The organism is Pseudoxanthomonas sp., from assembly GCF_036845285.1.
Lineage (GTDB): Bacteria > Pseudomonadota > Gammaproteobacteria > Xanthomonadales > Xanthomonadaceae > Pseudoxanthomonas_A.
In genome coordinates this window covers 56180-113850 of sequence record NZ_DAIUEE010000004.1, presented here as the reverse complement: position 1 = coordinate 113850, position 57671 = coordinate 56180, and the positions used below count along the sequence as shown (strand labels likewise).

48 protein-coding genes and 2 pseudogenes (2 of these 50 running past the window's edge) are annotated in these 57671 nt (G+C 67.5%); 23 read left to right on the top strand and 27 right to left on the bottom strand.

Annotation, left to right across the window (positions count from 1 at the left end; translation table 11 throughout):
- The 3 genes in view from V7060_RS06905 to V7060_RS06895 are tightly spaced (at most 11 nt apart) and all read right to left on the bottom strand, a layout consistent with a single transcriptional unit that may run on beyond the window.
- Positions 1-184, bottom strand: the 5' end (the start) of a protein-coding gene (locus tag V7060_RS06905; RefSeq protein WP_334178504.1) for an SIS domain-containing protein. 851 nt of this gene lie to the left of the window's left edge; the window shows 184 of its 1035 coding nt (coding positions 1-184); its start codon is at positions 182-184; the stop codon falls past the left edge of the window.
- Positions 181-1248, bottom strand: coding sequence for a LacI family DNA-binding transcriptional regulator (locus tag V7060_RS06900; RefSeq protein WP_334178503.1), 1068 nt, complete (start codon positions 1246-1248; stop codon positions 181-183). Before V7060_RS06900 ends, V7060_RS06905 begins: the two co-directional genes overlap by 4 nt.
- Before the next feature lie 11 nt (positions 1249-1259).
- Complete coding sequence (locus tag V7060_RS06895) at positions 1260-2579, bottom strand: sugar MFS transporter (RefSeq protein WP_334178502.1); 1320 nt, start codon at positions 2577-2579, stop codon at positions 1260-1262.
- 379 nt (positions 2580-2958) lie between these two features.
- Here V7060_RS06895 and V7060_RS06890 point away from each other — a divergent pair, with 379 nt between their 5' ends.
- From V7060_RS06890 to V7060_RS06875, 4 genes are all read left to right on the top strand, one after another.
- Positions 2959-3996 carry a glucokinase gene (locus V7060_RS06890; protein WP_334178501.1) on the top strand — a complete coding sequence of 346 codons (1038 nt, stop codon included), beginning with the start codon at positions 2959-2961 and terminating at the stop codon, positions 3994-3996.
- Positions 3997-4129: 133 nt separating this feature from the next.
- Positions 4130-6859 (top strand): TonB-dependent receptor, encoded by a 2730-nt coding sequence (locus V7060_RS06885; protein WP_334178500.1) that lies wholly within the window; start codon positions 4130-4132, stop codon positions 6857-6859.
- Positions 6860-7083: 224 nt separating this feature from the next.
- Positions 7084-9864: a TonB-dependent receptor gene (locus tag V7060_RS06880; RefSeq protein WP_334178499.1), complete on the top strand. Its 2781-nt coding sequence runs from the start codon at positions 7084-7086 to the stop codon at positions 9862-9864.
- A gap of 100 nt (positions 9865-9964) precedes the next feature.
- Positions 9965-12304, top strand: a complete 2340-nt coding sequence (locus tag V7060_RS06875; RefSeq protein ID WP_334178498.1) for a family 20 glycosylhydrolase — start codon at positions 9965-9967, stop codon at positions 12302-12304.
- A 54-nt stretch (positions 12305-12358) separates the two neighbouring features.
- On the opposite strand, the gene V7060_RS06870 is transcribed toward V7060_RS06875, so the two are convergent.
- Together V7060_RS06870 and V7060_RS06865 are read right to left on the bottom strand one after the other, a co-directional pair.
- Positions 12359-12772, bottom strand: a complete 414-nt coding sequence (locus V7060_RS06870) for a VanZ family protein (RefSeq protein ID WP_334178497.1) — start codon at positions 12770-12772, stop codon at positions 12359-12361.
- Positions 12769-13953 carry a class I SAM-dependent methyltransferase gene (locus V7060_RS06865; RefSeq protein WP_334178496.1) on the bottom strand — a complete coding sequence of 395 codons (1185 nt, stop codon included), beginning with the start codon at positions 13951-13953 and terminating at the stop codon, positions 12769-12771. Before V7060_RS06865 ends, V7060_RS06870 begins: the two co-directional genes overlap by 4 nt.
- A 119-nt stretch (positions 13954-14072) precedes the next feature.
- On the opposite strand from V7060_RS06865, the gene V7060_RS06860 reads away from it, so the two are divergent.
- On the top strand, positions 14073-14903 hold the full coding sequence (locus V7060_RS06860) for a 20S proteasome subunit A/B (protein WP_334178495.1): 831 nt from the start codon (positions 14073-14075) through the stop codon (positions 14901-14903).
- A gap of 163 nt (positions 14904-15066) precedes the next feature.
- On the opposite strand, the gene V7060_RS06855 is transcribed toward V7060_RS06860, so the two are convergent.
- Both V7060_RS06855 and V7060_RS06850 read right to left on the bottom strand, forming a co-directional pair.
- Positions 15067-16008, bottom strand: a complete 942-nt coding sequence (locus tag V7060_RS06855; protein WP_334178494.1) for an alpha-E domain-containing protein — start codon at positions 16006-16008, stop codon at positions 15067-15069.
- Positions 16008-17465 carry a circularly permuted type 2 ATP-grasp protein gene (locus V7060_RS06850; protein WP_334178493.1) on the bottom strand — a complete coding sequence of 486 codons (1458 nt, stop codon included), beginning with the start codon at positions 17463-17465 and terminating at the stop codon, positions 16008-16010. The genes V7060_RS06855 and V7060_RS06850 overlap by 1 nt, the downstream gene beginning before the upstream one ends.
- Positions 17466-17648: 183 nt before the next feature.
- Here V7060_RS06850 and V7060_RS06845 point away from each other — a divergent pair, with 183 nt between their 5' ends.
- Positions 17649-18389 carry a pteridine reductase gene (locus V7060_RS06845; protein ID WP_334178492.1) on the top strand — a complete coding sequence of 247 codons (741 nt, stop codon included), beginning with the start codon at positions 17649-17651 and terminating at the stop codon, positions 18387-18389.
- A gap of 287 nt (positions 18390-18676) precedes the next feature.
- On the opposite strand, the gene folK is transcribed toward V7060_RS06845, so the two are convergent.
- The 4 genes from folK to tsaD all read right to left on the bottom strand — a co-directional run bounded on the left by folK (position 18677) and on the right by tsaD (position 22005).
- Positions 18677-19162: a 2-amino-4-hydroxy-6-hydroxymethyldihydropteridine diphosphokinase gene (gene folK / locus V7060_RS06840; RefSeq protein ID WP_334178491.1), complete on the bottom strand. Its 486-nt coding sequence runs from the start codon at positions 19160-19162 to the stop codon at positions 18677-18679.
- Between the two features lie 3 nt (positions 19163-19165).
- A complete protein-coding gene (gene folB / locus V7060_RS06835; protein WP_334178490.1) occupies positions 19166-19525 on the bottom strand; it encodes a dihydroneopterin aldolase in 360 nt (119 codons plus the stop codon).
- Between the two features lie 52 nt (positions 19526-19577).
- A complete protein-coding gene (locus V7060_RS06830) occupies positions 19578-20837 on the bottom strand; it encodes a mechanosensitive ion channel family protein (RefSeq protein WP_334178489.1) in 1260 nt (419 codons plus the stop codon).
- Between the two features lie 124 nt (positions 20838-20961).
- A complete protein-coding gene (tsaD, locus tag V7060_RS06825) occupies positions 20962-22005 on the bottom strand; it encodes a tRNA (adenosine(37)-N6)-threonylcarbamoyltransferase complex transferase subunit TsaD (RefSeq protein WP_334178488.1) in 1044 nt (347 codons plus the stop codon).
- Positions 22006-22128: 123 nt separating this feature from the next.
- Between tsaD and rpsU the strand changes: the two genes are divergently transcribed.
- The 4 genes and pseudogenes from rpsU to V7060_RS06805 form a co-directional block, all read left to right on the top strand.
- Positions 22129-22344, top strand: coding sequence for a 30S ribosomal protein S21 (rpsU, locus tag V7060_RS06820; RefSeq protein ID WP_002808376.1), 216 nt, complete (start codon positions 22129-22131; stop codon positions 22342-22344).
- Positions 22345-22453: 109 nt separating this feature from the next.
- Complete coding sequence (locus V7060_RS06815) at positions 22454-22900, top strand: GatB/YqeY domain-containing protein (protein ID WP_334178487.1); 447 nt, start codon at positions 22454-22456, stop codon at positions 22898-22900.
- Positions 22901-22961: 61 nt separating this feature from the next.
- A complete protein-coding gene (locus V7060_RS06810; RefSeq protein WP_334178486.1) occupies positions 22962-23456 on the top strand; it encodes a GNAT family N-acetyltransferase in 495 nt (164 codons plus the stop codon).
- Positions 23457-23541: 85 nt separating this feature from the next.
- Positions 23542-24369: pseudogene (locus V7060_RS06805) on the top strand (YihY/virulence factor BrkB family protein); the annotation flags it as partial.
- 22 nt (positions 24370-24391) lie between these two features.
- Here V7060_RS06805 and dld read toward each other — a convergent pair.
- Positions 24392-26128 (bottom strand): D-lactate dehydrogenase, encoded by a 1737-nt coding sequence (dld, locus tag V7060_RS06800; RefSeq protein ID WP_334178485.1) that lies wholly within the window; start codon positions 26126-26128, stop codon positions 24392-24394.
- Between the two features lie 54 nt (positions 26129-26182).
- Between dld and dnaG the strand changes: the two genes are divergently transcribed.
- Together dnaG and V7060_RS06790 are read left to right on the top strand one after the other, a co-directional pair.
- On the top strand, positions 26183-27916 hold the full coding sequence (dnaG, locus tag V7060_RS06795; RefSeq protein WP_334178484.1) for a DNA primase: 1734 nt from the start codon (positions 26183-26185) through the stop codon (positions 27914-27916).
- Between the two features lie 10 nt (positions 27917-27926).
- Entirely contained in the window at positions 27927-28427 is a 501-nt protein-coding gene (locus V7060_RS06790; RefSeq protein ID WP_334178483.1) for a sulfur transferase domain-containing protein, read from the top strand.
- Positions 28428-28571: 144 nt separating this feature from the next.
- Here the strand turns inward: V7060_RS06790 and cyoE are convergent, their stop codons facing one another.
- From cyoE to V7060_RS06770, 4 genes are read right to left on the bottom strand one after another with little or no spacing between them, the layout of a single operon-like run.
- Positions 28572-29510, bottom strand: a complete 939-nt coding sequence (gene cyoE, locus V7060_RS06785; RefSeq protein ID WP_334178482.1) for a heme o synthase — start codon at positions 29508-29510, stop codon at positions 28572-28574.
- Positions 29510-30655 (bottom strand): COX15/CtaA family protein, encoded by a 1146-nt coding sequence (locus V7060_RS06780; protein WP_334178643.1) that lies wholly within the window; start codon positions 30653-30655, stop codon positions 29510-29512. The genes cyoE and V7060_RS06780 overlap by 1 nt, the downstream gene beginning before the upstream one ends.
- Positions 30656-30677: 22 nt before the next feature.
- Entirely contained in the window at positions 30678-31250 is a 573-nt protein-coding gene (locus V7060_RS06775) for a hypothetical protein (protein WP_334178481.1), read from the bottom strand.
- Between the two features lie 26 nt (positions 31251-31276).
- Positions 31277-31999, bottom strand: coding sequence for an SURF1 family protein (locus tag V7060_RS06770; RefSeq protein WP_334178480.1), 723 nt, complete (start codon positions 31997-31999; stop codon positions 31277-31279).
- Between the two features lie 101 nt (positions 32000-32100).
- Here V7060_RS06770 and V7060_RS06765 point away from each other — a divergent pair, with 101 nt between their 5' ends.
- Positions 32101-32322 carry a twin transmembrane helix small protein gene (locus V7060_RS06765; RefSeq protein ID WP_162335975.1) on the top strand — a complete coding sequence of 74 codons (222 nt, stop codon included), beginning with the start codon at positions 32101-32103 and terminating at the stop codon, positions 32320-32322.
- A gap of 121 nt (positions 32323-32443) precedes the next feature.
- Here V7060_RS06765 and V7060_RS06760 read toward each other — a convergent pair whose 3' ends face one another.
- Genes V7060_RS06760 through V7060_RS06735 form a run of 6 tightly spaced genes read right to left on the bottom strand, consistent with a single transcriptional unit; the run spans position 32444 to position 37165 of the window.
- Positions 32444-33322 carry a cytochrome c oxidase subunit 3 gene (locus V7060_RS06760; RefSeq protein WP_334178479.1) on the bottom strand — a complete coding sequence of 293 codons (879 nt, stop codon included), beginning with the start codon at positions 33320-33322 and terminating at the stop codon, positions 32444-32446.
- Between the two features lie 28 nt (positions 33323-33350).
- Positions 33351-33929 carry a cytochrome c oxidase assembly protein gene (locus V7060_RS06755; protein WP_334178478.1) on the bottom strand — a complete coding sequence of 193 codons (579 nt, stop codon included), beginning with the start codon at positions 33927-33929 and terminating at the stop codon, positions 33351-33353.
- Positions 33926-34060: a hypothetical protein gene (locus tag V7060_RS06750; RefSeq protein ID WP_334178477.1), complete on the bottom strand. Its 135-nt coding sequence runs from the start codon at positions 34058-34060 to the stop codon at positions 33926-33928. The genes V7060_RS06755 and V7060_RS06750 overlap by 4 nt, the downstream gene beginning before the upstream one ends.
- A 19-nt stretch (positions 34061-34079) precedes the next feature.
- Positions 34080-35711 (bottom strand): cytochrome c oxidase subunit I, encoded by a 1632-nt coding sequence (ctaD, locus tag V7060_RS06745; protein WP_334178476.1) that lies wholly within the window; start codon positions 35709-35711, stop codon positions 34080-34082.
- Between the two features lie 35 nt (positions 35712-35746).
- Positions 35747-36670: a cytochrome c oxidase subunit II gene (gene coxB / locus V7060_RS06740; protein ID WP_334178475.1), complete on the bottom strand. Its 924-nt coding sequence runs from the start codon at positions 36668-36670 to the stop codon at positions 35747-35749.
- A gap of 18 nt (positions 36671-36688) precedes the next feature.
- On the bottom strand, positions 36689-37165 hold the full coding sequence (locus tag V7060_RS06735; RefSeq protein WP_334178474.1) for a DUF2244 domain-containing protein: 477 nt from the start codon (positions 37163-37165) through the stop codon (positions 36689-36691).
- 263 nt (positions 37166-37428) lie between these two features.
- Here V7060_RS06735 and putA point away from each other — a divergent pair, with 263 nt between their 5' ends.
- From putA to V7060_RS06720, 3 genes are all read left to right on the top strand, one after another.
- Positions 37429-40644: a bifunctional proline dehydrogenase/L-glutamate gamma-semialdehyde dehydrogenase PutA gene (gene putA / locus V7060_RS06730; protein ID WP_334178473.1), complete on the top strand. Its 3216-nt coding sequence runs from the start codon at positions 37429-37431 to the stop codon at positions 40642-40644.
- 238 nt (positions 40645-40882) lie between these two features.
- On the top strand, positions 40883-42043 hold the full coding sequence (locus V7060_RS06725) for a GGDEF domain-containing protein (protein ID WP_334178472.1): 1161 nt from the start codon (positions 40883-40885) through the stop codon (positions 42041-42043).
- A 13-nt stretch (positions 42044-42056) separates the two neighbouring features.
- Complete coding sequence (locus tag V7060_RS06720; RefSeq protein ID WP_334178471.1) at positions 42057-43010, top strand: SMP-30/gluconolactonase/LRE family protein; 954 nt, start codon at positions 42057-42059, stop codon at positions 43008-43010.
- Positions 43011-43590: 580 nt separating this feature from the next.
- Here the strand turns inward: V7060_RS06720 and V7060_RS06715 are convergent.
- Positions 43591-44970 carry a porin gene (locus V7060_RS06715; protein ID WP_334178470.1) on the bottom strand — a complete coding sequence of 460 codons (1380 nt, stop codon included), beginning with the start codon at positions 44968-44970 and terminating at the stop codon, positions 43591-43593.
- Between the two features lie 221 nt (positions 44971-45191).
- Between V7060_RS06715 and V7060_RS06710 the strand changes: the two genes are divergently transcribed.
- Both V7060_RS06710 and V7060_RS06705 read left to right on the top strand, forming a co-directional pair.
- Positions 45192-45884, top strand: a complete 693-nt coding sequence (locus V7060_RS06710) for a rhomboid family intramembrane serine protease (RefSeq protein ID WP_334178469.1) — start codon at positions 45192-45194, stop codon at positions 45882-45884.
- A 33-nt stretch (positions 45885-45917) separates the two neighbouring features.
- The gene (locus tag V7060_RS06705; protein ID WP_192312211.1) at positions 45918-46238 is read left to right on the top strand and encodes a DUF1820 family protein; all 321 of its coding nucleotides are present in this window, start codon (positions 45918-45920) and stop codon (positions 46236-46238) included.
- 100 nt (positions 46239-46338) lie between these two features.
- Here the strand turns inward: V7060_RS06705 and V7060_RS06700 are convergent.
- The 3 genes and pseudogenes from V7060_RS06700 to gpmI all read right to left on the bottom strand — a co-directional run.
- Positions 46339-47670 (bottom strand): annotated as a pseudogene (locus tag V7060_RS06700) (S41 family peptidase); the annotation flags it as partial.
- A gap of 117 nt (positions 47671-47787) precedes the next feature.
- Entirely contained in the window at positions 47788-49035 is a 1248-nt protein-coding gene (locus V7060_RS06695; protein WP_334178468.1) for a peptidoglycan DD-metalloendopeptidase family protein, read from the bottom strand.
- Positions 49035-50591, bottom strand: a complete 1557-nt coding sequence (gpmI, locus tag V7060_RS06690) for a 2,3-bisphosphoglycerate-independent phosphoglycerate mutase (RefSeq protein WP_334178467.1) — start codon at positions 50589-50591, stop codon at positions 49035-49037. The genes V7060_RS06695 and gpmI overlap by 1 nt, the downstream gene beginning before the upstream one ends.
- 138 nt (positions 50592-50729) lie before the next feature.
- Between gpmI and V7060_RS06685 the strand changes: the two genes are divergently transcribed.
- The 3 genes from V7060_RS06685 (at position 50730) to V7060_RS06675 (ending at position 53868) form a co-directional block, all read left to right on the top strand.
- On the top strand, positions 50730-51389 hold the full coding sequence (locus V7060_RS06685) for a hypothetical protein (protein ID WP_334178642.1): 660 nt from the start codon (positions 50730-50732) through the stop codon (positions 51387-51389).
- Positions 51390-51504: 115 nt separating this feature from the next.
- Entirely contained in the window at positions 51505-53202 is a 1698-nt protein-coding gene (locus V7060_RS06680; protein ID WP_334178466.1) for a M28 family metallopeptidase, read from the top strand.
- Positions 53203-53475: 273 nt separating this feature from the next.
- Positions 53476-53868: an MAPEG family protein gene (locus tag V7060_RS06675; RefSeq protein ID WP_334178465.1), complete on the top strand. Its 393-nt coding sequence runs from the start codon at positions 53476-53478 to the stop codon at positions 53866-53868.
- A 173-nt stretch (positions 53869-54041) separates the two neighbouring features.
- On the opposite strand, the gene V7060_RS06670 is transcribed toward V7060_RS06675, so the two are convergent.
- Entirely contained in the window at positions 54042-54770 is a 729-nt protein-coding gene (locus tag V7060_RS06670; protein WP_334178464.1) for a pseudouridine synthase, read from the bottom strand.
- Positions 54771-54852: 82 nt separating this feature from the next.
- Between V7060_RS06670 and V7060_RS06665 the strand changes: the two genes are divergently transcribed.
- Both V7060_RS06665 and V7060_RS06660 read left to right on the top strand, forming a co-directional pair.
- Complete coding sequence (locus V7060_RS06665; protein ID WP_334178463.1) at positions 54853-57642, top strand: pitrilysin family protein; 2790 nt, start codon at positions 54853-54855, stop codon at positions 57640-57642.
- A protein-coding gene (locus V7060_RS06660) for a hypothetical protein (RefSeq protein WP_334178462.1) crosses the window boundary here: on the top strand, positions 57639-57671 show its beginning. The gene runs 243 nt beyond the window's last position; only the first 33 of its 276 coding nucleotides appear in the window; the start codon lies at positions 57639-57641; the stop codon falls past the right edge of the window. Before V7060_RS06665 ends, V7060_RS06660 begins: the two co-directional genes overlap by 4 nt.

Sequence of the window (57671 nt, the reverse complement as noted above, 5' to 3'; positions counted from 1 at the left end):
CGGCGTGGTCCGAGCTGCCGCGCGCGCAGGTGACGACGAACGGCGGCGGGTTGCGGCGGAGATCCTCGGCCAGCGCCTTCACCGTATCGGCGTTGCGCGCGTACTGGTCGGCGATGATCGTGGATGCCTGGGCGGCTTCCTGGTGCATCAGGGTGTCGGCGGGAGCGGGCAGCGGGGTCGTCATGGCGGGGCGGGTTCGGGTCGGTCGGCGCGCGGACGGACCGGCGCGGTGGAGCCACGCACGACCAGTTGCGGCACGAAGCCCTGGTTATGCACGGCGGAGGGATGGTCGTCGTAGGCGTCGCTGCGCAGGCCCGCGATCAACAGGCGGGCGGCCTGCTTCGCGATGTCCTGCGTGGCCTGCTTGGCGGTGGTCAGCGGCGGCCACGACTGCTTGGAGAACGGACTGTCCTCGAAGCCGGCGATGGACAGGTCGTAGGGCACGTTCATGCCGGCGGATTTCGCCGCCGCCAGTACGCCGGCGGCGATTTCGTCGTTGGAGCCGAAGATCGCCGTCGGCGGTTCGCGCAGGGCGAGCAGGCGGCGCGCGCCGCGGAAGCCGTCATCGAAGGTGTAGTCGCCCGGCACGACGAGGTGCTTGTCGAGCGTGATGCCGTAATCCTTCAGCGCCTTTTCGTAGCCGGCATAGCGCTCGGTACTGGAGCGGTGCGCCAGGCCGCCCCACAGGAAGCCGATGCGCTGGTGGCCGAGCTGGATCAGGTGCTCGGTGATCTCGTAGGCCGCGTCGCGGTCGTCGACGTAGACGCAGGGCAGGCCGTCTTCCGGATCTTCGGTGGCGGCGATGATGCGCACCAGCTTCACGCCGCGTGCCGCCAGCGCCGTGACCAGGTCGGCGCGTTCGGACATCGGCGCGGTCAGCACCAGGCCCGCGAGGCGCGAGCGTTGCACGAACTCCACCAGTTCCTCCGCCAGCAACGGCGAGGTGGAATCGACCGGATGGATCTGCAGGCCGAAGCCGGTTTCCTTGCACGCCGCCAGCACGCCGTTCTGCACGCCGATGATGTGGTACGGGTTGGGGTTGTCGTACACCAGCCCGATCACGAACGGCGTGCCGCTGCGCAGGTTGCGCGCGGACTGGTCCGGTTCGTAGTCGAGTTCGGCGATCGCGTGCAGCACCCGCGCGCGCGTGCCCTGCAACACCGACGGCTCGTTGTTGATGACCCGGGACACGGTCTTCAGCGAGACCTTCGCGCGTTCGGCGACGTCCTTGATGGTGGGTCGGCGCATGGATGTTTCCGTCATGGAGGCGAGTCCGCCATGATGCCGCGTTCCGGCACGGCCGTCGCCGGCCCACGCGCAGTCCCCACCCGGTGCCCGGCCAGGGCGTAGTACAGGATGTACAGGTAGCCGGGAATGGCCAGCGCGGCGAAGACCGCCTGGAAGTCGTAGTGCTGCTTCAGCACGGCGAAGGCCTGCGGCAGGATGGCACCGCCGGCGATGCCCATGATCAGCAGCGCCGAGCCGGTTTCGGTATGGCGTCCCAGCCCCTTGATCGCCAGCGGGAAGATCGCCGGCCACATCATCGCGTTGGCGAAACCGAGCGCGGCGACGAAGCCGACCGAGACATAGCCGTGGGTCAACAGTGCGCCCAGCGCGAACAGCACGCCCAGCGTGGCGGAGATGGCCAGGTAGCGCTCCTGCGACACGAAGCGCGGGATCACGGCCAGGCCGACCAGGTATCCCGCCAGCATCGCGAACAGCGTGTAGGTCGTGAACAGCTTGGTCTGGTCCAGTGGCAGTCCGAAGCCCCTTCCATACGTCCCGATCGCATCACCCGCCAATACCTCCACGCCCACGTAGAGGAACAGGCACAGCACGCCCAGCCAAAGGTGCGGGAACTGCGACAGACCGCGCACGCCATCGGGCGCGTCGGCCGTGGCCGCGGCGTTGGCTTCGGACGGCTTCACTTCCGGCAGCGGCGAGAACAGGATGCCGATGGCGACCACCACCAGGATGCCCGCCATCACCAGGTACGGCAGGTGGATCTTCGCCGCGAATGCATCGAGCAGCACCGCCTTGCCGGCGGCATCCGCCGCCCCGACCTGCGCGGCCAGGTCGCCTACGCCATGCAGCACCAGCGTGCCGAGCACGAGCGGTGCCAGCATGCCGGCGACCTTGTTGCAGATCCCCATCAGCGCGATGCGCTGCGCGGCGCTCTCGATGGGGCCGAGGATGCTGACGTACGGGTTCACCGCCGTCTGCAGCAACGCCAGGCCACCGCCGATCACGAACAGGCCGGACAGTGCGCCGGGATACCAGCGCTGTGTGGAGAACTCGCCGAACATCGCGGCGCCTATCGCCATTACGAACAGGCTGGCCGCCAGGCCCTTCTTCATGCCCGTGCGCTTGAGCGCCGCCGCCGCGGGCAGGGCAAGGAAGAAGTACGACAGGTAGAACACCATCAGCACGAGGAAGGCATTCACCTCGTCCAGGTCGAAGGCGAGCTGCACGAACGTGATCAGCGGCCCGTTGATCCAGGTGAAGAAGCCGATGATGAAGAACAGCACGCCGACGATGGCCAGCGAGCGCAGTGGGTTGGAGCCGGGTGCGGTGGTCATGGAATCCCCTTGGGCAGGCCGATGACCCGCGCGACCGGCGCCAGGCATCGGAAACAACGTTGTCAAAGTATCCGAACACGGGCGGCGGGACGAGGGAGCTGCCGCTGGGTTCCGGCGTCTTCTGCGAGTGCCATGACGTCCCGCACTGCAACATAAGTCTCGCAGGACTTCCTCCCCTTGCCCCCTTTGAATTCAATCATTAACGCCACTATTGGCCGTAATGTGATGCTGAATACGGAGATTGTTTCCGTTTCAAGACATCTTTCCCGCGACCGACGGCCTATTTGATGACAGACTCTTGACAACGTTGTCAAACACTTTCCACACTCGGGCCATATCGGGATGCGGGAGTCCCGGCCGCGAACATGTGGGGAGACGTGTGGTCGCCATAGCGAATCCATTGCCGACGAATGCCATCCGCGGGGCGCACGACGCCTTCATCGCGGCGGACGTCGGTGGCACGCACGTCCGCATCGGCCTGGTGCGCGGCAACGCCGACCCCGGCGCGCCGGTCAGCGTGCTGGCATACCGCAAGTACGCCTGCGCCGACCATGCCGGCCTCGCCGACATCGTCGCGGACTTCCTCGCCAGCCTCGGCCCCGCCCGGGTGGCGCGCGCGGTGATCGCCAGCGCCGGCTATGCGCTGGAAGACGGCACCGTCATCACCAACAACCTGCCCTGGCGACTGTCGACGGCCGAGCTGCGCATGCAGCTGGGCTTCGACGACGTGCGCCTGGTCAACGATTTCGAAGCCGTGGCGCACGCCGCCGCGCAGATGGACGCCAGCGAAGTCCTGCAGCTGACCGGACCGGCGATCGCGCCGAAACATGGTCCCACGCTGGTCCTCGGACCCGGCACGGGTCTCGGCGCCGCCGTCTGGATTCCCGCCGGCAACCGCGCCGTGGTCCTCGCCACCGAGGCGGGCCAGGCCGCATTGACGGCCGGCAACACGCTGGAAATGGCACTGCTGGCCGAAATGCTGAAGACCCGAACGCACGTGCCGGTCGAACAGGCGCTGTCCGGCCCCGGCCTGATGAACCTGCACGCCGCGCTGTGCGCCGTGCACGGCGTGGCGGCGTCGCCCTACACGCACCCGGGCCAGATCACCGCCGCCGCGCTGTCGGGCGAAGACGCGCTGGCGCGCGAAAGCCTGGACGTGTTCTGCGGCCTGCTCGGCAGCGTGGTCGGCGACATGGCGTTGCTGTACGGCGTGCAGGGCGGCGTGTATCTCGCCGGCGGCATCTTGCCGAAGATCCGCGACGTCCTGATCGAGAGCAGCTTCGTGCCGCGATTCCTCAACAAGGGATCGATGCGCGAGGCGCTGGAACGCATTCCCGTGAAGCTGGTGGAACACGGGCAGTTGGGTGTGATCGGTGCGGCCCGGTGGTACCTGGACCGCGATGACGGTAGCGAATGAAGGCGCCGGTACAGGCGCAGGCGATAGCGGCGACGCCAGGGCTGGCGCGCCGTCGATGGAACAACGCAACACCAGGCACGGCGGAACAGCGCGAGCGATGGCTGCCGAAACTCAAGCAGATCGGAGAGACACCATGAAGTACCGCAGATCCATCCTTTCGGCCGCCATCGTGACCTGTCTGGGTGTAGCGACGCAGGCACTGGCGCAGGACGCTCAACCGGCCGACACGCAGGCGACCGACCTCGATACCGTGGTGGTCACCGGCATCCGTGGCAGCATCGAAAAGGCCCTCGACGCGAAGCGCGACGCGGCCACGCACGTCGAAGTCGTCACCGCCGAAGATGTCGGCAAGTTGCCGGCCAAGAACGTGGCCGACACCCTGCGCCAGCTGCCCGGCGTCAACATCGCCTCCTCCAGCGCCAGCGAAGGCGGCTTCGACGAAGCCGACCGCGTCAGCCTGCGCGGCACCAACCCCAGCCTCACCCAGACCCTGGTCAACGGCCACACCATCGGCACCGGCGACTGGTTCGTGCTCAGCCAGGTGGGCAACGTCGGCCGCAGCGTGAGCTACTCGCTGTATCCGTCCGAGATCGTGGACCGCGTCGTCGTCCACAAGACCTCCGAAGCGAAGCTGGTCGAAGGCGGCACTGCCGGTTCGGTGAACATCATCACCCGCCGTCCGCTGCAGTTCGCCGAGCCGCTGACCATCCAGGGCTCGATCGGCGCCGTGCACTCCGACTTGCCGGGCGACACCAAGCCGCAGCTCGACGCCCTGCTGAACTGGCGTAACGACGAAGGCACGGCCGGCTTCCTGGTACAGGTGTTCAACGAGGAGCGCAGCCTGCGCCGCGATGGCCAGGAAGTGGTCGGTGGCTATGGTGCGATCCCCAGGTTCGAGGCGGATGGCGTTACTCCGACGCCCGTCTCCATAAGCAATCCCGAACTGGTGGGCGCACTCTATCCCAACCTGATCGGCGCGGCCCTGTTCGAGCAGGTACGCAAGCGCAAGGGCGGCGTGGCCAACATCGAGGCCAAGGTCACCGACAACCTGACCCTGAACGTCAATGCGTTCTACTCGAAGCTGGAAGCGGACAACTACAATCGCAACTACATGATGTGGGCCAGCCAGTTCGTCAGGCTGGCACCCAGCAGCTATACGCTCCAGAACGGTGTGGTGACCAACGCGGTCTACGCTCCGGTGACCGGCGGCAGCACCGTCACTCCCTACGGCGTGTACGACATGATCTCCCGTCCCGGCGCGGTCTCTACGTCGAAGTACATCGCGCTCGACGCGGAATGGAATGCCAGCGACGCACTGAAGTTCGTCTTCCAGCTCGGCACCACCAAGGGCAACGGCAGCAGCCCCACCCAGGACGTCCTGGAAACCGGCATCGCCGGCAACGCCGGCGCCAGCTGGGGCATGAACGGCGTCAGCAATCCCATCGACTGGTCGCTGGGCGGCACCAACACGGCGGCGAACCACCTGCCACAGAGTGGCTGGATCTTCGGCGCCCAGGGCATCGATGTGCTGGACAAGGAAGACTGGGGCCAGGCCGATGGCCAGTTCTTCTTCGACGGCGATACGCTGTCGTCGCTGGATTTCGGCTACCGCTACGCCACCCACGAGCGCAGCAACGACTTTTCGCTCGCGCAAGGGCCGAACTGGGCCAGCAACTGGCAGGACATCACCGCCTATCCGGGGGCGGCCGGCTCCTATCCCGGCGACTTCGGCGTGGGCGGCAACGTGCCGTCGGGCATCTGGTACTACACGCCCGGCCAGCTGGCGGAGATCAACGCCCGCTTCGCCAACCGCAACAATCCCGAGCGCTTCTACTTCTCGGACGTGTACGGCGTCAACGAGGACATCAACGCCGTCTATGCACAGCTGAACTTCCGCGGCGACCGCTGGAGCGGCAACGCCGGCCTGCGGTACGTGCGCACGCAGACGGACGTGCACTACAACCAGGGCCTTCTGCCCAACTCCGGCATTCCTGGAGCGATCGTGGGCTCGGCCTTCGGCGACTATCTGCCGGTCGTGGTGAACAACGACTACAACGAGTTGCTGCCCAGCGCGAACTTCAAGTTCGAGCTGACCGACAACCTGGTGGCACGCGTCTCGGGCAGCAAGACCATGACCCGCCCGGATTTCTCCGCGCTGGCCGGCTCGCTGACGCTCAATGACCTGACGCATGAAGGCAGCGGCGGCAACCCGAACCTCGATCCGCTGGTGTCGACCAACTTCGACGCCTCGCTCGAGTGGTACTTTGCCCCGCGCGCACTGCTCGCTGCCAGCGTGTTCTCGATGGACATGGATGGCTACGTCGATTTCGCGAACGTCCTTGTCCAGTACAAGGACCAACAAGCCAGCCAGGCTGCCGGCACCGACGTCTACAGCGACTATCTGGTATCGATCCCGGTCAACTCGAACGGCAAGGCCAGGGGCGTGGAGTTGACCTACGAGCAGCCGATCGGTGAGAACTTCGGCATCAACGCCAACTACACCTATGTGGATGGCAAGGCCGATGGCGGCAAGCCGCTCAATGGCACTTCCGAGAATACCTACAACTTCTCCGCCTGGTACGAGAACGCACGCTTCAACGCCCGCGTGAACTACAGCTACCGCAGCTCGTTCTATGCCGGCGTCAGCCGCGCCGACAACTTCTACCAGGATGACTTCGCCACGGTGTCGGCCTCGCTCGGCTTCAAGGCCACCGACTGGCTGACGATCAGCCTGGACGGCCTCAACCTCAACAATCCGAAGCTGAAGTACTACACCGAGAACGATGCGGTTCCCGGCTACCTGCCGCATGCCTTCTATAGCAACGGCCGCCAGTACTACCTGAACTTCCGCTTCAAGTTCTGATGCACGCAACACCAGCGGCAGGCGTACGCGCCTGCCACTGGCGCTTCACCGCGACTCGCACGGCTTCGCGCCGTGTCACCGGCGCCCCCGCGCCGGCAAGGGAGAAAGACCAGGGGAACACCGCAACAGTCGCATACGGGCAGGGCGTGGGGACGCCACCCGGCACATCGCAAGCGGCCGCACAGCGAGCCGCACATTCTTCGAGCAATGATGGGAGAGACATCATGAAGCATCGCAAGACCGTTCTATCCGCCGCCATCGTGACGTGTCTGGGCTTTGCGGCCCATGTGCAGGCACAGGAAGCGGCAGCACCCGCCGCACCCGCCAGTGACGAGGCCACCGAACTCGACCGCGTCACGGTCGTCGGTATCCGCGCCAGCCTGCAGCAGGCTCTGGATACCAAACGCAACTCCGACGCCATCATCGACGTAATCACTGCCGAAGACGTCGGCAAGTTCCCGGCGACCAACGTTGCCGAAGCGATGACGATCATCCCGGGCGTGACCATCGACAAGGCCTTTGGTCAGGGCGAGAAGGTCAGCATCCTGGGTACCGATCCAGCCTTGAACCGCACACTGCTCAACGGCCAGACGGTCGCGTCGGCCGACTGGTTCATCGCCGACCAGCCAGGCCGCACGTTCAACTACTCGCTGCTGGCACCGCAGATCGTCGGCAAGGTGGAGGTCTACAAGTCGCCTGAGGCCCACATCGACGAAGGCTCGATCGGAGGTACGGTGATCGTTACCACCCGCAAGCCATTGGACCTGGAAGCCAACAGCGTGTCCGGCCAGGTCAGCTACCTGTGGAACGACCGCGTCAAGAAGGACGACCCGCAGGCGTCTCTGATGTACAGCTGGAAGAACGATGCCAGTACCTTCGGCGTGCTGGTGTCCGCGCAGACCTCCACCGAGAACATCCGCCGCGACGGCGTGGAGTCCTACGGCTCGGTCAGTGCGCTCGACTACCGCGACGGCCAGGGCGGTGGCGGTTCGGTCAACAACCGTCCGATGGACTGGTCGGTCGGCGCGCCGAAACCGCAAGTCTGCGTGGGCGCGTGCGAATCCACGCTACAGAACAACCTGACCGCACGCGGCCCGAACTCGCTCAGCGCGCACTACTTCGAACAGGAACGCAAGCGCGACACGTATTCGCTGGCCCTGCAGTTCAAACCCACGGAACAGTTGGACATCGAGTTCAACGCGCTGAAGGTTGAAGCCGGCTACGACAACATGAGCCACTCCATGTTTGCCTTCATGGGTAACGCGTGGAACGGACTGATGAACCTGACCGACGTCACTATCGAGGACGGCGTCATCACCCGCGGTACGTTCGACAATGCGCTGGTCGTGTACGATCTGATAAACCGCAAGGCGACGGTCGAGACCGACTCCTACGACCTCAAGGCGAAGTGGAACGGCGAGCGCTGGTTCGCCTCCGCCGAACTTGGCACCAGTGAAGCCACGGGCGGCACCGGCCAGCAGGTGTTCGGCGAGTTCCTCAACTGGTCCGACTATACCTACGACATCAGCGGCGCTCCAGGCAGTCCGGGTAGCGTTGTCTTCCATGGCGCCAACCCATTCCTTGATCCGAGCGCGTTCCGCATGGATGGCGGCTGGGGTGCGGACCCGGACAGCGCCGCGACGTGGAACCCCGGCTGGGGCGGCAACATCGTGTTCAAGCCGACCAAGGACGAGGAGACCTATGGTCAAGTCGATTTCGGCATCAAGCTGGATTCGCCGATCTACCAGGTGCGCTTCGGCTACAAGCAGCGCAGTCATGAAACCTCCCAGGTGATGGGTGGCGTGTCGCTGGCCGCGGTCGCCGGCTACGGCGATGCCTCGGCCTCGCAGTTCAGTCCACGTCCGCTGCCGAGCAACTACCTGAGCGGCTTCAGCGGCGTGGGTGATCTCAACAATCGCTTCACCATCGACGGTTGGGCACTGGCTGACTACATCCTCAGCGGTGACTGGCTGGCGCCGTGGCAGACCATGCCGACGCCGAGCACATTCAACGACCCGTCGTTCGCCGCCAACACCTGGACCATCGAGGAAGACATCAAGGCGGCCTACGTCCAGGCGGATTTCAGCTGGGACCGCCTGCGCGGCAACGTCGGCGTGCGCTACGTGCAGACCGAGTCTGATAGCGGCAGCTGGGCGTGCACCGTCAACGTCAGCCCGTGCCCTGCTACCTCGTATGCCTGGGCCAGTACGAAGAAGAAATACAACGACTTCCTTCCCAACGTGAACTTGGCATTCGAGGCCACCGACGAGCTGATCCTGCGAGCGTCGGCGGCCAAGGTGATCTCGCGTCCGAACTACGGCGACATGTCGACCTACCTGTGGCTGGGAGACCAGACGCTCACCGGCGGTGGCGGCAACCCGGACCTGGATCCGTACGAATCCACCAACGTAGACGCGGCCGCCGAATGGTACTTCGCCGAGAACGCGATTCTCTCCGGCTCGGTGTTCTACAAGGACATCGGCAGCTACATCCTGGTGTCGACGCGTCCGGAAGTGCACTTCAACCAGGCACAGCAGGCAGATACCACGTACCAGGTGGCCCGCCCGTTCAACGCCGGCTCGGCCAAGGTCAAGGGCGTTTCACTGGCGTACCAGCAGAACTTCGACTACGGCTTCGGCGTGATCGCCAACTACACCTACGCCGACGCCAAATCAGACACCGGTCGCCCACTGCCATACAACTCGGAGAACCTGATCAACATCAGTCCGTTCTTCGAGAACGACCGGTGGAACGCGCGCATCACCTACTCCTGGCGTTCCAAGTACTTCACCAACGTGGACCGCGGCGACGATTTGTGGACGCGTGACTACGCCTCGCTGGATGCATCCGTCGGCTTCAAGATCACCGACTACATGACGCTAAGCCTGGAAGGCATGAATCTGCTGGACGAGGTCTACCACAGCTACGCCACTGACGAACGCCTGACGCGTGGTGCCTACCGCACCGGTCGCCGCTACATGGCATCGCTGCGCTTCCAGTTCTGATCTCTCCCGCTGTACCGCATTGCTTTCCCTCACGGGCCTGGACTTGTCCGGGCCCGCTTTTTTTTGGGGCATGCTGTGCCCACTGCTACCGAGGACTCCGATGAAACGATCCTTCGCCCATCGCGCTCTGGCTGGAATGGCCTTCACCCTGCTTGCCCTGGCCGGCTGCACGGACAAGACAGGTGACGATGCCGGTGCCGCCGCGGCCTCCACGCCGATCACGCCGTCGCTGATCCCGGCACCCGCGGCATTGCAGACGGGCGAAGGCAGCTTCGCCGTCAACGCGGATACGCGCCTGTTCGCCAGCGGCGAGGCGGCGACGCGCGTCGCCCGGCAGTTCTCGGCCTACCTGCAATCCGCCGGCGCACCGGCGCTGGCCACCACCCAGCAGGATGGCAAGGGCGTGATCCGCTTCGTGCTGGATACATCCGGAGCGGAGGCGGCGAATCCCGAGGCCTACACGCTCGACGTCACACCCGATGGCGTCACGGTGAAGGCGCGCGACGAACGTGGCCTGTTCTACGGCGCGGTAACGCTGTGGCAGCTCGTCACCCAGGGCGACAAGGGGCGCGTCACGCTGCCCGCACTGCACATCGAGGATGCGCCGCGCTTCACCTGGCGCGGCTTCATGCTGGACCCGGCGCGCCATTTCCAGCAGGTCGATGAGGTCAAGAAGATCATCGACGCGATGGCGCTGCACAAGCTCAACACCTTGCACTGGCACCTGACCGACGACCAGGGCTGGCGCATCGAGATCAAGCAGTATCCGAAGCTCACCGAGATCGGCGGCTGCCGCATCCCCGCCGGCGACGGCGGCAAGGATCCGACGACGGGCGAGCCGCGCCCGTATTGCGGCTTCTATACGCAGGACCAGATCCGCGACGTGGTGAAGTACGCCGCCGAGCGCCACATCACCGTGGTGCCGGAGATCAACGTGCCGGGCCACGCGACCGCGGCGATCGCCGCGTATCCGGAACTCGGCTCGATCGACACGCCGCTGGTGCCGTCAAACGAGTGGGGCGTGTTCCCCAACCTGGTCAACGTCGAGGAACCCACCATCACCTTCCTCGAGAACGTGCTGGGCGAAGTCGTCACCCTGTTCCCCGGTACCTATGTACACATCGGCGGCGACGAGGCGGTCAAGGACCAGTGGGAAGCCTCCGCACGCGAGCAGGCGCGGATGCGGCAGGTGGGCGCCAAGACCGAGATGGACCTGCAGGGGTATCTGGTCGAACGGCTGGAGAAGTACCTGTCCACGCACGGCAAGCGCCTGATCGGCTGGGACGAGATCCTGGAAGCCAAGCTGCCGCCGGAAGCCACCGTAATGTCGTGGCGCGGCATCGAAGGCGGCCTGCAGGCCGCGCGCCAGGGCCATGACGTGGTGATGTCGCCGTCCAACAAGACCTACCTCGACTACCTGCAGACCGCGTCGCCGAACGAACCGCCGGGTCGTCCGGCGCTGATCACGCTGCAGGATGTCTACGGCTTCGAACCGGTGCCGCCGGATCTCGAAGAAAGCCAGCGCCACCACATCCTCGGCCTGCAGGCCAACCTGTGGACGGAACACACGCGCACGTTCGCACGCCTGCAGCACAACGCGTTCCCGCGCCTCGCGGCCGTGGCGGAAACCGGCTGGACACCGGCGGCGAAAAAGGACTTCGCCAGCTTCACCGCCCGACTGCCGGCGCAGCTGAAGCGCTACGACGCCATCGGCCTGGGGTACGCGAAGACGCCGTTCGAGCCGCTGATCGCCACCGAGGACGACCGCAAGGCCGGCACCGCGAAGGTCACGCTGTCCAACCCGCTCGACTATCCGGTGCATTACACGACCGATGGCAGCGAACCGACCCAGGCTTCGCCGACGTTCGCCGCGCCGCTGGACGTGAAGCTGCCGGCCACCGTGCGTGCTGCTGCGTTCGCCGATGGCCGTGCGCTGGCACCGGCATCGACGTTCGAGCTGACACCGGCGTCGATGCTGACGCGCACCGACGAGGCGATGGCCGTCTGCCCGGATGCCGGGCGCCTGCTGCTGCGGCTGGAAGACGATGGCCCGCTGGAGGGCGAGCGCGCGATCTTCAATGCGACGATCTTCTATCCGTGCTGGCAGTGGAACCAGGCCGACCTGGACGGCATCGCATCGATCAAGGTGCGTGCGGGCCGCATCCCGTACTACTTCCAGCTGGCCCACGACGAACCGAGTCGCAACTTCGAGCCGGCGAAGTCGCCGCTGGGCGAGTTGGAAATCCTGGGCGGGGGCTGCAAGGGACACATGCTGGCGACGGTGCCGCTGCCCGCCGCGCCGAACGCCGATGGCTTCCTCGACCTCGAGGCGGCACTGCCGGCCGGCACCACCGGCAGGCAGGACCTGTGCGTGCGCTTCACCGGCGACACGCGACCGCAGATGTGGGTACTGGACCGCATCACGTTGCAGCCGCGCTGATTGCCAACGCGACGATGCGACACGGAAGAGCCGGGCATGTCCCGGCTCTTCCTTTCAGCGGCTGGCGGAACGCAGGCGGTTGTCGATCGCCAGGAGCACCCCGCTCAGCGGCGTGAACCGCGTGGCGAACCCGGCCAGCACGCCCATCGCGTTCGCCAGCGCGTCATGCGCGTCCGCCATGCGCGTGGCGGTGAACTCGCCCTGCGCGAACTCCAGCACGATGCCCATCGCCACCAGCAGCAGCGCCACGGCGATGCAGCCACGGCGTGTCGCGAACAGCTGCATCGCCGATGCCGACAGCAATGCGTACGCGATGAAATGCTCCACCTTGTCGCCGCCTTCCGGCACGGGCGGCAAGCCACTCAGGTTGACCAGCGACAAGACCACCACGGCCACGATCGCCAGGCACCACAACCCCACCCACAGGCGCGGCCAGCGGAACGGCTTCAACACGAAGGTGCCGCTCACAGGCGCCAGCTCAGGTCGTTGAACAGGAAGGCGGCGCCGAACTCCACCTCGCTGGAGAAGCCCATCACCTGGAAGCGCTCGCCCATCTCGCTCGGCAGCGTCAGCCGCTTGGCTTCGTTGCGCAGCCGCAGCAACGTGGTTTCGTCGGCACGCGCCTCGGCTTCGTTCAATCGCTCCTGCAGCCCGTTGCCGAGCAGGAAGTTCGCCTGCGTGGTGTAGCCGGCGAGATCGAACCCGGCCTGCGTGCCGGCCTCGGCGAGTGCGGTGAAATCCACCGACGCGGTGATGTCCTGCAGGCCGGGCCACAGGTAGGGATCGTTGTGCACGCGGTGACGGTAGTACGCGCGCAGCGTGCCCTCGTCGCGATCGTCCTGGTAGAACTCCCGGCGCGTGTAGCCGTAGTCGACGAACAGCATGGCGCCGCGATCCAGCCCACCCATCACCGCCTGTATCCAGTACGGCAGTTGCGGCAGCAGCTCCGAACGGTAGCCATCGGGAAACGGCTGCCCGCGGTAGCGCTCGACATGGCGCACGGCCGCCGCGAGCAGGGCATCGGCCGGCCGGTCGGTGCGGACGAAACGCCCGTCGCCCTCCAGCGCCACGCCTTCCTCGAACACCTCGCCATCGCGCAGCGTGAAGCGTGGCGTCGGCAGCGCATCGATCACTTCGTTGGCGAACAGCACGCCATTCCATGCATCCGATGGCGGGCCATCGAGCCACTCGACCAGATCGAACACCGGCGGAATCAGGCGCTGTCCCAACCGTTCGCGCTGGCGCTCGCGCAGGTCGGCGCTGGGTTCGAGGATGGCGTAGCGGGCCGGCAGCGCGTCCAGTTCCAGCAAGCGCTTGAGCATGATCTCGGCGAATGCGCCGCTGCCGCCGCCGATCTCGACGAACTCGGCCTCGGGACCGAGCTGCTGCAGCACCGGCGCCACCGCCTGCGCCACGCAGCTGGCGAACAGCGGACCCAGTTCGGGCGCGGTGGTGAAATCCCCTGCTGCGCCGAACTTGGTGCTGCCCGCGCTGTAATAGCCCAGCCCGGGCGCATACAGGCTGCGCTCCATGAACCGCGAGAACGGCAGGCTGCCGCCCTCGGCGGCGATTTCGCCGCGGATCAGTGCGGCGAGCTGCGCGCTGTGCGCCTGCGCGGCGTCATCGGGGAGGGGAAGGTCGGCGTGCATGGCGCACCAGGAGCGGGATACCGCGCCATTGTACGGGCCGTTCCGCACGGCGGCTCCAGCCCTAGCCAACCCCGGGAGCCACGCATAGAATCGTGATGCACAGCAGCAACGGATACGCCATGACCTATTGCGTCGGCATCGAAGTCAACGAAGGCCTGGTCTTCGCCGCGGATACGCGAACCAGCGCCTCCTTCGACGACGTGCGCGTCTACCGCAAGATGCACGTGTTCGAATGGCCGGGCGACCGCGTCTTCGTGATCATGTCGGCAGGCAACCTGGCCACCACGCAGCTGACCATCTCGCGGCTGCAGCGCGATGCCGACGATCCCCACGCGAAGCAGAGCCTGCGGACGTTCTCGCACCTGTACGAAGTGGCCGAGTACGTCGGCGACATGCTGGTGGCCAGCCAGGTCAGGATGAGCGACGAAGCACAGCAGAGCGGCGTGAACGTGCAGTCCACGCTAATCCTGGGCGGCCAGATCGCCGGCGAACGGCCCGGCCTGTACATGGTCTACCCGCTCGGCAACTGCATCGCCACCTCGCCCGAAACGCCTTACCTGCAGATCGGGGAATCCAAGTACGGCAAGCCGATCCTCGACCGCATCATCCGGCCGGAAACGCCGCTGGCAGACGCGGCGCGCTGCGCACTGGTGTCGCTGGACTCCACCATCCGCTCCAATTTGTCGGTCGGCATGCCGGTGGACGTGGCGCTGTTGCGCAACGGCGACCTGAAGATCAGCCAGAAGCTGCGCCTGGAGGCGGACACGCCGCTGTACGCCGAAATCCACGACACCTGGTCGCGCAAGCTGGAAGCCGCCGTGCACAGCCTGCCGCGGTTCCCGTGGGAGCCTCAGCGCGAGACCGAACCGTCGTCCGGCCCGCTGCCGGTGATGCCGCCGCGTCGCGCGCCGTCGCGGCAGGATCCCGGCGACGCGCAAGGACAGCAGTAAGCTCGGCTTTCTGTAGGAGCGACGTCAGTCGCGACCGCACACCCTGGCAACCCGTGGCCGGCGACCACACGTAAGCCCTCGCAAGCATGCGCTCGCCGTGAACCTGGATGCATGCTTCGACCGTGCGGTCGCGACTGACGTCGCTCCTACAGATAAGCACACCTCAACCGTGGAAGTAGCCTTCCGCGATCGCGTCGTGCAGCGCACCCAGGTGCACCTGGATCTGGTCCATGAACTGCGCGGGATTGCGTGTCGCCAGCACGGCGGGATCGGCATTGCGGGTCAGGCCGATCACGCGGTTGAGATGGCGGTCCACGCCGGGGCGCGGCGGCATCGTCGGCAGCACGCTCTGCACGCGCGACAGGCAGAACTGCACGCTGCGCGGGAATTCGTTGTTCTGCAGCAGGAAGCGCAGCGCCAGTTCGGCGGTGACGCGCTGGCGCACGTGGCGGCGGAACATCTGGTAACCGGCCAGCGCGCGCAGCACGCTCATCCACTGCATGTTCTGGAACGCCTCGCGGTCGTCCTCGTTGCGCGGCGTGACCAGGCCAGAGGCACCGGCATCGATGATGCGCGTGGTCATGTCGGCCTGTTCCAGCCCGGTGCCGAGGCGCAGGAACTGGTAGCCGATGTCGCGGCTGACGTTCGCGCTCAGCAGGCCGGAGACCTTCAGGCAGCCATCGACGATGCGCTGCAGGAATTCATGCCGGTAACGCCGGCCCAGGCTGCGCTCGCCGTGCGCGCCGATATGGAGGTGCAGGTCGTTGACGGCTTCCCAGACATCCTGGGGCAGGCTGTCGCGGATGCTGCGCAGTATTTCCCGAGCCGAATCCACCGAGGTGCGCAGCGACGAGGGGTTGCGTTCGTCCAGCAGCAGGAAGCGGATGACGTCGACGTCGCCCACGCCATCGCCGGCATCGGGAAAACACGCCTCGAAGCGGCTGCCGGCACCGACCGTTTCGATCATCGGCCGCCACGCGAAACGCACCGAACGCGGCATGTCGAGTTGCAACTGGCTGCCGACGCCGACCAGGCGCGCGGTGTTCTCCGCGCGGCGCACGTAACGGCTGAACCAGTACAGGTTGTCGGCCACGCGCGACAGCATCAGGCGGACTCCTCGTCATGGTCGGACAGGTCGACGACCCAGGTGTCCTTGGCGCCGCCGCCCTGCGAGGAATTCACCACCAGCGACCCCTTCACCATCGCCACGCGGGTCAAGCCGCCCGTGGTGACGTAGGTGTCCTGGCGCGACAGCACGAACGGGCGCAGGTCGATGTGGCGCGGCGACGGACCCAGCTTGGTGACGATGGGCGCGGTGGACAGCGCCAACGTGGGCTGCGCCATGTAGTTGCGCGGATTCGCCTCGATCAGCGCCTTGAACTTCTCGCGCTGGCGCTTGGTCGAGCGCGGGCCGATCAGCATGCCGTAGCCGCCGGATTCGTTGGCCGGCTTCACCACCAGCTTCTCGATGTTCTCCAGCACGTACTTGCGCTCCTTCGCGTTGTGGCAGAGGTAGCTGGGCACGTTGGGCAGGATGGGATCCTCGCCCAGGTAGTACTTGATCATCTTCGGCACGTAGGCGAAGACCACCTTGTCGTCGGCCACGCCGGCGCCGGGCGCATTCGCCAGCGCCACCTTGCCGGCGCGCCAGCTGCGGATCAGGCCGGGCGCACCGAGCACCGAATCCGGATGGAACACGTCCGGATCGATGAACAGGTCGTCCACGCGGCGGTAGATCACGTCCACGCGCTTGGGGCCGTAGACGGTGCGCATGTAGGTGCAGTCGTCGTCGGCGACGAACAGGTCGTTGCCTTCGACCAGTTCGATGCCCATGGCCTGCGCGAGGTACGCATGTTCGAAGTACGCGCTGTTGAACACGCCCGGTGTCAGCAGCGCGATCACCGGCGTATTGCCGGGACGCGGCGACAATGCCGCCAGGGTGTCGTACAGCTGGCTGGGATATTCGTCGACCGGCAGGATGGAGCTGGTCTCGAACAGTTCCGGGAACACGCGCTTGGCCACCATGCGGTTTTCCAGCATGTAGCTGACGCCGCTGGGAATGCGCAGGTTGTCTTCCAGTGCATACAGCGTGCCGTCGCCGTCGCGCACCAGGTCCGAACCGCAGATGTGCGCCCAGACGCCGAGCGGCGGCGTGATGCCGACGCACTGCTCGCGGAAGTTCACCGAATCCTTCAGCAGCATCGCCGGGAACACCTTGTCCTTGACGATCTGCTGCCTGCCGTAGATGTCGCCGATGAACAGGTTCAGCGCGCGCATGCGCTGCTTCAGTCCGTCTTCGGTGCGCTGCCACTCGCTGAGCGGGATGATGCGCGGGATGAGGTCGAACGGCAGCGTGCGGTCGACGTTGCGACCGTCGGAGTACACGGTGAAGGTGATGCCCTGCACGCTGGCCACCACGTCGGCGGCGAGCTGGCGCTCGGCGAGTTCGCGGCCGGACAGGCCGGCGAGGTATTCGACCAGCCGGCGCGCGGCCGGTCGCGGCCGTCCATCGGCCTGGATCAGTTCGTCAAAGGTCGTGGTGCGGTACTTCGCCCAGTCCATTCGCCCTTTCCGCTGTCCCCCGCCGGCACATCCGACAGAGGGTGATGCGTCGCAACATGCACGGTGGATGTGCGCGCCGTCAAGCATCGGCGACGCGCGAGGTTCGACTCCCGCTTCCGGCGCCATGTTGCGCCATTCCGGTGCAAAGCAGGGACAATGGCCGTTCCCGTCCCGGAGCCCGCCATGTCCCCATCGCGCCGCGTCGTCCTCGTCACCGGCGCCGCCCGCCGCATCGGCGCGGCGATCGCGCGTCGCCTGCATGCGGAAGGCCATGACCTGGCACTGCATTGCCGCAGCTCGTTGGCCGACATGCAGTCGCTGGCGAACGAGCTGGAAGCCGTGCGCGCGGGCAGCACGCAGGTGCTGCAGGCCGACCTGGCCGCCTTCGACCGCCTGCCCGAACTGGTGGCGAAGACAGTCGGTCGTTACGGTCGCCTGGATGCCCTGGTCAACAACGCCTCGGCGTTCTACCCCACCCCGGCCGGCAGCGCCACGCCGGCGCAGTGGGATGAGCTGTTCGCCGTGAACGCACGCGCGCCGTTCTTCCTGTCGCAGGCAGCCGCACCGCACCTGCGTGCCGCGCGCGGGGCCATCGTCAATATCACCGACGTCTACGCGGACAAGCCGCGCGCCGACCTCGCGGTCTATGCTGCGTCGAAAGCCGCACTGCTGGCGGTCTCGCGCGGCCTGGCGGTATCGCTGGCGCCGGACGTGCGCGTGAATGCGGTGTCGCCCGGCGCCATCCTGTGGCCCGACGGCGGCATCGATGCGGACGTACAGGCGGCCTTGCTGGCGCAGACGCCGCTGGGGCGCGTCGGCAATCCGGACGATATTGCCGGCACCGTGGCATGGCTGCTGGGCGATGCGGCGGGCTATGTCACCGGCCAGGTGATCCACGTGGACGGCGGCCGGCACACGACATAGCGCCCAGTCGCGTAGCGTGCGCCATGCGCACGACCCCAGGAAGCCGTCACATGCACGCCGACCTTCGCACCGAATCGCGATCACGCGGTCGCGGGCGAGGATCATGAGGTCGTGCGCGCAGCGCACGCTACGGAACAGCACCGCCCTAGGCAATGCGCCAGGCAACCGCCGCATGCGTAGCGTGCGCCATGCGCACGACCGCAGGATAGCCGCCGGATGCACGCCGACTGTCGCGCCGGATTGCGCTCATGCGGTCGCGGATCATGAGGTCGTGCGCGCAGCGCACGCTACGGGAACGGCACCGTTTGCGGCGGCGTGGCATGGTCGGGGTGTTCGCGCCACAGCGCCGCCAGCGTGCGACCGCTGCGCGGATCGACCATGCCGGGCGCGATGTCGGCCAGCGGCAGCAACACGAACGCGTGCCTCAACTCGTCGCGCGGCAGGCGCAGGTTGCCCGGGCCCTGCAGCACCAGGTCGTCGTAGAACACGATGTCGATGTCCAGCGTGCGGTCGGAGAAGCGCGGCCCGCTGCGGTCGCGGCCATGCGCGTCTTCCAGCGCATGCAGCCAATCGTTCAACGCGAACGGATCGAGGTCGCTGTCGACCACCGCCGCGGCATTGAGGAAATCGGTGCCGTCGAACCCGATCGACCGGGTGCGGTAGACCGGCGACACCACCACGTCGCCGAAACGCCCGCGCAAGGCGGCGACCGCGGCGCGCAGATGACGTTCCGGTTCGACGTTGCTGCCCAGGCTGAGATACGCCGTTCCCATGGTTCAGTCCGGGCGCACGCCGCGTTCGATCAGCACGCCGACGTTGCGCGCACCGGTCACCGCACCGGGCTTGCTCAGCTTCAGGCGCACCCAGGCCACACCGAATTCGTCGCGGATGATGGCGGCGCACTGCTCCGCCAGCGTTTCCACCAGGCCGAAGGTCGCGTCTTCCACGAAGGCGATCAGTCGCTTCGACACCGCCTTGTAGTCCAGCGTATGCGCGATGTCGTCGCTCGCGGCCGGCACGCGGTTGTCGAACGCCATCTCCACGTCGAGCGCCACGGTCTGGCGGATCTCGCGCTCCCAGTCGTAGATGCCGATGACGGTCTCGATGCGCAGGTCTTCGATGAAAACGATGTCCATGGCGGGCTCGGAATTCGGGAGCGGGAATGGTACGCGCAATCCGCAGCCACTCTCAGCCCAATGCCGCCACGGCCGCTGCCGGCCCCTGCCACTGGCGCACGTCGGCACCCCCTGGCTGCTGGAATACCTGCAGCCCGAACTCCGGCAGGATCGCGAGCAGATGGTCGAAGAGGTCGGACTGGATGCCTTCGTACGGCCCCCACGCCACGGTGCGCGTGAAACAGTAGATCTCCAGCGGCAATCCGGTCGGCCCCGGCGGCAACTGGCGCACCAGCAGTGTCATGCCGTCGTGGATGTCGGCATGCGCGCGCAGGTATGCCTCGACATAGGCACGGAAGGTGCCGAGATTGGTGGCGCGGCGCTGGTTGACCGGTTCGCGCCCGTGGTCGGCCAGGCGCGCGTTCCATGCGTCCAGCTCGCCGTCCTTGCGCTGCAGGTAGTCGCCCAGCAGCCGGAACCGGCGCAGCCGCGCCTGCTCGTCCTCGTCCAGGAAGCGCACGCTGTTCTGGTCCAGGTGCAGCGCGCGCTTGATGCGCCGGCCGCCGGACTCGCTCATGCTGCGCCAGTTCTTGAACGAGTCGCTGATCAGTTTCTTGGTGGGGATGGTGGTGATGGTCTTGTCCCAGTTCTGCACCTTCACCGTGTGCAGCGCGATGTCCACCACGTCTCCATCGGCGTTCTGACTCGGCATCTCGATCCAGTCGCCCACCCGCACCATGTCGTTGGAACTGATGGTCACGCTGGCCACCAGCGACAGCAGCGTGTCCTGGAACACCAGGATCAGCACCGCCATCATCGCGCCCAGGCCAGACAGCAGGATCACCGGCGAACGGTCGATGAGCGCCGCGACCACCAGCACCGCCGCGATGACGAACACGATGATCTTCAGCAGTTGCAGGTAGCCCTTGATCGGCTTGTCGGCCGCATCGGGCCGGCGCTGGTAGACCTCGTTGGCCAGGTCGAGCGCCGCCGCGATGGCCAGCGCGACCGTGAGGATGATGAAGGCGAAGCACACGTTGCGGACCACCGCCACCAACACCACCGGCAGGTCCGGCACGAAGGCGACGCCGGTGGCCAGCACCACGGCGGGCACCACGTTGGCCAGGCGCGGGATCACCCGCAGGCGGACCTGATGGTCGCCCTGTCCCACCGGCAGCGTGGCCAGCAATCGGCGCAGTCCACGCAGCAGTACACGCTTGGTGATCCAGTTCGCCAGCCAGGCCAGCAGGATCAGCGCGCAGGCAACCACGATGGTGTAAGCCCACGGATACGGCGCGAGGCTCGCGCGCAGGGCGTCCAGGTGTTCGATCATTCCGTTACCCCTTGAGGCGGTTCATGCGCGCCCTGCAGCCTGCGTTGCGCAGGAGGACGCGTCGGTTGGCGGAGCGGACACCCTACCCGCATCGCCTTGAACCTGAAAGGAATTCGCCGGCTCGCTACGGTGAACCGACCACGGCGACCTCGGGCAGCGTGGCCATGTCCCAGCGCGGCGTGACCTTCACTTCCGCCGTCTCGTGCTGGCCCGCTTCCAGCCGCAGCGCGCCGGCGAAGGCGATCATCGCGCCGTTGTCGGTGCATAGCGACGGCCGCGGGAAGCAGGCGCGGCCGCCGCGCTTCGCCGCCATGGCCTGCAACTTCGCGCGCAGGCGCTTGTTGGCGCCAACACCGCCGGCGATGACGATGACGTCGCTGCCGGCTTCATCCAGCGCGCGCTCGCACTTGATGGCCAGCGTATCGACCACGGCGTCCTCGAAGCCGCGCGCGATGTCGGCCCGGGTCTGTTCCGACTGGTCGCTGTCGCGCCAGGCCAGCAACACCTGGGTCTTCAGGCCGGAGAAGCTGAAGTCCAGCCCCGGCCGATCCGTCATGGGGCGGGCGAACTTGAACCGGCCGGGCGTGCCCTTCTCGGCCAGTGCCGCCAGCTGCGGACCGCCGGGGTACGGCAGGCCCATCATCTTGGCGGTCTTGTCGAAGGCCTCGCCGGCGGCGTCGTCCAGCGTCTCGCCCAGCAGGCGATAGCGGCCGATGGCGTCCACCGCCACCAGTTGGGTATGTCCGCCGGAGACCAGCAGGGCCACGAACGGCGCATCCGGCGGGTCGTCCTCCATCAGCGGGGCCAGCAGGTGGCCTTCCATGTGATGGACGGCAACGGCGGGGACGTCCAGCGCCCACGCCAGTGAACGGGCCACCCCGGCCCCGACCAGCAGCGCACCGACCAGACCCGGCCCGGCGGTGTAGGCCACGCCGTCCAGGTCCGCGGTGGTCAGGCCGGCCTCGGCCAGGGTCTGCCGGACCAGCGGCACCAGCTTGCGGACGTGGTCGCGGCTGGCCAGTTCCGGCACCACGCCGCCGTACTCGGCGTGCAGGGCGATCTGGCTGTAGACCGCATGGGCGCGCAGGCCGGCGGCCCCGGGCAGACCCGTGTCGTAGACGGCCACGCCGGTTTCGTCGCAACTGGTTTCGATGCCGAGGACTTTCATGGCCGGGATCTGGGGTTCCTGGTGGACGGGGACAAGCCGGGGTGGGTTGCAGCGCCGAAGTCAGCCGCTATAATACGCGGCTCACCGGGCATGCCCGGACCGTTTACACCACCGAGATTACGTATGCCCAGCGTCAAAGTCCGCGAAAACGAGCCGTTTGAGTTTGCGCTGCGTCGCTTCAAGCGCACCTGCGAAAAGGCCGGCGTCCTGGCCGAAACCCGCAAGCGCGAGTTCTACGAGAAGCCGACCCAGGAGCGCAAGCGCAAGGCCGCTGCTGCGGTGAAGCGTCAGCTGCGCCGCAGCTCGCGCGACGTCACCAAGCGCCAGCGCCTGTACTGAGCCGCGTCGCTTCGCAAGAAGCCGGCACGCGCGAGCGTCGCCGGCTTTTTGTGTTTTTGGCGTCTCACGACCGCGTGCCACGCCCACCCCTGTTCCCCCGGAGTCCACCATGTCCCTGAAACAGCAGCTCACCGATGACATGAAGACCGCCATGAAGGCGGGCGAAAAGCACCGCCTGGGCGTCATCCGCCTGATCAATGCCGCCATCAAGCAGCGCGAAGTGGACGAGCGCATCGAACTGGACGATGCCGCCGTGCTGGCCGTGCTGGAGAAGATGGTCAAGCAGCGCAAGGACTCGGTGAGCCAGTTCGAGGCCGCCAACCGCGAAGACCTGGCCGCCATCGAGCGCGCCGAGCTGGCGGTGATCGACACCTACCTGCCGGCCAAGCTGGGCGAGGCCGAAATCCTGGCCGCCATCGAGGCCGCCGTCGCCGAAACAGGCGCATCCAGCCCGGCCGACATGGGCAAGCTGATGGGCGTGCTGAAGCCGCGCCTCGCCGGCCAGGCCGACATGGGCCAGGTCTCCGCGCTGATCAAGAAGAAGCTCGCGGGCTGAGCCTGCCACGCGGCGCCGGATACGCTCCGGCGCCGCGCCTGATCCGTGGCATCCTCGCGCCATGGACACCCCCGGCATCACCCTGCGCCCGGCCACCCGCGCCGACATCCCGCAGATCCTCGCTTTCATCCGCGGCCTGGCCGAGTACGAAAAGCTCGCCCACGAAGCCGTCGCCACGCCGGCCCTGCTCGAGACGCACCTGTTCGGCGAGCACCCCGCTGCCGAAGTCGTCGTTGCCGAGGTGGATGGCGTGCCTGCGGGCTTCGCGCTGTTCTTCGTGTCCTTCTCCACCTTCCTCGGCCAGCCGGGTCTGTACCTCGAAGACCTGTTCGTCCTGCCCGACCATCGCGGCCTCGGTCTCGGCAAGCGATTGATGGTGCATCTCGCGCAGCTGGCCGTGTCCCGCGGCTATGGCCGCTTCGAGTGGTCGGTGCTGGACTGGAACGAACCCGCCATCCGCTTCTACCGGCGCCTGGGCGCGGTCGGCCTGCAGGAATGGACGGTACAGCGCGTCACCGGCGACGCCTTGCAGGCGCTCGCGCGCGGCGATGCGTGAACATCGCGACCACGCCGCCATAACGAACTGCTGACGCCGCGCTTGGCACGCTCGACGCATGGATCGTCGAGCCCGCTTCAGCACCCTGCGCGCACGGGCGCGCATCGCAGGCGAACGCGCCAACCGCAGCCTCCCGGCAGCGCTGGTGCGTCGCTTCGTCGAGACCGACCTGATGACGCAGGCGGCATCGCTGTCGTTCTATGCGCTGCTCTCGCTGGCCCCGCTGCTGATCCTGCTGCTGTGGCTGACCGCGTCGCTGTATCCGCCTGCGCAGCAGTCGCTGCTCGACCAGATCCAGCAGCTCGCCGGCCCCAGCGCCGGGACGGTGGCCGAGACGGTCATCCGCAACGCCAGCGACCGCCCCGATGTCGGCTCGCTGGCCGGATGGTGGAGCACCGCCCTGCTGTTCGTCGGCGCCACCATCGTCTTCGCGCAGCTGCAGGGCGCACTCAACCTGATCTTCCGCACCGACGCGCAGCGGCTCAACGGCGTGATGGCGTGGCTGAAGAAGCGCGTGTTCTCGCTCGGCGTGGTGCTGGCGATCGGCTTCCTGCTGGTCGTCTCGATGGTCGCCACGACGGCGTTGCAGGTGGTCTTCGCGCGATTGCCGTCGATCCTGCCCGCGCTCGGCTACACCACCACGCTGCTGCTCTACGCGCTGGCATTCGCCTTCTTCTACCACTACCTGCCGGACCGGCGCGTGGCGTGGAAGCAGGCCTTCCTGGGCGGTGCGATCACGGCACTGCTGTTCGCCGCCGGCCGCTACCTGATCGGCCTGTATCTGGCGGAGGCCGCACCCGGCAGCGCCTACGGCTCGATGGGTGCGTTGGTGCTGTTGCTGGTCTGGATCTACTACGCCAGCGTGGTGTTCTTTGTCGGCGCGCTGATCACGGCGGTGATCGATGAGCGCCTGCACGTGCGGCGCCCGTTGCTGCCTACGCCGTCGGGCGATCCGGACCCCGCACCGCATCCGGCGCCGCCCAGTGGCGACATTTCGATGTCTGGCCGATCCCCGGATTGAAGCTGTTGGTGGGATCCAGCGCGCGATAGAACCCGGCCAGCGCCGGCTTGGCGCGATAGAGGTGGCCGACGTTGTGCTCGGCGGGGTATTCGGCGCCGCGCGCATCGAGCAGGTCCCACAGGCGATGTTCCACCGCCAGCGGATCGACGCCCTTTTTCACGATGTAGTCCTGGTGGAACACGTGGCAGAAGAAATGGCCGTAGTAGAGCCGCGCCACCATCGTCGTGGCGACCTCGGCCGGTAGCGTCTCCACCCACGCACGGTCGTCGCGGCGCAGGGCGATGTCCAGCGCGACGATGTCTTCGACCTGCGCGGCGTGCACGGCGCGATAGCGCACGGCTGCCCCGGCGACCGCGAAGCGCAGCAGGAAGGCCTTGCGACCTTCGTCCGCATCGCAGGCGAAGAAATCACCCTCGCGTTCACCGAAGAAGCGATCGAGGAATGCCCGCGTCGCCTCCGCATCGCGAGTCGAGACTTTCAGCAGCAGATGGTGTTCGTAGCGGTCGCGGTACGCGCGCAGCCGGGGCGCCAGATGGTCCGGCAGCAAAGCGGTCAACGACTGCAACACGCGGTCCGCCAGGCCCGGCACGCCGAACCGTTCGCACCAGCCATCGACGCGACTCTTCATCGCGAAGACCGCGGGCACCTTGCCGGTGCCGAAGCGGTCGATCAGCAGGAAGGTGTCCTTGCCATAGCGGTCGCCGATGTCGAAGGCGTCGCGATGCAGGTATTCCCCGGCGATCGGCAGGCGCTCGAATGCGGTCAGCAGATGGCGGCGCACCTCGGTGAGATCGTCCGGATCGTTGCTGCCGATGTAGAAAACGGAGGCCGCGTCCTGCTCGAACGTATCCAGCCGCACGGCGAACACCGCCAGCCGTCCCGCGCAGCCCGACGCCTCGTGCAGGCGCGAGGGATCGGCGTTGTAGCGCGCGGGCGTGGGCGCGTCGATCTGGCGCACGTGGTCGGCGTAGTACGGATCCGACGCCGCCTGCGCCGGATCGTGGACGATGGCATCCGCGCCGTAGTCGCCGGACTGCAGGCGTGACAGGATCTGTTCCGGCGTGTCGCCCAGCGCGATGCCGAGATGGTTGACCAGCCGCAGCACGCCGTCCTCGCCCAGCTGCGCGTACAGCGCAAGTTCGGTGTAGGCCGGACCACGCCGCACCAGCGCACCGCCGGAGTTGTTGCAGACGCCGCCGAGCACGGAGGCGCCGATGCAGGAGGAACCGATGACCGAATGCGGTTCGCGACCCAGCGGCGCCAGCTGCTTCTCCAGCACGTCCAGCGTCGCGCCCGGCAGGCAGACGACCTGGCGTCCCTCGTCGATCAGCTGCACGCCGGTCAGGCGTCGCGTGCTGACCAGCACGATGCTGCGATCGTAGCCATTGCCATCCGGCGTGGAACCGCCGGTCAGGCCGGTATTCGCCGCCTGCATCAGCACGATGCGTCCCGCGGCCACGGTGGCCTGCAACACCCGCCACAGCTCCAGCAGCGTGCCCGGGCAGGCGACCGCGAGCACCGGTCCGTCGCCGAAGCGATAACCCTTGCGGTAGCGCCGCGTGGCGCGCTCGCCGGTCAGCACATGCGAGCGGCCGACGGCTTCGCGGAGCTTCGCCAGCAGGGCGTCGTCGGAAGGGACATGAATGGACATGGCCGCATGGTAGCGCGGCGGCTCTGCGGCCCGCCGTGGCATCCTATGCGTCCCATGGCCCGCATCCCCGACGCCTTCATCGACGAACTGCTCGCCCGGACGGATATCGTCGAGGTGGTGGGCGGACGCGTGCCGCTGAAGCGGCAGGGCAAGGAATACTCGGCCTGCTGTCCGTTCCACGATGAGCGCTCGCCGTCGTTCACGGTGTCGCCGACCAAGCAGTTCTATCACTGCTTCGGCTGCGGCGCCCACGGCACGGCGCTGTCGTTCCTGATGAACTACGACCGCCTCGAGTTCCTCGACGCGGTGGAGGAACTGGCGCGCCGCACCGGCATGGAAGTGCCGCGCGAGACGCAGCAGCGCAACGAAAACAACGACACCAAAGACCTGTTCAATGCCCTGGAGGCGGCCGCGCGCTTCTTCCAGCGCAACCTGGACGGCAGCGAAAAGGCGAAGACCTATCTCGATGGCCGCGGCGTGGACGCGGCGATCCGCACCCAGTTCATGATCGGCTACGCGCCGGACGGCTATTCCGCGCTGAAGGATGCGCTCGGCACGGACGAGCGGCGCATGAAGCTGCTGGACCGCGCCGGCCTGTTCTCGAAGAACGACCGCGGCCACGTCTACGACAAGTTCCGTGACCGGGTGATGTTCCCGATCCACGACCGGCGCGGCCGGGTGATCGCGTTCGGCGGCCGCGTGCTGCAGAAGGACGACGGCCCGAAGTACCTCAACTCGCCCGAGACCGCGCTGTTCCACAAGGGCCGCGAGCTGTACGGCCTGTGGCAGGTGAAGCAGGCCAACCAGAAGATCGCGCGGCTGGTGGTGGTCGAGGGCTACATGGACGTGGTGTCGCTGTTCCAGTACGGCGTGACGGAGGCCGTCGCCACGCTCGGCACGGCGACCACGCCGGAACATGCGGAGCTGCTGTTCCGCAACGCACCGGACGTCTACTTCTGCTTCGACGGCGACGCCGCCGGCCAGCGCGCCGCGTGGCGTGCGCTGGAATCGGTGCTGCCGCGCATGAAGGATGGACGGCAGACGTTCTTCCTGTTCCTGCCCGATGGCGAAGACCCCGACACCATCGTGCGGCAGGAAGGCGCCGCCGGGTTCGACGCACGCCTGCAGCAGGCGACGCCGCTGTCGCAGTTCTTCTTCGACGAACTGGCCAAGGACATCAAGCTGTCCACGCTCGACGGCAAGGCGCGCCTGGCGGAACGTGCGCGTCCGCTGCTCGCGCAGATTCCCGACGGTGCGTTCGGCGACCTGATGCGCCAGCGCCTGACCGAGATCACCGGTGTCGGTGCCGCGACGGCTTCAAGCCCCGCATCGCCGCCCGCGCCGGCGCGTCGTGCATCCACGTCGCCGCCGGGGCAGAAGCCCAGCCTGGTCCGCAGCCTGATCGTACGGCTGCTGCACAAGCCTGCGCTGGCGCTGGCCATCGAATCCACGCACGGCTTCTCCGCGTTGCGCCTGGCCGGCATGGACCTGCTACTGGAACTGGTCGAGCTGGTGCATGCGCGACCCGACATCACCACCGGCGTGCTGCTTGAGCACTTCGCCGAACGCGAAGAGGCGGTGGCCCTGCAGAAGTTGGCGATGCAGGAGCTGCCGGGCGACGAGGACACATGGCGCCAGGAAGTCCTCGACGCCGCCGTGCAGTTGGAAAGACAGATGCTGCAGCAGCGGCTCGATGAACTGCAGGCCAAGCAGCGCAGCATGGGCCTGGACGACACCGACAAGTACGAACTGCGCACCCTGCTGCAGGCCCGCATCGGCCGCCACTGAGGAATCCGCGATGACCCGTTTCCCACTCGTGCTCTCCTTCCTGCTGGCGCTCGGCGCGCCGTTCGCCGCTGCCGCCGCCGACTTCGCGCAACCGCAACCCGGCCTGCACACCGGCGGCCAACCGTCGCAGGAAGATCTTGCGCAGTTGCAGTCGGCAGGCGTGCGCACGGTGATCGACCTGCGCGGCACGCAGGAAGACCGGGGCTACGACGAGGCCGCCGAAGCGCAGCGCCTCGGCATGGCTTACATCGCGCTGCCGATCGCCGGCAAGGACGACATCACGCCGGCGAATGCGAAAGCGCTGGGCGACCTGCTGAGGGCGCAGGACGGCGACGTGCTGCTGCATTGCGCCTCGGGCAATCGCGTCGGTGCGCTGCTGGCGCTGGACGCGGCGGCACACGGTGTTCCGCGCGAGGAAGCGCTGGAGCTCGGCCGCAAGGCGGGATTGAAGTCGCTGGAGCCGGTGGTGGTGGAGCAGTTGGGCAAGCCGAACGCAGCCAAGCCCTTGTAGGAGCGACGTCAGTCGCGACCGCCCGAACAAAATTGCGTGGAACCGGGATCCTGCTGACGGACGCTACGAAACCATGCACGTCACCACCGCAGTGCATGCCGGTGGCGTGCGGTCGCGACTGACGTCGCTCCTACAACCGCCGCGTCAACCAGCCGGCACGAACTCGATGCCGGCCACCGCCGCCGCAGGCCGCAGCAGCGGCATCACCCAGTGGTCCACCAGCAGGAACGCGAACAGCGCCATCAGGTAGACGATGGAGTAGTTGAATACGCGCATGGAAAAGAATTCATCCGGCGGATCCAGCAGGCGCCACGCGTACCAGAGGAACACCGCGCCGAGTACCAGCGCGCCGCCCAGGTAGAAGAAACCGCTCATGCCGAACACCACCGGCAGCACCGTCACTTCGACCAGCAGCACCGTGTAGAACAGGATCTGCCAGCGCGTGTACGTCACGCCATGCGTCACCGGCAGCATCGGCACCAGCGCACGCGCGTAGTCCTCGCGACGGAAGATCGCCAGCGCCCAGAAATGCGGCGGCGTCCACACGAAGATGATCAGCACCAGCAGCAGCGCATGCGGCCAGTCCCACTCGCCCTGCATGCCGGTCATCGTGGCCCAGCCCAGCAGCGGCGGCGCCGCGCCGGCGATGCCGCCGATGACGATGTTCTGCGGCGTGGCGCGCTTCAGGAACACGGTATAGATCACCGCATAGCCGATCAGCGAGGCGAACGTCAGGATCGCCGTGATCGTATTGACCCACAGCACCAGGATGGCCATCGACAACGCGGCCAGCACCAGCGCGAACACCAGCGCCTGCCACGGTTTCACCTGGCCCTGCACCAGTGGACGCCAGGAGGTGCGCGCCATCTTCGCGTCGATGCGTGCGTCGAGCAGCTGGTTGATCGCGGCCGCGCTGGACGCGGCCAGCCAGATGCCGAGGAAGCCCAGCGCACCACGCAGCAACTGCGCACCGTCGGGCAGTCCGTCGATGGCCAGGAACATGCCGACGATCGCGGTGAACACGATCAGCGCCACCACGCGTGGCTTGGTCAGGTCCCAGTACTGTCGGAACGTCGAGGCCATCAGTCGGGCCTGCGCAGGCGTGCGGTCAGCGAGACCATCGTGAACAGCAGCAGCACCGCGCCGGCGTTGTGCGCCACGGCCACCGGCAGCGGCAGGTTGAGCTTGACGTTGAGGATGCCCAGCGTGACCTGCGCGACGATCAGCACGACCAGCGTCAGCGACCAGCTGCGCATGCCGGGCGTGCGGAACAGGCGCAGCGCCAGCGCCAGCACGTACAGCGCAACGACCACCGCCATGATGCGATGGCTCAGCTGGATCGCGATGCGCGCCGCGCCATCGAGCACGCCGCCTTCGTAGTCCACGCCGATGCCGCGCCACAGCACGAAGGCTTCACTGAAGTCCGTTGGCGGCACCCACTGGCCCACGCACTTCGGGAAATCCATGCCGCAGGCCAGCGCCGCGTAGTTCGCGCTGACCCAGCCGCCCAGCGCGATCTGGATGCCAAGCAGCGCCAAACCGCCGATCAGCCAGCGCCGCAGCACGGTCGCATCGGCCAGCGTGATCGGACGGTCGGTCGCGCGCCACGCCATCCATACCAGCAGCGAGAACGTGGTCAGGCCACCGAGCAGATGGCCCATCACCACGATCGGCTTCAACAGCCAGGTCACCGTCCACATGCCGAGCAGCGCCTGGAAGATGATCACCGCCAGCGTCAGCGCACCGGCGCGCGCGAGATCGATGTTCGACCAGCGCAAGGCCGCGAACAGCAGGATCGCTTCGCCGAGGATCGCGAGTACCGACGCTTCGACGTGCTCGCCGTGCATGTACAGCGGAATCGCCGCACCGACCAGGCCGGCGGCGACCAGGATCTGCGCGATGCCCCAGCGCCGGCGACGTGCGGCGAGCAGGGCCAGCACCAGCACCAGCACGCCCAGCGACGCGGCGAGGTGGCGGTGCACCTGCTCGCGCCACGCCTTGTGCGTCTCGAACGGACGGATCTCGCTGGCGACGTGCGAAGCGGCTTCGTCCACCGCCTTCGGCCATGCGGCGCGGCCATAGCAGGTCGGCCAGTCGGGACAGCTGAGGCCGGCGTCGGACAGGCGCACGAACGCGCCGAACACGACGACGCACAGCGTCAGCGCGACCGCCAGCCAGGCGATGCGGTGGAAGTGTCGATAGATCACGGGGCGCGCAACGGCATTCATCATCTGTAATTCTGGCGGTGGCTCAGATGAGCTTGATCAGCTTGGCGACATCGGTGCGCAGGCCGCCGGGATCGAAGCCCGGGGCGTAGCGCAGGATGACGAAGCCGTGGGGATCGATCACGTAGACCGGTGTGCCGGCTGCGTCGTCCACCTGCGGCAGGCGCGTGCGCAGCGGATCGTCCGCGCGCACCAGGCGCAGTGCCGAATGCCGCGGCGCGTCGGCCGGGTAGTCGCCGATCCAGAGGATGTCGACCTCGGTGGCGTTGTGGCCGAACAGTTGCCACACGGTATCCAGGTCGGTGGCCAGCTTCGTGCAGGCCTGCGCGCAGCCCGGCGCCGGTGCGGCGACGATGCGCCAGCGGCGCTCCGCGGGCTTCCAGTCGTAGGTGCCGCCCTCGGCGAGCGACGGCACCAGGTCGCGCGCGTCGGCGGGGGGCTGCAACATCAGGCCATGGTTCTTGTGCCCGGCCGGCTGCCAGCCGGAGAAGCGCAGCAGGCCGGCACCGAAGACGGTGCCGAAGAACAGGGCGAACAGGGCGACGAGCATCCACCGCCCGCGACGCCGCTGGGCGGGATCGAATGGTTTTGAGTCCATGGGCGCATTTTCTCACGCCCGGGCGATCATTGCCCCTTTCGTGCGCTGCGCCGGCTGCGCCAGGTCAGCGCCAGCGCCGTGACGAACACCGCGCCGGCCAGGCCGAACCACTGCACCGCATAGCCGATGTGGCGCTCGGGCGGCAGCGTGTTGGGCAGGATGTCCAGGTCGCGGCCGTAGCCCAGCGGCAAGTCCGGATCCAGCTTCAGCAGGCGCGGCGCCAGCGCCGGCAACGCCAGTCCGCGCATCAGTGCGTCCCGCTGCAGTGCGATCACCAGCAGACTGCCGTCCGCCTGCATGGCCGGGGCCGCATGCGCGATCCCCTCCGACGGCGGCGGCACCAGCAGCCCGGCCACGCGCTGCGGTCCTGGCAGCGGCGGTACGGCCGGCATCGTGCGGTCGCCCGGTACCGGCAGCCAGCCCAGTTCCACCAGCAGCGGCACACCGCCATCGGCGGGCTGGAATGCGCGGTAGGCCCGTACGCCCGGCTGGCGGTCGCGGGTCTGGTTGTCCAGGAGGATCGCCGGGCCGGGTACGAATTCGCCCTCGCCTGCCGCCCAGTCGTAGGCCTGCGCGCGGTCCGCATCGGAGGCCAGCGCCAACGGCTGCGGCCGGCGCTCGGCCAGCACGCGGGCCGTCTCCGCCAGCATGGCGCCCTTCTGTTCGGCCCGACCCCACTGCCAGGCGCCCAGGCTGCCGAACAGCGACATGGCCAGCACGGCCAGCGTCCATCCGACCGGCAGCGGCATGTGCCGGCTCACGGACTGCGTCCGAATGTCGCACCCACCACCGGCTTACGCCGATGGCGCGATAATGCGCGCCTCACCGCCCCGGTCCCGTCGAGGACGCCATGAACGATTCGCTGAAAACCCTGCTGATCATCGCCTTCCTCATCCTCATCGTGTGGAACCTGGGCGCGGGCCTGTACTACATGCTGGTGGACAAGGGCGAGAGCAAGCGCACGGTGAACGCGCTGACCCGCCGCATCGCGCTGTCCGTCGGCCTGATCCTGCTGGTGGTGCTGGCCATCAAGATGGGCTGGATCCAGCCGCACGGCATCAATCCGGGCTGAGAGCCGTGATTCGTAATGAGTGATACGTGATTCGTAAAAGCAAAGAGCGACGGGTTCTCCGTCGCTCTCGCTGTGTGTGGTGCTTTCGCTGTCAGCGAATCACCCATCACGAATCACGAAATCACAACACGTAGACGAACAGGAACAGGCCCAGCCAGACCACGTCGACGAAGTGCCAGTACCAGGCCACGGCCTCGAAGCCGAAGTGGTCGTCCTTGGTGAAGTGGCCCTTGGCGCAGCGGAACCAGATGATCGCCAGCATGATCGTACCCAGCGTCACGTGCAGGCCGTGGAAGCCGGTCAGCATGAAGAACGTGGAGCCGTAGATGCCCGAGCCAAGCGTCAGGTTCAGTTCCTTGTAGGCGTGGATGTATTCCTCGGCCTGGAAGAACAGGAACACGCAACCCAGCAGCACGGTGGCGCCCAGCCAGATCAGCAGCTGGCTGCGGTTGCCCGCCTTCAGTGCGTGGTGGGCGATGGTGATGGTCACGCCGGAGGTCAGCAGGATCAGCGTGTTGAGCAGCGGCAGGCCCCACGCCGGGATGGTCTGGAAGTGACCACCCACCTGGCCCGGACCGGCGCTCGGCCATGCCGCCGAGAAGCCTTCCCACAGCAGGCTGTTGGTCATCACGCCATCGCCTTCGCCGCCGAGCCACGGCAGCGACAGCGTGCGGGCGTAGAACAGCGCGCCGAAGAAGGCGGCGAAGAACATCACTTCCGAGAAGATGAACCACACCATGCCCATGCGGAACGACACGTCCACCTGGCGGTTGTACTGGCCGCTCACCGATTCGCGGATCACGTCGCCGAACCACATGAACAGCGTGGCGCACAGGCCGGCGACGCCGGCATAGAACGTCCACATGCCCCACGCAAGGTCGTTGAGCCAGCTGGCCACGCCGAACATGGTGATGAACATGGCGATGGAGCCTACGAACGGCCACTTGGAGCTGTGCGGCACGAAGTAGATGTTGGCGTCTGGCGATGGGGCATTTGCCATGGCGATGCTTCCGGTTGCTAAGGCGTGATCAGGGTGCCGCGAGCGGCGAAGGCGACGCCGTGCCCGTGCCGATCTGCGCGGTCAGGGCGTCGTTCTTGAAGAAGGTGTACGACAGGGTGATCGTCTTCACTTCCGCCGGCAGGTCCTGATCCACGATGAAGCGGACCGGCATGTCGCGGCTTTCGCCGGGCTGCAGGGTCTGGGCGGTGAAGCAGAAGCACTCCGTCTTGGTGAAGTAGCCGGAGGCGCGCGCCGGCGCCACCGACGGCACCGCGCTGCCCACGACGGCCTTGTCGCTGTCGTTGCGCGCGAAATACTTGGCCTCGTACAGCTCACCGGGCACGACCTGCATGGTCAACTGCTCCGGGTTGAACGCCCAAGGCAGCCTGGAGTTCACGCCGCCGTCGAACTGCACGGTGACCGTGCGCTTCGCCTTGGCGGCGGCGACCGCCGCGGCCTGGCCGGGACCCTGCTCCAGGCGGATGCCGAACACCTTCTCGCAGGCGATGCGGTACAGCGGCACCAGCGAGAACGTCAGCACGAACACGGCGACTGCCACGCCCACCAGCTTGAACAGCCCCGCCGAATTGGACTTCGCCGCGCTCATGCGCTCAGCACCGCGCGGCCGATGAAGGCCGCGAAGATCGCAAACGCAATGCCGCCGATCACCCACGCGGTCCGCAGCACCGCCTTGCGGCGGCGAGCGAGTTCTTCGGGCGTGAGGGCCGGGGCATTCATGGGGCGTGGCTCAGGCGCTTCAGTGGGTCACGTCGCCGTGGGCCAGATCGCCATCCTTGATGACCGGCGGCGTGGCGAAGGTGTGGTGCGGCGCCGGCGACGGCACGGTCCACTCCAGGCCCTTGGCGTTTTCCCAGGCGCGCGCTTCGGCCTTCTTGCCGTTGCGCAGCGAGGACCACAGGATCGCGGCCATGATGAACGGCGTGGCGAACATGCCGAACGCGCCGATCGAGCTGACGAAGTTCCAGTCCGCGAACACCGGGTTGTAGTCCGGGATGCGGCGCGGCATGCCGGCCAGGCCCAGGAAGTGCTGCGGGAAGAACAGCAGGTTGACGAACACGATCGTCCACCAGAAATGGAACTTGCCCCAGAACTCGTTGTACATGCGGCCGGTCCACTTCGGCCACCAGTAGTACGTCGCCGCGATGATGGAGAACAGCGCGCCGGTCACCAGCACGTAGTGGAAGTGCGCCACCACGAAATAGGTGTCGTGGTACTGGAAGTCCGCGGGGACGATCGCCAGCATCAGGCCGGAGAAGCCGCCAATGGTGAACAGGATCACGAAGCCCACGGCCCACAGCATCGGCGTCTCGAAGGACAGCGAGCCGCGCCACATCGTGCTGACCCAGTTGAACACCTTCACGCCGGTCGGGATCGCGATCAGCATGGTGGCGAACATGAAGTAGATCTCGCCGCCCAGCGGCATGCCCACCGTGAACATGTGGTGCGCCCACACGATGAACGACAGGAACGCGATCGACGCGGTCGCGTACACCATGGCCTGGTAACCGAACAGCGGCTTGCGGCTGAAGGTCGGGATGATTTCCGACACCACGCCGAACGCCGGCAGGATCATGATGTAGACCTCGGGGTGGCCGAAGAACCAGAAGATGTGCTGGTACATCACCGGGTCGCCGCCGCCGGCCGCGTTGAAGAAGCTGGTGCCGAAGAACTTGTCGGTCAGCAGCATCGTCACCGCGCCCGCCAGCACCGGCATCACGGCGATCAGCAGGAACGCGGTGATCAGCCAGGTCCAGCAGAAGATCGGCATCTTCAACAGGTCGATGCCCGGCGCGCGCATGTTCAGCACCGTGGCGATGATGTTGATGGCGCCCATGATCGAGCTGACGCCCATCATGTGGATCGCGAAGATGGTGAACGCGACGTTGTAGCCGCCCTGCAGCGACAGCGGCGGGTACAGCGTCCAGCCGCCGGCAGGCGCGCCGCCCGGCAGGAACAGCGACATCAGCAGCAGGGTGAAGGCGAACGGCATGATCCAGAAGGACCAGTTGTTCATGCGTGGCAGCGCCATGTCCGGCGCGCCGACCTGCAGCGGGATCATCCAGTTGGCCAGGCCGACGAACGCCGGCATCACGCCGCCGAAGATCATGACCAGCGCATGCACCGTGGTCATCTGGTTGAAGAACTCGGGGCTGACGAACTGCAGGCCCGGCACCATCAGCTCGGCACGGATGATCACCGACATGCCCGCGCCGATGATGAACATGATGAAGCTGAAGATCAGGTAGAGGGTACCGATGTCCTTGTGGTTCGTGGAGAAGAACCACCGGTCGATGAAACCCTGCGGGTGACCGTGATGATCGTCGTGCCCGTCATGATGGGAATCGTGGGCGACGCTGGAGTTGGCCATGTGCTTACTCTCTTGCAGCTAATGCGGGCGATCGATCAGCCCTGCGCCGACGGCGCGGGGGTCTCGGCGGTGGGAGCGGCGGCAGCGGCCGGGGCCGGCGCGGCCTCTTCAGCAGGCGCGACCGGCGCGGGTTCGGCGGCCGGGGCGGGCTTCTTCGAGGCCAGCCACTGCGCGAACTCGTCCTTCGGCACCGCCTTCACCACGATCGGCATGAAGCCATGGTCCTTGCCGCACAGCTCGGCGCACTGGCCACGGTAGATGCCGGGTTCCTTGATGTCGGTCCAGGCCTCGTTGACGATGCCCGGGATCGCGTCCTGCTTCCAGCCCAGCGCCGGCACCCACCACGCATGGATGACGTCGTCGGCGGTGATCACGAAGCGGATCTTGGTGTCGGTCGGCAGCACCAGCTGGTTGTCGACGTCCAGCAGATAGTGCGGGTTCTTGACCAGGTCAGGGCGCTCGCCGCTCTGGCGGATGCGGTCGGACTCGCGGTCCAGGCGGCTGGTGAAGGACACGTCCTCGCCCAGGTACTCGTACTTCCACATCCACTGGTAGCCGGTGACCTTGACGGTCATCTCGGCGTCGCGGGTGTCGTACATGGCGATCAGCTTGGTCGTTGCCGGCCAGGCCATGACCACGAGGATCAGCACCGGGATGACGGTCCAGATGATCTCGGCCGTGGTGTTGTGGCTGAACTGCGCCGGCACCGCGCCCTTGGAGTGGCGGAACTTGAACATCGCATAGCCCATCGCGCCGAACACGATCAGGCCGATCACGATGCAGACCCACAGCGCGATCATGTGCGCGTCGTAGGCATGCTGCGAGGACGAGGTCACGCCCTTGCCCATGTTCAATTGCCAGCGGTGCGGGTCCGCCGACTGCGCCCAGGCCAGCGCCGGCATCGCCAGCAGCGTGCACGCCGTCGCCAACCGCTTCCACATCCCATTCACTTGCGTCATTGCCTAGACCCCAATGCGTCATCGGTTGCGGCCACTCGCGGCCGCCAGTAAATCCTGCAACGTGTCCGCCAGCGCCCGCCGCTCGGCCGGTCCCAGGAAATCGCCTACCCGGACCTGCCTGCCGCTGGATGCCAGCGAAATCCTTTCGCTTCCCCGCTCGATGCCCAGGCGAACCCAGTACGGGTGCGCACGGAACACCATCCCAGCCCCGGAGGTGATCACCTCCACTGCATCGGGACCGATGCGGATCTCCTCGCCCCGTTCGCCACTTCGCCACAGCACGCGCAGCGCCGTGGCCACGATGGCCGAATGGAGCAATGCAAAGGCTGGCGCGAAGGCATTGCCTCCCCACCAGCCCAGCATGGCGACGATCCACATCGCACCCGACAGCGCCACGAACAACATCACGAACTGGCGGCGCGTCAGCGCCCGCGGCGGCCGCAGCCTGAGCTGCGCGCCGTGTCCGTCCCACGATGACGGCACCACTTCGATCATGTCGCCCGCCACACGATCCGGGCTGCGGAAAACCGTCAAATGGTAGCTCCCGAGCACACGATGCGGCAAGTTTCATTGATCGAGGACAAGGCGCGACGGCGCATCCGCCGTTGCTCAGGACGGCCTGGCGAGCGCATTCCGCGACCCCCGTCACCGCCCGGCGAAGGCGCCCGCAGGGCACACGCCAAAGCGGCATGGCGGGCATATCCGGGCCGCCCGCACGGCCCTAAACTAATGGACTGCCTTTGGACTGCCCTACCGTCATGTCGACCCCTTCGCCCGTCCCGTCGCCCGCCGCTCCGCCGGCTGGCGGCATCGTCTCCCCGGAACTCCCCGCGCCGCCACCGGCTCTCCGGGCCGCCATCACGGCGGCCTGGCTGTGCGACGAGACCGAGCATGTCCGCGAGTTGCTGGAGCAGGCCCGCCTGCCGGCCACCGAGCAGGTCCAGGCACAGAAGCTGGCCGTGGACCTGGTGAAGCGGGTCCGCGCCCGCGCGCAGGACCAGGGCGCCATCGAGGCCTTCATGCGCCAGTACGACCTGGGCAGCGAGGAAGGCGTGCTGCTGATGTGCGTGGCCGAGGCGCTGCTGCGCATTCCGGACCAGGAAACCGCCGACAAGCTGATCCGCGACAAGCTGGGCGACGCCGACTGGGAACGCCACCTGGGCCAGAGCGATTCCGTGCTGGTCAATGCCTCCACCTGGGGCCTGATGCTGACCGGCAAGCTGGTCAACCTGAACGACCTGACCCGTGCCGACGTGCCGGGCGCGTTCAAGCGCCTGGTCGGCCGCGTCGGCGAACCGGTGATCCGCCTGGCCGTGCGCCAGGCCATGCGCATCATGGGCCACCAGTTCGTCATGGGTCGCACCATCGACGAGGCACTGGCGCGCAGCCGCAAGGGCGAGAACGCCGACTACCGCTACTCGTTCGACATGCTGGGCGAAGGCGCGCTGACCACCAAAGACGCCGCCCGCTACCTGGAGGCCTACCGCCAGGCGATCCACGCGATCGGCCGGACCGGCCCCTTCGCTGACGTGCTCGCCGCCCCCAGCATCTCGATCAAGCTGTCCGCGCTGCATCCACGCTACGAGCACGCCAAGCGCGCCCGCGTGATGAAGGAACTGGTCCCGGCCATCCTGGAACTCGCGCAGCTGGCCAAGTCCTACGGCATCGGCTTCACTATCGATGCCGAAGAAGCCGACCGCCTGGAACTGTCGCTGGACCTGATCGAAGCGACCTTCTCCGATCCTTCGCTGGCCGGCTGGGAAGGCTACGGCCTGGCCGTGCAGGCGTACCAGAAGCGCACACCCTACGTGCTCGACTTCCTCGCCGACCTGGCCCGCCGCACCGGCCGCCGCATGCCGGTGCGCCTGGTGAAGGGCGCGTACTGGGATGCCGAGATCAAGCGTGCGCAGATCGATGGCCACCCGGGCTACCCGGTGTTCACCCGCAAGCCGAACACCGACGTGTCCTACCTCGCCAATGCGCGCCGCATGCTCGACCACGGCGACGCGCTGTACCCGATGTTCGCCACCCACAACGCGCAGACCATCGCCGCCATCCGCTTCATCGCCGCCGGCCGTCCTTACGAACACCAGAAGCTGCACGGCATGGGCGACGACCTGTATGCCGAAGTGGTGCCGAAGCATCGCCTCGACACGCCGTGCCGCGTGTACGCGCCGGTCGGTTCGCACGAGGACCTGCTGCCGTACCTGGTGCGGCGCTTGCTCGAGAACGGCGCCAACAGCAGCTTCGTCAACCGCATCACCGACGAGAACGTGGCCATCGAGGACCTCGTCCGCGACCCGGTGCAGACGGTGTCGGAATTCGACAGCATTCCGCACCCGCGCATCCCGCTGCCGGTCGATCTTTTCCGGAGCCAGCCGGCTCCCATCGCCTCTTCTGACAGGAACAACTCCATGGGCGCCAACCTCGCCAACGACAACGACCTGCGCGCGCTGGCCGAGCGCATCAACGCGGCGGTCAAGCCGTGGCGCGCCGCGCCGCTGGTGCCGGGCGCAGTCGTCGCCAGCGCGGCGGTGCCGGTGACCAATCCCGCCGACCGCCGCCAGACCGTCGGCGAATGGCAGCCGGCCGACAGCGCCGCCGTCGAGAAGGCGCTGGCGAACGCCGTTGCCGTGCAGCCCGCCTGGGACCGCACGCCGGCCGCCAGCCGCGCCGCGATCCTGGAGCACGCCGCCGATCTGCTGGAACAGCGGATGCCCGACTACATCGCGCTGTGCGTGAAGGAAGCCGGCAAGACCATTCCCGACGGCGTCGCCGAGGTGCGCGAAGCGGTCGACTTCCTGCGCTACTACGCCGCGCAGGCGCGCGCGCAGTTCGGCGCGCCCGAGCACCTGCCCGGCCCGACCGGCGAATCCAACCAGCTGCAGCTGCAGGGCCGTGGCGTGTTCGTCTGCATCAGCCCGTGGAACTTCCCGCTGGCGATCTTCCTGGGCCAGGTCGGCGCCGCGCTCGCCGCCGGCAACAGCGTGATCGCCAAGCCGGCCGAACAGACCAACCTGATCGGCCATGCCGCGGTGAAGCTGCTGCACGAAGCCGGCATCCCCGAGGCCGTGCTGCAGTTCCTGCCCGGCGACGGCGCCACCGTCGGTGCCGCGCTGACGAAGGATCCTCGCGTCGCCGGCGTGGCCTTTACCGGCTCCACCGAGACCGCGCGCGCGATCAACCGCGCACTCGCCGGCCGCGACGCCGGCCCGATCGCCACGCTGATCGCCGAGACCGGCGGCCAGAACGCCTTCATCGCCGACTCGTCGGCGCTGCCCGAGCAACTGGTGAAGGATGCGATGGGTTCGGCCTTCACTTCCGCCGGCCAGCGCTGCTCGGCCGCGCGCGTGCTGTTCGTGCAGGACGACATCGCCGACAAGGTGATGACCATGCTCGCCGGTGCGATGGACGAACTGAAGATCGGCGACCCGGGCCTGCTGTCGACCGACGTCGGCCCGGTCATCGACGCCGACGCCCTGAAGATCCTCGACGATCACGCCGCACGCATGGCGAACGAAGCGCGCCTGATCAAGCAGGCGAACGCGGGTGACGACACCACGCACGGCACCTTCTTCGCGCCGCGCGCGTGGGAGCTGAAGTCGCTCGACCAGCTGCACAAGGAAGTCTTCGGGCCGGCGCTGCACGTGGTGCGCTGGAAGGCGGACCAGCTGGACGCGGTGATCGACCAGATCAATGCCACCGGCTATGGCCTGACCCTGGGCGTGCATTCGCGCATCGACGAAACCATCGACCGCATCGCCGCGCGGGTGAAGGTCGGCAACGTCTACGTCAACCGCAACCAGATCGGCGCGGTGGTCGGCGTGCAGCCGTTCGGCGGGCAGGGCCTGTCCGGCACCGGCCCCAAGGCCGGCGGCCCGCACTACCTGCCGCGCTTCGCCACCGAGAAGACCGTCACCGTCAACACCACGGCGGCCGGCGGCAACGCCTCGCTGCTGACGCTGGGCGACTGAGTTCCGCCGCCCGCGGCACGATGCAACGAAGCCCCGCTCCGGCGGGGCTTTTCGTTGGTGCATGACCCACGGCACTCACCACCGGGCTTGCGGGCCGCAATGCTGCCGATTCCGCGAAGTCCGTCGCTGAACCGTTCTTCCCGCTGCGCGAGCATCCGTGGACGCGCGCTGCCGGATTGGCGGCCATACTGCGTTCTAGCCACGACATGGAGCCACACGGCCAGCAAGGCCCACGCGCATGACCACCGACTTCTACAACCTGCTGCTCAGCGACAGTGCCCTCGCCGCCGTGCTGCTGGCGCTGTTCTTCTACGTGGGCAAGGTCTCGCGCGGCGTGCGCGGCATCGCGACGTGGGGCGTCGCGCATTTCCTCTACTCGCTGGGCGCGGCGATGCTGGACGGCACCGCGCAGACGCTGGAGCGCGCAGGCAACGAATCGCTGGCGGACGGCATCGCCGGCGCGGGCGGCCTGCTGGCGTGCGCGGGCCTGGTCGGGCTGGCGTGGTCGATCATCCAGTTCGTGCAACAGCGCCCGTTGGTGCTGTGGGAACGCGCGCTGCTGCCGCTGTGCCTGGGCTTCTCGCTGGCCGGCGTGATGGTCGGCGGCGGCGTGGATGCGCAGGGCGCGGCGATGAGCACCACCGAAGTGATCGTGCTGCTGGTGATGCTGCGGCACCTGTTCGCGCTGCGCGGTGCGCCCGACTACGTGCCGGCACGCCTGATGATGCTGGGCTGCGCGGCGCTGCTGTGGCTGTACGGCGGCGACCTGCTGGCGGCACTGACCGGCCGTTACGGTCCCAATCCGATGTGGGTGAACCTCGACCTGTCGATCTGGTTCATGCTCAATTTCTGCATGTTGATGCTCGCCAGTTTCCGCGCGGCGGAACCGCTGCGGCGCAGCGCGCTGTTCGATCCGCTCACCGGCGCCCTCAACCGGCGCGGGCTGGACAACGAACTGGAATCGCACGGTGCGCGTTCCGCCGCGGAGCACGGACTGGCCGTCATCGTCCTGGACCTGGACCACTTCAAGGCGGTCAACGACGACCATGGCCACGAGACCGGCGACCTGGTGCTGCAGCGCTTCTCCGACGTGGTGCGCAGCTGCATCCGCAGCGAGGACGTGTTCGCGCGCCTGGGCGGCGAGGAATTCATGCTGGTGCTGCGCGACACCCAGGCCGATACCGCGCATGCGCTGGCCGAACGCATCCGCCAGCAGGTGATGGCGCTGGAATTCGCGCCGGCCAGCCGCAACATCCGCATCACCGTCAGCCTGGGCATCTCGTTCACCGCAGACCGCCATGCGCCATACGAAACGCTGATGCGGCTGGCCGACGAAGCGCTGTATGCCGCCAAGCACAAGGGCCGCAACCGGATCGAGGTACGCTGGCACCCCGCCTGACCCCGAGATCGCCATGCCGCGCGCCACCCGTCTCGCCTTCGCCTCGTTCCTGTGCATCGCCGCCCCGCTCGCGCACGCATCGGCGTACCGCTCCGTCTGTCCCGCCGATCCGGGCCACGCGCCCTCCGGCGACCTGACCGCCACGCGCGTGGCGGTGGCCAAGGTCGACGACCAGCAGGACCGTCTCTACGAAGGTGCCGTATGGAAAGACGGCGCGCTGTACCTGTCGGACTTCGTCCACGCCGGGACATTCCCTTCGCGCATCCGGCGATTCACACCACCGGACGGCTGGGAGACCGTGGTCGACGACAGTGGCAGCAACGGCCTGGCACTGGACCTCGACGGGAACCTCATCGCCGCCACCCACGACCGCAAGCAGGTTGCGCGCGTGGACCTGAGCGATGGCAAGCGCACGCCGCTGGTCTCGACGTTCGAAGGCGAACCCTTCAACTCCCCGAACGACCTGGTGATGGCCGCCGACGGCACGCTCTACTTCACTGATCCGGATTACCAGCGCAAGGCCGCGCCCGGTGGCCAGCCGAGCACGCGCGTGTACCGCCATCGCAACGGCAAGACGACCGTGGTGGACGACCGCCTGCGCAATCCCAACGGCATCGCGTTGTCGCCGGACGGGGCGACGCTGTACGTGGCCGGCGGCACAAGCGACGGCGACGTGTTGCGCGCGTATGCCGTTCAGGACGGGGTGCCGGGGCCGGGTCGGGACCTCGCGCGCATCAGCGGCGGCGATGGCCTGGCCATCGACTGCCTGGGCAACGTCTACGTCACCGAGCACGGCGAACGGCGCGTGCGCGTGTTCTCGCCGGCAGGCGACGTGCTGGCGACGATCCGCGTGGATGCCAACATCACCAACGCTGCGTTCGGTGGCGAAAACCGGCGCACGCTGTTCCTCACCGGCGCAGCCAGCCTGTGGTCGATCACGCTGGACGTGGCGGGGCTGCCGTACTGACGGCGTCGCGTGCGCTGCGGGCGTTCGTCAACGCGCGTCGTGCGCATGGCGCACGCTACGTGTGTTCGATCCTTCTCCCGTCGGGAGAAGGTGGCGCGCAGCGCCGGATGAGGGTGCGCGTGCCGCCGAACCTTCACCGCGTCACCTGCCCTCACCCCATCCCCTCTCCCGAGGGGAGAGGGCTTAAAGGCGCGCCCTGCCGAGATGGTGCTGGCGTAGCGTGCGCCATGCGCACGACGCATGAATCCGTCACCGCGAGGTCGCGCGCATGGCGCACGCTACGTGTGTCGATCCTTCTCCCGTCGGGAGAAGGTGGCGCGCGGCGCCGGATGAGGGTGCGCGTGCCGCCGAAACTTCACCGCGTCACCTGCCCTCACCCCCCCCCTCTCCCGAGGGGAGAGGGCTTCAAGGCACCTGCCGAGATGGTGCTGGCGTGGCGTACGTCGTGCGCACGGCGCGCGATGACGGGTTCCTGCGTCGTGCGCATGGCGCACGCTACGTCCGATCCCTTTCCCGCGCGGATCGGGCAAAAAAAACCCCGCCGAGGCGGGGTTTTTCGTGGTTCCTATACGTGATGCGATCAGAACTTGTACTGCATCGACACGCCGAACAGGTTGGCGCCACCGTCGTACGAGCCGACCAGGCGCGAACCGCTGGACGACAGCAGGTCGATCTCCGGCTTGTCGACCAGTTCCAGGCGCACGTAGCTGGCGTTGAGTTCCAAGCTGTCGCTGACATTCCAGCTCAGGCCCAGCGAGTACCAGTTGCGGTCTTCGTCGGGCATGCGCGGCGTGCGGTGCGCACGCGCCACCGGCGATTCATCGCGCGCAATACCGGCGCGCAGCGTGAACTTCTCGTTGAGCGCGAACTCGCCGCCCAGCGAATAGAACCAGCTGTCGTGCCAGTCGTAGTTCTCCACCGCGTCGGCCTGCAGCGGGTTGTCGAACTCGATGCGGATTTCCTTCAGCGAATCCCAGCCGGTGTGCACGCCTTCGGCCATGATCGCGAAGCGCTCGGTGGCCTGGTAGGTAGCGCTGAAGGTGTGCGTGGCCGGGGTGGTCAGCTTGGCGCCGCCGCCGTCGGTGGGCTTGTAGATCGCGCTGCCCAGCACGCCGCGGACGTTGGCCGGCACTTCGAAGGTGGCCGTGCCGCGCAGTTCGTGGTCGATCTCCGAACGGTAGGAGTAACCCAGCGACAGCTTGTCGGTCGGGCGCAGGCTGATGCCGGCCAGCCAGCCGAAGCTGTTGTCGGTACCGGAGATGCCGGCCACGCCGTCGTTCTTCTGCGGGCCGAAAGGCGCGGCGACCGGGTTCGGGGTGACGCACAGCGCAACCGCGACGCGGCAGACACCGGCACCGAAGTCCACGGCGTTGGTCAGGGTCACGTCGGCATGTTCGTAGATCACGCCGAGGCCCACGGAGGCGCGGTCGCTCAGTTCCAGCGAGGCGGCCAGCGTCAGGTCGACGATCTTCACGTCCGATTCCAGCGCGTGGTAGCGACCGACCCAGTCGGACTCGTAATCGGTCTTCAGGCCGAACGGCGCGCTGATCATGGCACCCAGCGTGACGTACTCGAACTGGCCGCTCAGCGGCAGGATGAAGGACATGGCCGGCACGGCGGCGATATCGCCGGCGTCTCCGCCGTCACCACCACGCAGCGGCTGCTGCAGGGGGGTGCCGGCCGCGGCGGTGCCGCCGCCGGTGAATTCGAACGACAGGTCGATCGCGGTGACGTCGGCCTGGAAGGTCTTGTCGGTGAAGGTCGACATCAGGGCGGGGTTGTTGACCACCACCGAAGCGTCGCCCTTGGCGGAGGCCGAACCGGCCATCGCGCGGCCCTGGGCCTTGACGCTGTTTTCCTTCAGCTGGAAGGCGGCGGCGTGGACATCGCCGTAGGCGAGCACGCCGGCGATGCCGAGCGCCAGCGCGGTGACGCGGGTCAGGTTCTTGGTGAATTCCATCTGTATCTCTCCGGAGACGTGGGTAAGAGTCATCTGCGTCGCTCAAGGCCGCGGTGTGTGTCCACCTTTCGACCTGCCGGAAGCCCCTCCCGACATACGACGCCGTATGCAGTATACCTGCTAACTAAACTCTAACAATCGGCTGTAAGTCATTGCCCCTGTTCAGTTTCGTTACGGCACACCATGTGCAGTCCGGCGATGACCCGGTACAGTGCGGCCGCATGTTCGTCTCGCTTCCTTCCCGCCGCAAACCGCATGTCCGCTGGGCCACGCCGGCCCTGCTGGTCCTGCTGTCCGCCGCCTTCTGCTGGGCGATGACGCTGGGGGACGCGGCGCAGGGCCATCTGCTGACGCGGTGGGGCGCACTGACCGGGGGCATGGTGGCGCCCGAGGTCTGGCTGGCGTCACTGCAAAGCGGCACGGTGCTGCGGTTGTTCACCGCGCTGTTCCTGCATGCGGACTGGGCGCATCTGCTCGGCAACCTGGTGTTCCTGCTGATCTTCGGGCTGCCTGCGGAACGGGCGATGGGTCCGTGGCGGTTCCTGCTGCTGTTCCTGGTCGGCGGCGCGGTGGCCAACGTCGCCGCGGTGCTGAGCATCGGCACGCCGGACCGCGTGATCATCGGCGCCAGCGGCGCGATCTCCGCCGTCATCGGCGCCTATCTGGCGCTGTTCCCCACCGCCAAGCTGGGCGTGGTACTGCCGCTGGGCCTGTTCCTGGAGTTCGTGAAGGCGCCTGCGTCGCTGCTGATCGGCATCTGGGCGCTGCTGCAGGTCGTCTTCGCCTACACCGGCCCCACGTTCGGCGCGGTGGCGTGGTGGGCGCACATCGCCGGCTTCCTGTTCGGCGTGGTGTTCGCGCTGTTCGTGCGCGCGGCGATCGCACGGCGCATGCGCAAGCGGCAGGGCTACTGATTCGCTGCAGGCCGCCGCATCTATAATCGCGGCATGAAGAACACGCTCTACAAGATCACCTTCCACAACCACACCAAGGTCTACGAGCTGTACGCACGCAGCGTCGCAGCCAGCGGGCTGTGGGGCTTCACCGAAGTCGCCGACCTGGTGTTCGACGTGCATGAAGGGCTGGTCGTGGATCCCACCGAAGAACGCCTGCGCGACGAGTTCGGCGGCACCAAGGTGCTGCATCTTCCGATGCAGAGCATCATCCGCATCGAGGAAGTGGAGCGGAAAGGCCAGTCGGCGATCCGCGACGCGGCTACCGGGGAAAAGGTGGTCACGCCGTTCCCGATGCCGGCCAAGCCGCGCTAGGCAAAGCAGCGGCCTTCTGCGCGGGCGCGACGTGGGTCGCGATCCGGACGTTTCCGGTCGCGCCCGACGCTCAGCGCAGTTGCTTGCCGGCCGGTCCCGGTGATGCCGCCCGCGCCGTCGCGGCCACCTTCTTCAGTTCCACCAGCGCGGCGGTGATCGGCGCATCGCCATCCAGCACGTCGCCGGGCGTGTAGCCGGCGGCGCCTTCTTCATCCCCGCGCAGGTGGCCAGGCAGCGTCGCTTCGGTGATGTAGAGCTGGGCGTCCTGCTCCGGCACCGAACCCGGCTTGGCGGCCGTCTCCGGTTTCACTACAACGTCTGGCACGATGCCGCTGGCCTGGATCGACTTGCCGCTGGGCGTGTAGTAGCGCGCCGTGGTCAGCTTGACCGAGTCGCCGTTGTCCAGCGGCAGCACGGTCTGCACGGACCCCTTGCCGAAGGTGCGGCTGCCGACCACGCGCGCACGATTGTTGTCGCGTAATGCACCGGCCAGCACTTCCGACGCGCTGGCCGATCCCGCATCCACCAGCACCACCACCGGCGCGCCGTTCAGACGATCGCCCGGCGTGGCGTCGAACTTGGAATCGCTGATCGACATGCGTCCGCGCGTGCTGACGATGTTGCCCTTGTCGAGCAGGTCGTCCGCCACCTGCACGGCGGCGAGCAGCAGCCCGCCGGGATTGCTGCGCAGGTCCAGCACCAGCCCGCGCAGTTTTCCATGCGCCTGCAACGTGTCGACCTGCTTCTGGAACTCGGCCGCGGTGTCGGTCTGGAACGCCTTGATCCGCACATAGCCGTAGCCCGGCTCCAGCATGCGGCTGGCCACGCTGTTCACGCGGATGGTCTCGCGCACCAGGGCGATGTCGAACGGTTTCGGCGCGCCGTCGCGCGTGATGGTCAGCACGATCCTGCTGCCCGGCGCACCGCGCAGCGGCTCCATGCCGTCGTCGGCGCTAATCGGCTTGCCATCGATCGCGGTGATCAGGTCGCCGGACTTGATGCCGGCCCTGGCGGCGGGCGTATCGTCGATCGGCGACACCACCAGCAACGTGCGGTCGGGCTGCTGCATCAGCTCCACGCCGATGCCTTCGTAGGCGCCGCTGGCCTGTTCGTCGAAGGCTTCGGAGTCGGCCTTGTCGAAATAGGTGCTGTGCGGATCCAGGTCCAGCAGCAGGCCACGGATCGCGGACTGCATGAGCCTCTTGTCCTCGACCGGCTCGACGTACGCCTCCTTGACCGCGTTGAAGACGGCGACGTAGCGGCGGATCTCCTCGAGCGGCACCTTCGACGGCGCATTCTCCGCCGCCTCGGGATCGTCGCTGGGCGCGACCACCGGCGGCGCCTCCGGCAACGGCGCCTGCTGCTGCGCCCACGCGGGCGAGGCGGCGAACAAGGCGACGGTCAGGATGGCCAAGGGAAAACGCGATGGCATGCGGATGCTCCGGGGAGTGCTCGATGGGCGGTCGCGCGACGGGCGCGACGTTCGCCGGATTATGCGCGAAGCCTCCGGATCCGGTTGTTCAAGCCGGGTTAGGAACCGGCGGCCTGTTCATCGCCGCTGCAGCCACGAGGCGGGATCGACAGGTTGGCCATTGCGGCGCAGTTCGAAGTACAGCGCCGCCTGGCCCTGGCCGCCCGACGTGCCGACGCGCGCGACCGCGTCGCCGCGCTTCACCCGGTCGCCACTATCCTTCAGCAGGCTGTCGTTGTGCGCGTACAGGCTCATGTAGCCGTTGCCGTGGTCGAGGATCAGGATCAGGCCGTACCCCGTCATCCATTCCGAGAACACCACCGTGCCATCCGCCACGGCGGTGACGGTGGTCCCGGACGGCGCACCGATCAGTACGCCCGTGCTGGCGCGCCCGTCCGGCAGGCGGCCGCCGTAGCGCGCCAGCAGGTTGCCCGAGACCGGCCAGCCCAGCCCGCCGACCTTCAACGGCGGCGCCGATGCCACCGCAGGACGCGCCGGCGCGGCTTCGCGCGTGGTGCGACGGGTGCCGGTGTCCTCGCGCTTCTTCGCTGCGGCATCGGCGGCGGCACGCCGTGCGGCCGCACGACGTTCGGCTTCGGCGCGCGCAGCGGCAGCGCGCAGGTTCTTCAGGAGCGTCTCCAGCGAACGCGCATCCTGGCCGAGCGCCTTCTCTTTCGCCGCGCGATCCTGGTAGCGGTTGTCCAGGTCCGCGACCAGGCTGGCACGCGTCCTGCGGTCCTTCTCCAACTGCACGACCTGGCTGCGTTGCCGTGCGCGCGCCGCATCCAGCTCGGTGCGACGGGCGACGATCTCGCGTTCCACGTCGTCCAGCGCCGCCAATTCGGCATTCAGGGCCTCGATGCGGCGCGCCTGGTCGCGTTGCACGTAGCGGTGGTACGCCAGCAGGCGATTGGCATCGGCCACGCGATCCTGCGACAGCAGCACCTTCAACGGCGCGTCGTCGCCGCGCTGGTAGGCCGCGCGCACCAGCCCGGCCAGTTGCGTGCGCTGCGCCGCCTGCCGCGCCTGCATGGTGTCGCGCTTGCGCTGGAGCTCATCGAGCGCGGCCGCTTCGCGACGCAACGCGGTTTCGGTCTCCGAAAGCGAGCGCGTGGTGCGGCCGACCTGCTCATCGGCATCGCGCAGCTGGCGCGATGCGTTGCCGCGCTCGCCTTCCAGCTTGCGGCGTTCCTGCGCGATCGATTTCAGCTCGCTGCGCACGCGCTCCAGCTTGCGCTCGGTCTCGCGCGGATTCTGCGCCGAGGCGACCAGCGACAGCCCTGCGAGCAGGACCACCGCGCATGCGAGCCGGAGGCGATGCGGCATCAGGCGTCGATCAGGCTGCGGCCGCTCATGTCGGCCGGCTGCGGCAGGCCGAGCAGCGCAAGCAGCGTGGGGGCGACGTCGCGCAGCGCGCCGCCACTGCGCAACGTGGCGACCGGCGCGCCTTCCGGCTGGACCAGCACCAGCGGCACCGGGCCGACCGTGTGCGCGGTATGCGGCTGACCGGTGGCGGGGTCGCGCATCATCTCCAGGTTGCCGTGGTCGGCGGCGATGATCATGGCGCCGCCCGCCTTGCGCACGGCGGCATCGACCGCGCCGATCGCCTTGTCCACCGCCTGCGCCGCCAGGATCGCCGCCTGCAGGTCGCCGCTGTGGCCGACCATGTCGGGATTGGCGATGTTGCAGACGATCGCGTCGAAGCGGCCCGAGCCGATCGCATCGACCAGCTTTTCGGTCAGTTCGGGGCAGCTCATCTCCGGCTGCAGGTCGTAGGTGGCGACCTTGGGGCTGGGGATCAGGATGCGCTCTTCGCCAGCGAACACGTCCTCGCGTCCGCCGCTGAAGAAGAACGTCACGTGCGCGTACTTCTCGGTCTCCGCGATGCGCAGCTGGGTCAGGCCATGCTCGGCCAGCAGTTCGCCGAAGGTCTCGCGCAGGTCGTCCGGCGCGAACGCCACCGGCGCCGGCAACTTCGCGTCGTACTCGGTCAGGCAGACGAAACGCGCGAGCGCCGGCACGCGGCGTTCGAAGCCGTCGAAGGCCGGCGACACGAACGCCGCCGTCAGCTGGCGTGCGCGGTCGGCGCGGAAATTCATGAACACCACCGCATCGCCATCGGCCATCGGCCGGGCGCCGTCGATGACGGTAGGCAGCACGAACTCGTCGTTCTCGCCGCGCGCATACGCGCCTTCCAGCGCGGCCACGCCATTCGCGGCGCGGTACTCGCTCTTCGCCTCGACGATGGCATCCCATGCCAGCCGCACGCGGTCCCAGCGCTTGTCGCGGTCCATCGCGTAATAGCGGCCGCTGACCGAAGCGATGTGCGCATTGCCGAGTTTCGCGCACAGGTCCTGCAGCGCGCGCAGGCTGGGTTCGGCCGATTTCGGCGGCGTGTCGCGGCCGTCGAGGAAGGCATGTACCGCCACGCGCGGCACGCCCTGGCGCTTGGCCAGTTCCAGCATCGCGAAGATGTGCAGCTCATGGCTGTGCACGCCGCCCGGCGACAGCAGGCCGAACACGTGCAGTGTGTTCCCGCCGGCTTTCGCAGCGTCGCATGCAGCGACCAGTTCGGCGTTGGCGAAGAAGCTGCCGTCCTCGATGGCGGCATCGATGCGGGTCAGGTCCTGGTACACGATGCGGCCCGCGCCCAGGTTCATGTGGCCCACTTCCGAGTTGCCCATCTGTCCGTCGGGCAGGCCGACGTGGCGGCCTTCGGTGTGGATGAGCGTGTGCGGCGCGGTGGCCAGCAGGCGGTGCCAGTGCGGCAGTTCGGCCTGCGCCAGCGCATTGTCGGTGGGGTCTTCGCGGTGTCCCCATCCATCCAGGATCAGCAGCACGACGGGCTTGGGACGCTTCACGGACGCGGCAGTTGCGGACACGGCGGGATTCCAGTGACTTCAGGCAGATGACGATTGTAGCGAAGCATGGTGCCATCCTTGCCCGCACGCCGGCGTTTAAACCCTTGCGACTACCGGCGCATCAGACCGATACGAGACCACCCGAGAGGCAACCCCATGATCCGTCCCCGTACCGCCCTGCTGCTGACCCTGGCCCTGGCCACCACCCCCGCGCTGGCCCAGCAGGAGATCTCCAAGGTCAACGGCAGCATCACCGCCGATGCCGGCCAGGCCTATGGCGACCTGGACACCGTCAACGGCAGCATCCGCATCGGCGACGGCGCCACCGCCGAAGACGCCAGCACCGTCAACGGCGGCATTACCGTCGGCGACAAGGCCGTGGTGGAGTCGCTGGAAACCGTCAACGGCTCCATCCGCGTCGGCAAGGACGTGAACGTCCGCAAGGATGTCGAAACCGTCAACGGCAGCATCTTCATTGATCGCGGCGGCGTGGTCGGCGGCGACGTGGAGACCGTCAACGGCGCCATCGGCCTGGTGTCCACGCAGGTGGGCGGCAGCATCGAGACCGTCCGCGGCGACGTCACCGTGGGCGTCGGCTCGAAGGTGCGTGGCGGCCTGCGCGTGCAGAAGTCCACCGGCTTCTTCAACACCGACAGCAAGAAGGTGCCGCGCATCGTGATCGGCCCGAATGCCGAAGTGAACGGCCCGCTGGTGTTCGAGCGCCCCGTCGTGCTGTACGTCCACACCAGCGCCAAGATCGGCCCGGTGACCGGCGCCACCGCCAAGCCCTTCAGCACCGACACCGCGCCCACCGAGTAAGCCTTCCGCCCCCTCCCCCGCCCGCGGGGGAGGGTTGGGGTGGGGGCGCCGTCCGCGCAAAGCCTGACCCGCCGGTTACCGCTAGAATCGGGATTCCGTTCGTTGAGGAATCCCGATGTCCCGCAAGTTGATGCTGGTACTTGCCACTGCGGCCGTTTTGGCCGCGTGCAAGCAGGAAACCGCGGCACCCGCGCCCGACGCGGCCACGCCGCCACCCGCCGCCCACACCTTCACCGCCGACATCACCGAAGGCGACTTCGCCGACATGGTGAACACGCTGGCGTCGGACGAGTTCGAAGGCCGTGCGCCCGGCTCGGCCGGCGAAGAAAAGACCGCCACGTACCTCGAAGCGCAGATGAAGCGCATCGGTCTGCAGCCAGGCAACAACGGCAGCTATTTCCAGAACGTGCCGATGGTGGAGACCACCGCCGACGAAGCCGCGACCACGCTGTCGCTGACCACCTCGACCGGCAAGCGCGACCTGAAGTTCGGCACCGACTACGTCATCGGCACCCGTACCGGCCAGACCGACGTCAAGCTGGACGCCAGCGACCTGGTGTTCGTCGGCTACGGCGTCGATGCGCCGGAGCAGAAGTGGAACGACTACGCCGGCCAGGACTGGACCGGCAAGACCGTGGTGATGTTCGTCAACGATCCCGGCTTCCACAGCAAGGACGAGACGCTGTTCGGCGGCAATCGCATGACCTACTACGGACGCTGGACGTACAAGTTCGAAGAAGCCGCGCGCAAGGGCGCCGCCGCAGCCCTGATCATCCACGACACGCCCGGCGCCAGCTATGGCTGGGACGTGGTGAAGAATTCCTGGGCCGGCCCGCAGTACGACCTGCCCGCCAAGGACGATCCGGAAAAGCGCATTCCGTTGCAGGGCTGGCTGAGCGCCGACGCTGCCAAGCAGCTGTTCGCCGACGCCGGCCTGGACCTGGAAGCAGCGTACGCGAACGCCGGCAAGCGCGGCTTCAAGCCGGTGGCGCTGAAGGCGCAGGTATCCGCGTCGCTGAAGAGCAGCATCACCGAGAAGACCTCGCGCAACGTCATCGGCGTGCTGCCGGGCGCCAGCAAGCCCGACGAGGCCGTGCTGTACATGGCGCACTGGGATCACCTGGGCAAGCACGAGGGCGAGGAAGGCGACAACATCTACAACGGTGCCGTCGACAACGCGACCGGCGTGGCCGGCATCCTCGAGATCGCCGAAGCGTTCGCCCACCAGGATCCGAAACCCGACCGCTCGGTGGTGTTCGTGGCCGTCACCCTTGAGGAATCCGGCCTGCTCGGCTCCAAGTACTACGTCGCCCACCCGACCTTCCCGCTCAACAAGATCGCCGGCGTGATCAACCTCGACGCGATGAGCGTCGGCGGCAAGTCGCGCGACTTCGTGGTCACCGGCAAGGGCAACTCGCAGTTGGAAGACATGCTGAAGGTCTACGCCGACCAGCAGGGCCGCGTGCTCGCCGAAGAAGGCAACCCGGCCGGCGGCTACTACTTCCGCAGCGACCACTTCAACTTCGCCAAGGCCGGCGTGCCGGCGCTGTACGCCAAGGGCGGCAACGACCTGCTGGAAGGCGGCGTCGAGGCCGGCAAGGCGGCGAGCGAGGAGTACGCCAAGCGCTACCACCAGGCCAGCGACGAAGTGCACGACGGCTGGAAGCTGGATGGCGTGGTGCAGGACCTGCAGGCCCTGTATGGCGTAGGCAAGGACCTGGCCGTCGCCGACACCTGGCCGACCTGGTACGACGGCAACCCGTTCAAGGCTGCACGCGACAAGATGATGAAGGCGGAGCCGGCGAAGAAGTAAGTCGACGGCTGTGATGCGATGGGAAGACGGCGCCGCGAGGCGCCGTTTTCTTTTGCCCCGTTCTTGTGGGAGCGACGCCAGTCGCGATGGAGCGCTATCGATGGCCCATCGCGATTGGCGTCGCTCCCACAGAGATGGAAAGCCTCACATCGCGGTCGCCCCTCATCCGCCCTCCGGGAACCTTCTGCCCGCACGCGGGGTGAAGGGAACATCCACCCATGGACGCACAGTCGCACACCCACTACCCTGCGCCATCCTCGGAGGAAACCGCTCATGGCCATCGCTTACTGGTGCATCCTGGTCACCGCACTGCTGCCGTACCTGTGGGTCTTCATCGCCAAGCGGTCGGGCGAGCGCTACAACAACCGCAACCCGCGCGCGTGGGTGGCCAAGCAGGACGGCAACTACAAGGTGCAGCGCGCCAACGCCGCGCACCTCAACGGTTTCGAAGCGCTCCCCGCCTTTGTCGCCGGCGTGCTGATGGCGCAGCTGGCGGGCGTGCCGGCGGAGACGGTCACGCCGCTCGCCATCGCCTTCGTGGTCGCGCGAGTGCTGCATGGCGTGTTCTATCTGGCCGACAAGCAGGCGCTGCGCAGCTTCAGCTGGCTGGTCGGCATGCTGTGCGCCGTGGCGCTGATGGTGCTGGCGGCGATGCGGGTGGCGTGACGCTGGCGCTCTGTGGGAGCGACTGTAGGAGCGACGTAAGTCGCGACCGCACGCCATGGCAGCCTTCAGCGCTGCTTGGTAAGAGCATGCATCGGACAGGCTGCTCCTGGTCTGGCGATCCCGACGTTTCACTTCTGCGGTCGCGACTTACGTCGCTCCTACAGAAAGCACGGCTAGCGCAGATCGGCTTCCCAGCCGAACAGCGCATATGCCTTCAAGAACTCCGCATCCAGCGGTGCCACCGCCTCGATGCGTTCGCCGGTGGCCGGATGCGGGAACGACAGCCGCACCGCGTGCAGCAGCATGCGGTGCACGCCCTGCATGCGGAAATGGCGGTTGTGGCGGCCATCGCCGTGGCTGGTGTCGCCGATCAGGTGATGGAACGCGTGCTTGAGATGCCGGCGGATCTGGCGGAAGCGGCCGGTTTCCGGCTGGCAGCGCAGCAATGCGTAGCGTGACGATTCGAAACCGCCCGACGGCACTGGCAGTTCACCGGTCGCCAGTCGCAGGAAGCGCGTGAGCGCCGGCTTCTTCTCCGGCTTGCCCGGGCCGCCATCGATGGGGTGGTCGACGATGAAATCCGGCTCCGGCCAGCCACGGCAGACCGCCAGGTAGTCCTTCTCCACCTCGCGCGACATCAGCACCTTGCCCAGCGTGGACGCGCTGTCGCGGTCGAAGGCCACCAGCAGGCAGCCGCTGGTCGCGCGGTCCAGCCGGTGGATCAGGAAGATCGGCTTGCCGAACTGCGCGCGCAGGCGGTCGGCGACGAAATCGGTCTCGCCGCGCGCCAGCTTGCTGTCGTGCGCCATCACGCCCGCAGGCTTGTTCACCACCGCGATCTGCGCATCGGCGTACAGCACGGGCAATGCGCCCTTGTCCGCCGTGATCTCACCGTAATCCATGAATCAACCTTTCCTGCAAATCTGCGAAACTCGGGGTTCGCCGCACGCGATGGACGCCCGCGGCACCGTTGGAGGATCGTGGATGAAGTCACCCCGTTTCATTGTCGCACTCGGACTGGCCATTACGCTGGCCGTGGGCCACCCCGTCGCGCTGCAGGCGCAGACCGCCTTGCCGAAGGGCGTCGTCGCCGGCCCCAGCATCGAGGGCATCAGCGAGTACACGCTGGCCAATGGCCTGCGCGTGCTGCTGTTCCCTGATGCCACCAAGCCCACCGTGACGGTGAACCTGGTCTACAACGTCGGCTCGGTGCACGAGAACTACGGCGAGACCGGCATGGCGCACCTGCTGGAGCACCTGCTGTTCAAGGGCACGCCCACGCAATCCGACATCAGCGGCGAGATGAAGAAGCGCGGCATCGACTTCAACGCCACCACCGGGCTGGACCGCACCAACTACTTCGCCTCGTTCCCGGCCAACACCGACACCCTGGAGTGGGTGTTGAAGATGGAAGCCGACCGCATGGTCCATTCGAACGTTGCGAAGAAGGACCTCGACAGCGAGATGACCGTGGTCCGCAACGAGCTGGAGGCCGGCGAGAACAATCCCGGCGGCGTGCTGTTCCAGCGCATCCGTTCCACCGCCTTCCTGTGGCACAACTATGGCAACACCACCATCGGCGCGCGCAGCGACGTGGAGGGCGTGCCGATCGACAAGCTGCAGGCGTTCTACCGCCAGTGGTACCAGCCGGACAACGCCACCCTGATCGTCGCGGGCCGCATCGACACCGCCGACGTGCTGTCGCGCATCGCCCGCCACTTCGGCCCGGTAAAGAGACCCGCGCGTGCGCTGCCACGCTTCTACACCGTCGAACCTGCGCAGGACGGCGAGCGCGAGGTCACCGTGCGCCGCGTCGGCAACCTGCGCCTGGTCGCCGCCGCCTACCACGTGCCGGCCGTCGCGCACGCCGACAACGCGCCCTTGAACGTGCTGGCGAACGTGCTGGGCCATACGCCTGGCGGACGCCTGCACAAGGCGCTGGTCGAAGGCAAGCTGGCGGCCGGCAGCGGCGCCAACGCCGAGTCGATGCGCGACCCGGGCCTGCTCACCGCCGTCGCCGTCATTCCGAACGATGGCGATGCGAAGAAGACCGAAGCCGAACTGCTGAAGCAGGTGGAACAGATCGCCGCGCACCCCGTCACCGAGCAGGAAGTGGACGAGGCCAAGCAGCGCATCGGCAATGCCTACGACCTCTACTTCACCGACGTCAACGCAGTCGGCATGGGCCTGTCGGAATTCCAGTCCGCCGGCGACTGGCGCCTGCTGTTCACCAGCCGCGACGCGATCGAGAAGGTCACCGCTGCCGACGTCAACCGCGTCGCCGCGACCTATCTGAAATCGAGCAACCGCACGCTGGGCCGCTTCATCCCCAGCGAGACGCCGGACCGCGTGGAGATTCCCGCCGCGCCCGCCGTCGCCACCCTGGTGGACGGTTACACCGGCCGTGCCGCGGTCACCGCCGGCGAACAGTTCGATCCTTCGCCGCAGAACATCGAAGCGCGCACGCAGACCTTCACCCTGGGGAAGGCGCTGCGCGTGTCGCTGCTACCGAAGAAGACCCGCGGCGGCACGGTGGTCGTCGACGCCAACTTCCGTTTCGCCGACGAAGCCGCATTGACTGGCCGCGAAGGCGCCGCCGGCATGGCCGGGGCGATGCTGATGCGCGGCAGCAGGACCATGACGCGCACGCAAATCGACCAGCGCCTTGAGCAGCTGAAGACGCAGGGCAACATCAGCGGCAGCCTGCAGGGCGCGGCCATCGGCCTGCAGACGCGGCGCGAATACCTGGCCGATGCGCTGGCGCTGGCGGCCGATGTGTTGCGCAACCCGGCGTTCCCGCAGGACGAGTTCGAGCAGCTGCGCGTGCAGGCGCTGACCGGCATGGAAGCGTCGCGCCAGGAACCGGGCGCGATCGCCGGCCGCGCACTGGCGCAGTACTTCGATCCGTGGCCGGCCGGCCATCCGCTGCGCAACCGCACACTGGACGAGTCTCTGGCAATGATGAAGGCGCTGAAGATCGACGACGTGCGCGCATTCCATCGCGACCTCTACGGCACGTCCGAGGGTGAGATCGCCATCGTCGGCGACTTCGACCCGGTCGCCGTGCGTGCGCAGCTGGAGCAGCTGTTCGCCGGCTGGCAGGCGGGCACGCCGTATGCGTCCATCGATACGCGCTACACGAACGTCGCAGCCAGGCAGCAGCGCTTCGAAACACCGGACAAGCCCAACGCCGTGCTGCTGGCGCGGCAGAACCTGTCGTTGCGCGTGACCGACCCCGACTATCCCGCGATGATCGTCGCCAACCGCATCTTCGGCGGTGGCGCGCTGAAGTCGCGCCTGGGCGACCGCATCCGCCAGCAGGAAGGCCTCAGCTACGGCGTCTCCAGCGGCATCCGCGCGGACGACAGCCGCGGCGGCCAGGACGATGCCGGCAGCTTTACCGTGCAGGCCATCGCCGCGCCGGAGAACATGGCCAAGGTCGAAGCGCTGGTGCGCGAGGAACTGGACAAGCTGCTGAAGGACGGCGTCACCGCCGACGAGCTGAAGGATGCCGTTGCCGGCACGCTGACCGAACGCCAGCAGGCCCGCGCCGAGGACGGCACCATCGCCGGCATGCTGACCGACCAGCTGTACTTCGGCCGCACCATGCAGTTCACCACCGAGCTGGACGCGAAGTACGCGGCGTTGACCCGCGAGCAGGTCAATGCCGCGATCCGCAAGCACCTAAAGCCGGAGGCGCTGAGCGTATTCGTCGCCGGTGATTTCGCCAAGGCGGCGAGCACGTCGGCAGCGGCTTCGAGGGCCACCCCATGAGCGAGTACCCCGACACGAAGCGGGAAGCA

Coding starts and splice junctions, on each gene's coding strand:
- V7060_RS06780 (WP_334178643.1), bottom strand. CDS start 30,655: ATGAATGCCGTTGCGCGCCCCGTGATCTATCGACACTTCCACCGCATC.
- V7060_RS06815 (WP_334178487.1), top strand. CDS start 22,454: ATGTCCCTGAAACAGCAGCTCACCGATGACATGAAGACCGCCATGAAG.
- folB (WP_334178490.1), bottom strand. CDS start 19,525: ATGGACATCGTTTTCATCGAAGACCTGCGCATCGAGACCGTCATCGGC.
- V7060_RS06880 (WP_334178499.1), top strand. CDS start 7,084: ATGAAGCATCGCAAGACCGTTCTATCCGCCGCCATCGTGACGTGTCTG.
- V7060_RS06725 (WP_334178472.1), top strand. CDS start 40,883: ATGACCACCGACTTCTACAACCTGCTGCTCAGCGACAGTGCCCTCGCC.
- V7060_RS06875 (WP_334178498.1), top strand. CDS start 9,965: ATGAAACGATCCTTCGCCCATCGCGCTCTGGCTGGAATGGCCTTCACC.
- cyoE (WP_334178482.1), bottom strand. CDS start 29,510: ATGGCCTCGACGTTCCGACAGTACTGGGACCTGACCAAGCCACGCGTG.
- V7060_RS06810 (WP_334178486.1), top strand. CDS start 22,962: ATGGACACCCCCGGCATCACCCTGCGCCCGGCCACCCGCGCCGACATC.
- V7060_RS06715 (WP_334178470.1), bottom strand. CDS start 44,970: ATGGAATTCACCAAGAACCTGACCCGCGTCACCGCGCTGGCGCTCGGC.
- tsaD (WP_334178488.1), bottom strand. CDS start 22,005: ATGAAAGTCCTCGGCATCGAAACCAGTTGCGACGAAACCGGCGTGGCC.
- V7060_RS06850 (WP_334178493.1), bottom strand. CDS start 17,465: ATGGACTGGGCGAAGTACCGCACCACGACCTTTGACGAACTGATCCAG.
- V7060_RS06735 (WP_334178474.1), bottom strand. CDS start 37,165: ATGATCGAAGTGGTGCCGTCATCGTGGGACGGACACGGCGCGCAGCTC.
- V7060_RS06775 (WP_334178481.1), bottom strand. CDS start 31,250: ATGGACTCAAAACCATTCGATCCCGCCCAGCGGCGTCGCGGGCGGTGG.
- V7060_RS06695 (WP_334178468.1), bottom strand. CDS start 49,035: ATGCCGCATCGCCTCCGGCTCGCATGCGCGGTGGTCCTGCTCGCAGGG.
- V7060_RS06885 (WP_334178500.1), top strand. CDS start 4,130: ATGAAGTACCGCAGATCCATCCTTTCGGCCGCCATCGTGACCTGTCTG.
- V7060_RS06900 (WP_334178503.1), bottom strand. CDS start 1,248: ATGCGCCGACCCACCATCAAGGACGTCGCCGAACGCGCGAAGGTCTCG.
- V7060_RS06865 (WP_334178496.1), bottom strand. CDS start 13,953: ATGCACGCCGACCTTCCCCTCCCCGATGACGCCGCGCAGGCGCACAGC.
- V7060_RS06790 (WP_334178483.1), top strand. CDS start 27,927: ATGACCCGTTTCCCACTCGTGCTCTCCTTCCTGCTGGCGCTCGGCGCG.
- V7060_RS06675 (WP_334178465.1), top strand. CDS start 53,476: ATGGCCATCGCTTACTGGTGCATCCTGGTCACCGCACTGCTGCCGTAC.
- putA (WP_334178473.1), top strand. CDS start 37,429: ATGTCGACCCCTTCGCCCGTCCCGTCGCCCGCCGCTCCGCCGGCTGGC.
- dnaG (WP_334178484.1), top strand. CDS start 26,183: ATGGCCCGCATCCCCGACGCCTTCATCGACGAACTGCTCGCCCGGACG.
- V7060_RS06860 (WP_334178495.1), top strand. CDS start 14,073: ATGACCTATTGCGTCGGCATCGAAGTCAACGAAGGCCTGGTCTTCGCC.
- V7060_RS06760 (WP_334178479.1), bottom strand. CDS start 33,322: ATGGCAAATGCCCCATCGCCAGACGCCAACATCTACTTCGTGCCGCAC.
- V7060_RS06755 (WP_334178478.1), bottom strand. CDS start 33,929: ATGAGCGCGGCGAAGTCCAATTCGGCGGGGCTGTTCAAGCTGGTGGGC.
- dld (WP_334178485.1), bottom strand. CDS start 26,128: ATGTCCATTCATGTCCCTTCCGACGACGCCCTGCTGGCGAAGCTCCGC.
- V7060_RS06895 (WP_334178502.1), bottom strand. CDS start 2,579: ATGACCACCGCACCCGGCTCCAACCCACTGCGCTCGCTGGCCATCGTC.
- V7060_RS06670 (WP_334178464.1), bottom strand. CDS start 54,770: ATGGATTACGGTGAGATCACGGCGGACAAGGGCGCATTGCCCGTGCTG.
- ctaD (WP_334178476.1), bottom strand. CDS start 35,711: ATGGCCAACTCCAGCGTCGCCCACGATTCCCATCATGACGGGCACGAC.
- V7060_RS06710 (WP_334178469.1), top strand. CDS start 45,192: ATGTTCGTCTCGCTTCCTTCCCGCCGCAAACCGCATGTCCGCTGGGCC.
- coxB (WP_334178475.1), bottom strand. CDS start 36,670: ATGACGCAAGTGAATGGGATGTGGAAGCGGTTGGCGACGGCGTGCACG.
- V7060_RS06720 (WP_334178471.1), top strand. CDS start 42,057: ATGCCGCGCGCCACCCGTCTCGCCTTCGCCTCGTTCCTGTGCATCGCC.
- V7060_RS06680 (WP_334178466.1), top strand. CDS start 51,505: ATGTCCCGCAAGTTGATGCTGGTACTTGCCACTGCGGCCGTTTTGGCC.
- V7060_RS06830 (WP_334178489.1), bottom strand. CDS start 20,837: ATGATCGAACACCTGGACGCCCTGCGCGCGAGCCTCGCGCCGTATCCG.
- V7060_RS06770 (WP_334178480.1), bottom strand. CDS start 31,999: ATGCCGCTGCCGGTCGGATGGACGCTGGCCGTGCTGGCCATGTCGCTG.
- V7060_RS06750 (WP_334178477.1), bottom strand. CDS start 34,060: ATGAATGCCCCGGCCCTCACGCCCGAAGAACTCGCTCGCCGCCGCAAG.
- V7060_RS06665 (WP_334178463.1), top strand. CDS start 54,853: ATGAAGTCACCCCGTTTCATTGTCGCACTCGGACTGGCCATTACGCTG.
- V7060_RS06765 (WP_162335975.1), top strand. CDS start 32,101: ATGAACGATTCGCTGAAAACCCTGCTGATCATCGCCTTCCTCATCCTC.
- V7060_RS06855 (WP_334178494.1), bottom strand. CDS start 16,008: ATGCTGTCGCGCGTGGCCGACAACCTGTACTGGTTCAGCCGTTACGTG.
- rpsU (WP_002808376.1), top strand. CDS start 22,129: ATGCCCAGCGTCAAAGTCCGCGAAAACGAGCCGTTTGAGTTTGCGCTG.
- folK (WP_334178491.1), bottom strand. CDS start 19,162: ATGGGAACGGCGTATCTCAGCCTGGGCAGCAACGTCGAACCGGAACGT.
- V7060_RS06845 (WP_334178492.1), top strand. CDS start 17,649: ATGTCCCCATCGCGCCGCGTCGTCCTCGTCACCGGCGCCGCCCGCCGC.
- V7060_RS06705 (WP_192312211.1), top strand. CDS start 45,918: ATGAAGAACACGCTCTACAAGATCACCTTCCACAACCACACCAAGGTC.